The organism is Olsenella sp. An285, assembly GCF_002159625.1.
Lineage (GTDB): Bacteria > Actinomycetota > Coriobacteriia > Coriobacteriales > Atopobiaceae > Thermophilibacter > Thermophilibacter avicola.
The window spans coordinates 1-55,163 of the sequence record NZ_NFIZ01000014.1 but is presented as its reverse complement, the minus strand read 5'-3'; the positions used below and the strand labels follow the sequence as shown (position 1 = coordinate 55,163).

The 55,163-nt window shown below is 67.9% G+C and carries 54 protein-coding genes and 1 pseudogene (1 of these 55 running past the window's edge); 18 read left to right on the top strand and 37 right to left on the bottom strand.

What is annotated here, in order from left to right; translation table 11 throughout:
- Window positions 1–50, top strand: the 3' end of a protein-coding gene (gene pta, locus B5F79_RS09215; RefSeq protein ID WP_087220627.1) for a phosphate acetyltransferase. 943 nt of this gene lie to the left of the window's left edge; only the last 50 of its 993 coding nucleotides appear in the window; its start codon lies off the left edge, out of view; its stop codon occupies window positions 48–50.
- A 251-nt stretch (window positions 51–301) separates the two neighbouring features.
- On the opposite strand, the gene B5F79_RS09210 is transcribed toward pta, so the two are convergent.
- The 4 genes from B5F79_RS09210 to pckA all read right to left on the bottom strand — a co-directional run bounded on the left by B5F79_RS09210 (window position 302) and on the right by pckA (window position 3,348).
- Window positions 302–709: a hypothetical protein gene (locus B5F79_RS09210; RefSeq protein ID WP_087220624.1), complete on the bottom strand. Its 408-nt coding sequence runs from the start codon at window positions 707–709 to the stop codon at window positions 302–304.
- 58 nt (window positions 710–767) lie between these two features.
- Complete coding sequence (locus B5F79_RS09205) at window positions 768–1,274, bottom strand: type II toxin-antitoxin system VapC family toxin (RefSeq protein ID WP_158094874.1); 507 nt, start codon at window positions 1,272–1,274, stop codon at window positions 768–770.
- Window positions 1,255–1,587: a FitA-like ribbon-helix-helix domain-containing protein gene (locus B5F79_RS09200; RefSeq protein WP_087220618.1), complete on the bottom strand. Its 333-nt coding sequence runs from the start codon at window positions 1,585–1,587 to the stop codon at window positions 1,255–1,257. Before B5F79_RS09200 ends, B5F79_RS09205 begins: the two co-directional genes overlap by 20 nt.
- A gap of 159 nt (window positions 1,588–1,746) precedes the next feature.
- Window positions 1,747–3,348: a phosphoenolpyruvate carboxykinase (ATP) gene (pckA, locus tag B5F79_RS09195; protein WP_087220615.1), complete on the bottom strand. Its 1,602-nt coding sequence runs from the start codon at window positions 3,346–3,348 to the stop codon at window positions 1,747–1,749.
- 271 nt (window positions 3,349–3,619) lie between these two features.
- Here pckA and B5F79_RS09190 point away from each other — a divergent pair, with 271 nt between their 5' ends.
- Both B5F79_RS09190 and B5F79_RS09185 read left to right on the top strand, forming a co-directional pair.
- A complete protein-coding gene (locus B5F79_RS09190; RefSeq protein ID WP_087220612.1) occupies window positions 3,620–4,504 on the top strand; it encodes an aldose 1-epimerase family protein in 885 nt (294 codons plus the stop codon).
- Window positions 4,504–5,013, top strand: coding sequence for a GNAT family N-acetyltransferase (locus B5F79_RS09185; protein ID WP_087220609.1), 510 nt, complete (start codon window positions 4,504–4,506; stop codon window positions 5,011–5,013). The genes B5F79_RS09190 and B5F79_RS09185 overlap by 1 nt, the downstream gene beginning before the upstream one ends.
- Before the next feature lie 106 nt (window positions 5,014–5,119).
- On the opposite strand, the gene B5F79_RS09180 is transcribed toward B5F79_RS09185, so the two are convergent.
- From B5F79_RS09180 to rnd, 11 genes are all read right to left on the bottom strand, one after another.
- Complete coding sequence (locus tag B5F79_RS09180) at window positions 5,120–5,899, bottom strand: gamma-glutamyl-gamma-aminobutyrate hydrolase family protein (protein ID WP_087220606.1); 780 nt, start codon at window positions 5,897–5,899, stop codon at window positions 5,120–5,122.
- Window positions 5,900–5,901: 2 nt separating this feature from the next.
- Window positions 5,902–6,675 carry an amino acid ABC transporter ATP-binding protein gene (locus tag B5F79_RS09175; protein ID WP_087220603.1) on the bottom strand — a complete coding sequence of 258 codons (774 nt, stop codon included), beginning with the start codon at window positions 6,673–6,675 and terminating at the stop codon, window positions 5,902–5,904.
- A 13-nt stretch (window positions 6,676–6,688) separates the two neighbouring features.
- A complete protein-coding gene (locus B5F79_RS09170; RefSeq protein ID WP_087220600.1) occupies window positions 6,689–7,519 on the bottom strand; it encodes an amino acid ABC transporter permease in 831 nt (276 codons plus the stop codon).
- A complete protein-coding gene (locus B5F79_RS09165) occupies window positions 7,516–8,175 on the bottom strand; it encodes an amino acid ABC transporter permease (protein ID WP_087220597.1) in 660 nt (219 codons plus the stop codon). Before B5F79_RS09165 ends, B5F79_RS09170 begins: the two co-directional genes overlap by 4 nt.
- Before the next feature lie 41 nt (window positions 8,176–8,216).
- Window positions 8,217–9,182, bottom strand: coding sequence for a glutamate ABC transporter substrate-binding protein (locus B5F79_RS09160; protein WP_087220594.1), 966 nt, complete (start codon window positions 9,180–9,182; stop codon window positions 8,217–8,219).
- A gap of 308 nt (window positions 9,183–9,490) precedes the next feature.
- On the bottom strand, window positions 9,491–10,660 hold the full coding sequence (locus B5F79_RS09155) for an acetate/propionate family kinase (RefSeq protein ID WP_087220591.1): 1,170 nt from the start codon (window positions 10,658–10,660) through the stop codon (window positions 9,491–9,493).
- Window positions 10,661–10,775: 115 nt separating this feature from the next.
- Window positions 10,776–11,120, bottom strand: a complete 345-nt coding sequence (locus tag B5F79_RS09150; protein WP_087220588.1) for a histidine triad nucleotide-binding protein — start codon at window positions 11,118–11,120, stop codon at window positions 10,776–10,778.
- A 53-nt stretch (window positions 11,121–11,173) separates the two neighbouring features.
- On the bottom strand, window positions 11,174–11,446 hold the full coding sequence (gene xseB, locus B5F79_RS09145) for an exodeoxyribonuclease VII small subunit (protein WP_087220585.1): 273 nt from the start codon (window positions 11,444–11,446) through the stop codon (window positions 11,174–11,176).
- A gap of 29 nt (window positions 11,447–11,475) precedes the next feature.
- A complete protein-coding gene (gene xseA, locus B5F79_RS09140; RefSeq protein ID WP_087220581.1) occupies window positions 11,476–12,822 on the bottom strand; it encodes an exodeoxyribonuclease VII large subunit in 1,347 nt (448 codons plus the stop codon).
- On the bottom strand, window positions 12,822–13,526 hold the full coding sequence (locus B5F79_RS09135; RefSeq protein WP_087220579.1) for a zinc metallopeptidase: 705 nt from the start codon (window positions 13,524–13,526) through the stop codon (window positions 12,822–12,824). The genes xseA and B5F79_RS09135 overlap by 1 nt, the downstream gene beginning before the upstream one ends.
- An 86-nt stretch (window positions 13,527–13,612) precedes the next feature.
- On the bottom strand, window positions 13,613–14,743 hold the full coding sequence (rnd, locus tag B5F79_RS09130; RefSeq protein ID WP_087220576.1) for a ribonuclease D: 1,131 nt from the start codon (window positions 14,741–14,743) through the stop codon (window positions 13,613–13,615).
- Between the two features lie 116 nt (window positions 14,744–14,859).
- Between rnd and B5F79_RS09125 the strand changes: the two genes are divergently transcribed.
- Window positions 14,860–15,831 carry a diacylglycerol/lipid kinase family protein gene (locus B5F79_RS09125; protein ID WP_087220570.1) on the top strand — a complete coding sequence of 324 codons (972 nt, stop codon included), beginning with the start codon at window positions 14,860–14,862 and terminating at the stop codon, window positions 15,829–15,831.
- Window positions 15,832–15,898: 67 nt separating this feature from the next.
- Here the strand turns inward: B5F79_RS09125 and B5F79_RS09120 are convergent, their stop codons facing one another.
- On the bottom strand, window positions 15,899–16,960 hold the full coding sequence (locus tag B5F79_RS09120) for a Gfo/Idh/MocA family protein (RefSeq protein WP_087220567.1): 1,062 nt from the start codon (window positions 16,958–16,960) through the stop codon (window positions 15,899–15,901).
- A 102-nt stretch (window positions 16,961–17,062) separates the two neighbouring features.
- Between B5F79_RS09120 and B5F79_RS09115 the strand changes: the two genes are divergently transcribed.
- The 4 genes from B5F79_RS09115 to thyA are packed head-to-tail and all read left to right on the top strand — an operon-like array spanning window position 17,063 to window position 19,481.
- Complete coding sequence (locus B5F79_RS09115) at window positions 17,063–17,782, top strand: acyl-[acyl-carrier-protein] thioesterase (RefSeq protein ID WP_087220564.1); 720 nt, start codon at window positions 17,063–17,065, stop codon at window positions 17,780–17,782.
- Window positions 17,783–17,790: 8 nt separating this feature from the next.
- Entirely contained in the window at window positions 17,791–18,210 is a 420-nt protein-coding gene (locus B5F79_RS09110; protein ID WP_087220561.1) for a (deoxy)nucleoside triphosphate pyrophosphohydrolase, read from the top strand.
- A gap of 49 nt (window positions 18,211–18,259) precedes the next feature.
- On the top strand, window positions 18,260–18,622 hold the full coding sequence (locus B5F79_RS09105) for a hypothetical protein (RefSeq protein WP_087220558.1): 363 nt from the start codon (window positions 18,260–18,262) through the stop codon (window positions 18,620–18,622).
- Window positions 18,623–18,632: 10 nt separating this feature from the next.
- The gene (gene thyA, locus B5F79_RS09100) at window positions 18,633–19,481 is read left to right on the top strand and encodes a thymidylate synthase (RefSeq protein ID WP_087220555.1); all 849 of its coding nucleotides are present in this window, start codon (window positions 18,633–18,635) and stop codon (window positions 19,479–19,481) included.
- A 5-nt stretch (window positions 19,482–19,486) separates the two neighbouring features.
- Here the strand turns inward: thyA and B5F79_RS09095 are convergent, their stop codons facing one another.
- The 5 genes from B5F79_RS09095 to B5F79_RS09075 form a co-directional block, all read right to left on the bottom strand.
- Entirely contained in the window at window positions 19,487–20,005 is a 519-nt protein-coding gene (locus tag B5F79_RS09095; protein ID WP_087220552.1) for a dihydrofolate reductase, read from the bottom strand.
- Window positions 20,006–20,035: 30 nt separating this feature from the next.
- Window positions 20,036–20,689, bottom strand: coding sequence for a hypothetical protein (locus B5F79_RS09090; RefSeq protein WP_087220550.1), 654 nt, complete (start codon window positions 20,687–20,689; stop codon window positions 20,036–20,038).
- A 127-nt stretch (window positions 20,690–20,816) separates the two neighbouring features.
- Window positions 20,817–21,590 carry an aminoglycoside phosphotransferase family protein gene (locus B5F79_RS09085; protein WP_087220547.1) on the bottom strand — a complete coding sequence of 258 codons (774 nt, stop codon included), beginning with the start codon at window positions 21,588–21,590 and terminating at the stop codon, window positions 20,817–20,819.
- Between the two features lie 39 nt (window positions 21,591–21,629).
- Window positions 21,630–24,251: a bifunctional acetaldehyde-CoA/alcohol dehydrogenase gene (gene adhE, locus B5F79_RS09080; RefSeq protein WP_087220544.1), complete on the bottom strand. Its 2,622-nt coding sequence runs from the start codon at window positions 24,249–24,251 to the stop codon at window positions 21,630–21,632.
- A gap of 165 nt (window positions 24,252–24,416) precedes the next feature.
- Window positions 24,417–26,300 (bottom strand): PTS mannitol transporter subunit IICBA, encoded by a 1,884-nt coding sequence (locus B5F79_RS09075; protein ID WP_087220541.1) that lies wholly within the window; start codon window positions 26,298–26,300, stop codon window positions 24,417–24,419.
- A gap of 284 nt (window positions 26,301–26,584) precedes the next feature.
- Between B5F79_RS09075 and pfkB the strand changes: the two genes are divergently transcribed.
- The 4 genes from pfkB to B5F79_RS09055 all read left to right on the top strand — a co-directional run bounded on the left by pfkB (window position 26,585) and on the right by B5F79_RS09055 (window position 31,812).
- Entirely contained in the window at window positions 26,585–27,514 is a 930-nt protein-coding gene (gene pfkB / locus B5F79_RS09070) for a 1-phosphofructokinase (RefSeq protein ID WP_087220538.1), read from the top strand.
- 81 nt (window positions 27,515–27,595) lie between these two features.
- Complete coding sequence (locus B5F79_RS09065; RefSeq protein WP_087220535.1) at window positions 27,596–28,861, top strand: zinc-binding dehydrogenase; 1,266 nt, start codon at window positions 27,596–27,598, stop codon at window positions 28,859–28,861.
- A gap of 130 nt (window positions 28,862–28,991) precedes the next feature.
- Window positions 28,992–29,756, top strand: a complete 765-nt coding sequence (locus B5F79_RS09060; protein ID WP_206391105.1) for a DeoR/GlpR family DNA-binding transcription regulator — start codon at window positions 28,992–28,994, stop codon at window positions 29,754–29,756.
- Between the two features lie 136 nt (window positions 29,757–29,892).
- Window positions 29,893–31,812, top strand: a complete 1,920-nt coding sequence (locus B5F79_RS09055; protein WP_087220532.1) for a fructose-1,6-bisphosphatase — start codon at window positions 29,893–29,895, stop codon at window positions 31,810–31,812.
- 149 nt (window positions 31,813–31,961) lie between these two features.
- On the opposite strand, the gene B5F79_RS09050 is transcribed toward B5F79_RS09055, so the two are convergent.
- From B5F79_RS09050 to B5F79_RS09010, 9 genes are all read right to left on the bottom strand, one after another.
- Window positions 31,962–32,270 (bottom strand): PLP-dependent transferase, encoded by a 309-nt coding sequence (locus tag B5F79_RS09050; protein WP_087220529.1) that lies wholly within the window; start codon window positions 32,268–32,270, stop codon window positions 31,962–31,964.
- 15 nt (window positions 32,271–32,285) lie between these two features.
- Entirely contained in the window at window positions 32,286–34,049 is a 1,764-nt protein-coding gene (thrS, locus tag B5F79_RS09045) for a threonine--tRNA ligase (protein WP_087220526.1), read from the bottom strand.
- Window positions 34,050–34,505: 456 nt separating this feature from the next.
- A complete protein-coding gene (locus B5F79_RS09040; protein WP_075280274.1) occupies window positions 34,506–34,937 on the bottom strand; it encodes a zinc ribbon domain-containing protein in 432 nt (143 codons plus the stop codon).
- A gap of 69 nt (window positions 34,938–35,006) precedes the next feature.
- Window positions 35,007–36,413, bottom strand: a complete 1,407-nt coding sequence (locus B5F79_RS09035) for a bifunctional folylpolyglutamate synthase/dihydrofolate synthase (protein WP_087220523.1) — start codon at window positions 36,411–36,413, stop codon at window positions 35,007–35,009.
- Between the two features lie 246 nt (window positions 36,414–36,659).
- Complete coding sequence (gene folE / locus B5F79_RS09030) at window positions 36,660–37,253, bottom strand: GTP cyclohydrolase I FolE (RefSeq protein WP_087220521.1); 594 nt, start codon at window positions 37,251–37,253, stop codon at window positions 36,660–36,662.
- 18 nt (window positions 37,254–37,271) lie between these two features.
- Entirely contained in the window at window positions 37,272–38,102 is an 831-nt protein-coding gene (locus B5F79_RS09025) for a formate/nitrite transporter family protein (RefSeq protein WP_087220518.1), read from the bottom strand.
- Window positions 38,099–38,953, bottom strand: coding sequence for a bifunctional 5,10-methylenetetrahydrofolate dehydrogenase/5,10-methenyltetrahydrofolate cyclohydrolase (locus tag B5F79_RS09020; RefSeq protein WP_087220515.1), 855 nt, complete (start codon window positions 38,951–38,953; stop codon window positions 38,099–38,101). Before B5F79_RS09020 ends, B5F79_RS09025 begins: the two co-directional genes overlap by 4 nt.
- Window positions 38,946–39,587 carry a cyclodeaminase/cyclohydrolase family protein gene (locus tag B5F79_RS09015; RefSeq protein ID WP_087220512.1) on the bottom strand — a complete coding sequence of 214 codons (642 nt, stop codon included), beginning with the start codon at window positions 39,585–39,587 and terminating at the stop codon, window positions 38,946–38,948. Before B5F79_RS09015 ends, B5F79_RS09020 begins: the two co-directional genes overlap by 8 nt.
- A 22-nt stretch (window positions 39,588–39,609) precedes the next feature.
- Window positions 39,610–41,283 (bottom strand): formate--tetrahydrofolate ligase, encoded by a 1,674-nt coding sequence (locus B5F79_RS09010; protein WP_087220509.1) that lies wholly within the window; start codon window positions 41,281–41,283, stop codon window positions 39,610–39,612.
- Between the two features lie 174 nt (window positions 41,284–41,457).
- Here B5F79_RS09010 and B5F79_RS09005 point away from each other — a divergent pair, with 174 nt between their 5' ends.
- Window positions 41,458–42,534 (top strand): aldose epimerase family protein, encoded by a 1,077-nt coding sequence (locus B5F79_RS09005; RefSeq protein WP_087220506.1) that lies wholly within the window; start codon window positions 41,458–41,460, stop codon window positions 42,532–42,534.
- A 186-nt stretch (window positions 42,535–42,720) separates the two neighbouring features.
- Here B5F79_RS09005 and B5F79_RS09000 read toward each other — a convergent pair whose 3' ends face one another.
- The 3 genes from B5F79_RS09000 to iorA are packed head-to-tail and all read right to left on the bottom strand — an operon-like array spanning window position 42,721 to window position 46,532.
- Entirely contained in the window at window positions 42,721–43,956 is a 1,236-nt protein-coding gene (locus B5F79_RS09000; RefSeq protein WP_087220503.1) for a phenylacetate--CoA ligase family protein, read from the bottom strand.
- Between the two features lie 48 nt (window positions 43,957–44,004).
- Window positions 44,005–44,616 carry an indolepyruvate oxidoreductase subunit beta gene (locus B5F79_RS08995; RefSeq protein WP_206391103.1) on the bottom strand — a complete coding sequence of 204 codons (612 nt, stop codon included), beginning with the start codon at window positions 44,614–44,616 and terminating at the stop codon, window positions 44,005–44,007.
- Entirely contained in the window at window positions 44,613–46,532 is a 1,920-nt protein-coding gene (iorA, locus tag B5F79_RS08990; protein WP_087220500.1) for an indolepyruvate ferredoxin oxidoreductase subunit alpha, read from the bottom strand. The genes B5F79_RS08995 and iorA overlap by 4 nt, the downstream gene beginning before the upstream one ends.
- 160 nt (window positions 46,533–46,692) lie before the next feature.
- Here iorA and B5F79_RS08985 point away from each other — a divergent pair, with 160 nt between their 5' ends.
- Together B5F79_RS08985 and B5F79_RS08980 are read left to right on the top strand one after the other, a co-directional pair.
- Window positions 46,693–47,418 (top strand): tRNA threonylcarbamoyladenosine dehydratase, encoded by a 726-nt coding sequence (locus B5F79_RS08985; RefSeq protein WP_087220497.1) that lies wholly within the window; start codon window positions 46,693–46,695, stop codon window positions 47,416–47,418.
- Window positions 47,419–47,568: 150 nt separating this feature from the next.
- Window positions 47,569–48,072, top strand: coding sequence for a DUF2798 domain-containing protein (locus tag B5F79_RS08980; RefSeq protein WP_087220494.1), 504 nt, complete (start codon window positions 47,569–47,571; stop codon window positions 48,070–48,072).
- An 81-nt stretch (window positions 48,073–48,153) separates the two neighbouring features.
- On the opposite strand, the gene B5F79_RS08975 is transcribed toward B5F79_RS08980, so the two are convergent.
- The gene (locus B5F79_RS08975; RefSeq protein ID WP_087220491.1) at window positions 48,154–49,107 is read right to left on the bottom strand and encodes a DMT family transporter; all 954 of its coding nucleotides are present in this window, start codon (window positions 49,105–49,107) and stop codon (window positions 48,154–48,156) included.
- Between the two features lie 386 nt (window positions 49,108–49,493).
- Between B5F79_RS08975 and B5F79_RS08970 the strand changes: the two genes are divergently transcribed.
- Window positions 49,494–50,015: a nitroreductase family protein gene (locus tag B5F79_RS08970; protein ID WP_087220488.1), complete on the top strand. Its 522-nt coding sequence runs from the start codon at window positions 49,494–49,496 to the stop codon at window positions 50,013–50,015.
- An 86-nt stretch (window positions 50,016–50,101) separates the two neighbouring features.
- On the opposite strand, the gene B5F79_RS08965 is transcribed toward B5F79_RS08970, so the two are convergent.
- The gene (locus tag B5F79_RS08965) at window positions 50,102–50,971 is read right to left on the bottom strand and encodes an aldo/keto reductase (RefSeq protein WP_087220485.1); all 870 of its coding nucleotides are present in this window, start codon (window positions 50,969–50,971) and stop codon (window positions 50,102–50,104) included.
- A 145-nt stretch (window positions 50,972–51,116) separates the two neighbouring features.
- Between B5F79_RS08965 and B5F79_RS08960 the strand changes: the two genes are divergently transcribed.
- Both B5F79_RS08960 and B5F79_RS08955 read left to right on the top strand, forming a co-directional pair.
- Entirely contained in the window at window positions 51,117–51,977 is an 861-nt protein-coding gene (locus tag B5F79_RS08960; protein WP_087220482.1) for a LysR family transcriptional regulator, read from the top strand.
- A 238-nt stretch (window positions 51,978–52,215) separates the two neighbouring features.
- On the top strand, window positions 52,216–54,099 hold the full coding sequence (locus tag B5F79_RS08955; protein ID WP_158094873.1) for an FtsX-like permease family protein: 1,884 nt from the start codon (window positions 52,216–52,218) through the stop codon (window positions 54,097–54,099).
- Window positions 54,100–54,241: 142 nt separating this feature from the next.
- Here the strand turns inward: B5F79_RS08955 and B5F79_RS08950 are convergent, their stop codons facing one another.
- Together B5F79_RS08950 and B5F79_RS11155 are read right to left on the bottom strand one after the other, a co-directional pair.
- Entirely contained in the window at window positions 54,242–54,931 is a 690-nt protein-coding gene (locus B5F79_RS08950; protein ID WP_241147299.1) for a response regulator transcription factor, read from the bottom strand.
- A pseudogene (locus B5F79_RS11155) lies at window positions 54,928–55,163 on the bottom strand (hypothetical protein); the annotation flags it as partial. The pseudogene B5F79_RS11155 and the gene B5F79_RS08950, both read right to left, overlap by 4 nt.

Here is a 55,163-nt window from a genome sequence, read left to right as displayed (position 1 = left end):
GCGTCGTCGCCATCACGGCGGTCCAGGCGCAGATGGCCGAGATGCACTAGCACTCGGCGCCGACCTCGCGTCGTGACCGGGCCCCGGTGCCGCAGTGCGGTGCCGGGGCCCTTTGCGTGCGACCCCTGCGCCCCGGGATGTCGTCTTCAGCCCCTGAAGGTATGCGCACCCCGTCTGAGGGTATGTACACACCACCATTAGTTGCGGACGACATCTTCACAGGTCAGAGCCCTAACGAGAAGAACGGGCAAGACGGGACCTGTACATACCCTCAAGAGGGGTGCGCACACCCTCGAAGATGTCAGCGCTGCGGTGGGAGAGGCGGGTCGTAGCTGGGGGCGTCGCGGCGCGGACGCACAAGATCGCTGGGCAGGCAGATCTCGACCGTCAGCATCCAGCTCGATAGGTCATATGCGCCCACGCGCGCATCGGTGACAATGGCGACCAGCGTGAGGACGCTCCAGGCGATGAAGAGAATGTCGTAGGCAGCTCGCGCGGCTCCCGTGAGGCGCAGCCCGTCGGGGTCCGAAGGCATGGCGCGCCACGATCGAACGAGATCGTAGATGAGAGCCACCAGGAGGGCGACGTTGAGCGCGAGCAGTACGGGATACGCGACCCCCTCACGGTCGAGCAGCACACAGCACCAGAAGGCGCACGTGAACACCGCCACTCCCGCGAACCTCAGCTTCTGGGCGAGAGACAGCCTCATCTAGACCACCGCCTTTGCCTCTCAAGAAACTCGTTTCTATCGACCTTTATTCCCCATCTCACTCGGTAGCGACGGCACCCTCAAGCTCACTTCGTGACACGCTGCCCCTCCCCGCCGAGCTCGACTCGGACTCTGCGCGGACTGTCCAAGGCTCGCCCTCGACATCGAGCCCGCAGACGCAGCTGACGCCGTTCTTGAGGCAGAGCCCCTGCAGTCGGCGGTCGAGCGTGCAGAGCGTGGCGGCGTTGCGCCTCGCGAGCACGAGGTAGAACAAGTCGTAGGACGAGTGCCCGAGCCGCAGGGACTCGGTGAACGCCTCCTGAACGAGCTCAGACATGGGAATGACGTCATCTACCAGATGAAGCGCCTTTTCCAGGAGGATGACGCCGCTGGCAGCATCGATGTACCGCCCGCGAACATACTTCTCGATAACGTGCGTCACCTCGGCGAGATAGAACTCGGGGGCAATGACCTTCTCGTCCCGGAACATTAAGCCGCGGATCTTCTCCCCAAAAGGGCGCTCGAAGATCATTGCGACCGCAGCCCTAGAGTCCAAGACGAGCATCGCGCTCTCGCCTCCCCACGTGGATGATCTCAACGGGGTCGGGGAAGCCGTCAGGGTTCTCCACCCTGCCCAAGACGTCATGAATCTCCGCAAAGATCCTCTCTCGTCTGGCGATGCGCGCCTGGCGCTCCTCTTCCCCGGTGAGGGCGCGGCGGTCGTGGCCCATCATCTGCGGCTCCCCGGAAACAAGCTGCAGGTGACGCTCGATGGCCACCGTCGCCTCCTGCGCCATGCTGCGGTGCTCGCGCTCCGCCCGCCACTTGAGAGCGTCGTAGGTCCCCTGCGACAGGTCCCTGATCTGCAGCGCCGGCATAATCGCTCCTCACCTCACGGGTTGCAATCTGCATGCATTATACATCTTATGTTGGAAGCCCAGCCGCCCTTCGACTCGAAGAGCAATGAAGAAGCGGGCGGGCCCGGACTGACAGCGATCCGGGCCCGCCCGTAAGAGCGGAAGATCTGCCGAGAAGGACTAGCGGCCGATGGGCCTGGGGCCGGCGGCGCGGATCTCGGGCGCCATCGTGGTGAGGCGCTTCTCGGCGTTGTCGACGAACATCTGGGCGAGCTTCTCGGCCGTCTCGTCGTAGGCGGCGCGGTCCTCCCAGGTGTTGCGGGCGTTGAGGAGCTCGGCGGGTACGCCCGGGCAGGACGTGGGGACGTCGAGGTTGAAGCGCTCGTCGTGGACGAACTCGCAGTCGTCGATGATGCCGGACTGGGCGGCCTCGACCATCTTGCGGGTGTAGGCGAGCTTGATGCGGGTGCCGGTGCCGTAGGAGCCGCCGGTCCAGCCGGTGTTGATGAGGTAGACGCGCACGCCGCCGTGCTCGATCTTCTCGCCGAGCATCTTGGCGTAGACGTTGGGGTCGAGCGGCATGAAGGGCTCGCCAAAGAGCGAGGAGAACGTGGGCTGCGGCTCCTTGATGCCGCGCTCGGTGCCGGCGACCTTGGAGGTGAAGCCGGTCATGAAGTGGTACATGGCGGCGTTCTTGTCCAGCTTGGAGATTGGGGGGAGCACGCCGAAGGCGTCGGCCGTGAGGAAGATCACGACGTCGGGGGTACGCTTGGCGCGGCCCTTGCTGACGGCGCCCGGGACGAACTCGACCGGGTAGGCCACGCGACCGTTCTCGGTGAGCGAGGTGTCGAAGTAGTCCGCCACGCGGGTCTCAGGGTCGATGACCACGTTCTCGCACATGGAGCCAAAGTGGATGGCGTTCCAGATCTGGGGCTCGGTCTCCGGGGTGATGTCGATGGTCTTGGCGTAGCAGCCGCCCTCGATGTTGAAGACGCGGTCCTCGGCCCAGCCGTGCTCGTCGTCGCCGATGAGCAGGCGGTCCTCGGCGGCCGAGAGCGTGGTCTTGCCGGTGCCGGAGAGGCCAAAGAAGACCGTGGTGCCGTGGGAGCGCGGGTTCATGTTGCAGGAGCAGTGCATGGTGAGCACGTTGTCCTCAACGGGGAGCAGGTAGTTCATGACCGAGAAGATCGACTTCTTGATCTCGCCCGAGTACTGGGTGCCCACCACGAGGATCATGCGCTCCTGGAAGTTGATGAGGACGGCCGCCTCGGAGTGGGTGCCGTAGACCTCGGGGTCGAGCTTGAGCGTGGGGGCGGCCATGACCACGAAGTCAGCCTCGCCGAAGTTGCGGAGCTCCTGGGAGGTGGGGCGCACGAGCATCTGGTGCACGAAGAGCGCCTGGCTGGCGAGCTCGCAGATGGCGCAGATCTTGCGGGAGTAGCGGCGCTCGGCGCCGGCGAGGCCGTGCACGACGAAGAGGCGCCGCTCGGAGAGGTGACCGATGACCTCGGCCTTGACCTTCTGGTAGTTCTCCTCGGAGAAGGGCACATTGACGCTGCCCCAGGCGATCTTGTCGTGAACGTCGGGCGTGTCCACGATGAAGCGGTCCTTGGGCGAGCGGCCGGTGTACTGGCCGGTGATGACGGAGAGGGAGCCGGTGCTGGTGAGCTCGCCCTCCCCGCGCTCGACGGCGGTCTCGATGAGGACGGCGGGGGACGCGTCGATGACGGTCTTCTCCTCGGTGTGCGCGATGCCGTAGCGCAGGAGCTCCTCGATGATCATGCAACTACCTCCTTCTGGCGGTCCAGGACCGCACGAATGCTGCAAGCTATGTGAGAGCGAGCGGAAAGACCGCAGCTCGATTCTTCCCGTTTGCGGCGGCGTGTGCGGCAACGGAATCAGAGGCGAAACCGGCTGGAAACACGGGGCCGTCCGTTGACACATTCTAGCCGTTCGCCACCGCGACGCATACGGAGAACCAACGCGAGAATATCATTCTGAAATGTATGGGCCTTTTTTAGGGACCGTTCCGACTGGCTTGATTGGAGACACCATGTCAGAGCTCACCACCATCTCGTGCGGCAGCGTCAAGGCAACCATCGACTCCATGGGCGCCCAGCTCATGAGCCTCTCGAGGGACGGCGGCGAGTACCTCTGGCAGGGCGAGGAGAGCATCTGGCCGCGCCGCGCACCCGTGCTCTTCCCCATCGTGGGCGTGCTGCGCGACAACCGCGCCACGAGCGCCCAGGGAGAGGTGACGCTCCAGCGCCACGGCATCGCCAGGCTCTATGACCACGCGATCGTTTGTCGCACGGAGTCGAGCGTGACCTACGAGCTCTCCTCCACGGAGGAGACGCGCTCCGCCTATCCGTACGACTTCCGCCTCAACATGTCCTACGCCGTCGCAGGCGGGGCGCTCACGCAGACCTTCCGCGTGACCAACACCGGTGACGTCACGCTCCCCTTCACCGTGGGCGGCCACCCCGCCTTCAACGTCCCCGCGCCCGGCTGCGAGGGCGAGTCCTTCGGCGACTACGCGCTCGAGTTCGACGAGCCCTGGACGGCCCGCGTCCCTCGCATCGACGAGGCCGGCCTCCACGACTTCTCCAACATGACCGAGCTCTTCTCGGACTCCGACCGCTACCAGCTCTCGCACGACGTCTTCGAGAAGATGCTCACGCTCGTCTTCCCGGACGTCCCCGGCCGCCGCGTGCGACTCGTGGGGCCCTCCGGCCACGGCGTCGAGGTCGCGTTCGACGGCTTCGACTACCTCGGCGTCTGGACGGCCAGCGCCGACGCGCCCTTCGTGGCCGTCGAGCCCTGGGTGGGCTGCGCCACGGCCTACGACGAGTCCGACGTCTTCGAGGAGAAGCGCGGGATGGTCTTCCTGGAGCCGGGCGAGACCTACGAGGCGTCCTTCTCCATGAGGCCACTCTAATGCCCAAGGAGGACGTTGCCCCGCGCGACATCAGGCGAGCGACCGAGAAGGACCTCGACGCCGTGGCGGCCATCTACGACGCGGCGCGCGCGTTCATGCACGCCCACGGCAACCCCACGCAGTGGCCCGGCGACTACCCCGACCTGAGAGACGCCGAGAAAGACCTCGAGGCAGACGCCCTCTGGGTGCTCGACGAGGGCGCGGGGCCCGTCGCCGTCATGAGCGTCCTGCCCGGCCCCGACCCCACCTATGCGCGAATCGAGGGCGAGCCCTGGCTGAACGACGAGCCCTACTGGGTGATGCATCGGCTCGCCGTGGCCGAGCCCGGTCACGGGCGCGGCGCGCGCATGCTCGCGTGGCTCTGCGGTCGCCACGACAACGTGCGGGCGGACACGCACGCGGACAACGTCCCGATGCAGCGCGCCCTGGAGCGCGCGGGGTTCGTGCGCCGCGGGACCATCACCTGCGACGACGGCACCCCGCGCATCGCCTACCACTTCGTCCGCTAGGCTGCGCGTTTGCACATTTGGGGACGTGCCTGAAACGTGCAAAGTTTTGCACGTTTCAGGCACGTCCCCAAATGTGCCAAATGTGCAAACGCGCGTTTCCGTCAGGTCAGCGGCAGGCGTCGACGAAGGAGCGCCAGAGGCTGAAGTCCGACTCTATGGTGCGCCAGGTGTACTCGGGGTGCCACTGCACACCGAGGCAGAACCGCCTGTCGGGTACCTCGATGGCCTCGGGCACGCCGTCCGTCGCGCGCGCGGAGAGCCGCGCGCCCTCGCCGAGGACGCCCACGCAGCAGTGGTGCGCGGAGTTCACCTGGGCCGTGGTCACGCCGCCCATCGCGCGGCTGAGGAGCGATCCGGCCTCGATCTCCACGGGGTGCGCCGGGCCGTTGAGGATGCCCACGTGGCGCCACTGGACCATCCCCTCCGTCGCCCCCAGGCTCGGCACGTCCATGCAGAGGGTGCCGCCCAGTGCGACGTTCAGGAGCTGGGTCCCGCGGCACGTGGTGAAGATGGGGAGGTCGGCCTCCAGGGCGCGCCTCACGAGCGGGAACTCGAAGTCATCGCGCACCTGGCAGAGGAGCTCCGGGTCGTAGGGCACGTCGCTCCCCCACCGGCGCGGGTCCACGTCCGGCCCGCCGGGGATCGCCAAGCCGTCTGCGAGCTCGATGTAGGCGTCGATCACGTCCTCGTCCGTCGTGAGGGCCATCTGGAGCGGCAGGCCACCCGCCACGAGGATGGCGTCCACGAAGCAGTCCGCGATGGCCTCGAGGGGCGCTATGCGCTCCGTCCCGCGCATGGTCTCCGGCACCCAGCGGGGCGCCACCAGGATGACGGGACGCGCGCCGTCGCGGCCGAGTGCTGCAGCCCCCGAGATCTTCTCGGCCATGGCTAGTGCCCCCTTATGGAGTCGAGGAAGTCGCGCGCCCGCTGGCTCCTTGGGTGCTCGAAGAACTCGTCGGGCGATCCCTCCTCCACGATCTGCCCGTCCGCCATGAAGACAACGCGGTCTGCTACGCGGCGCGCGAAGCCCATCTCGTGCGTGACCACGATCATGGTCATGCCGCCGCGTGCGAGCTCCACCATCACGTCGAGGACCTCGTTGATCATCTCGGGGTCGAGGGCGCTCGTGGGCTCGTCAAAGAGCATGGCCTTTGGCCTCATGGCAAGGGAGCGTGCGATGGCGGCGCGCTGCTGCTGCCCGCCGGAGAGCTGCGCGGGGACCTTGCCCGCCTGCTCGGCCACGCCCACGCGAGTGAGGAGCTCCATCGCGCGCGACTCCGCCTCCTCCTTGGAGAGGCCCAGCACCTCGCGCGGCCCCAGGGTCACGTTGTCCAGGACCGTCATGTGCGCGAAGAGGTTGAACTGCTGAAAGACCATGCCAAGCTCGGCGCGCATGCGCGTGAGGTCGCGGCCCTCCTGGGGCAGGGGCTCGCCCTCGATGAGGATCTCACCTGAGTCTATGGTCTCCAGACGGTTGATGGTGCGGCACATGGTTGACTTGCCCGAACCCGAGGGGCCGATGACCACCACGACCTCGCCGCGTCGCACGGAGAGGCTCACGTCGCGCAGGACGTGGAGGTCGCCGTAGTGCTTGTCGACGTGGCGAAGCTCGATGACGGGTACGTCCCGCACGCTCTTCTCGCCAGCAGGCTGCTCTGTCATGGCTCTCCGTTCCCTAGCGAATGATCTTGACGCCCGTGCGGTTTGCCACGTAGACGGACGCCCTGTTGATGGCGTAGTTGATGAGGATGTAGATGACCGCAATCACGAGGTACATCGAGACGAGGGCGTCGTAGCTCGTGATGAGCACGCGGGCGTTCTGCATGAGGTCCGGGTAACTCACCACGTAGGCCACGGTGGTGTCCTTGACCACCACAACGAGCTGCGCGATGAGCGAGGGAATGACGTAGCGCACCGCCTGGGGAAGCACGATCCTCCGCATAACCTTCGCGGACGAGAGCCCTATGGAGAGGCCGGCCTCCACCTGCCCGCGCGGCACGGCGTTCACGCCCGCGCGGAAGACCTCCGCCAGCACGCCCGAGGCGGCGAGCGCCACCGGCAGCGTGAGCATCCAGAAGCTCGGGAGCTTCATGCCCAGCTGCGCGGGGACAAAGAAGAAGAAGTAGATGAGGAGCAGGCTCGGGACCCCGCGGAAGAAGTCAGTGATCACGCGGCAGACGGCGGCCAGCGGCCTCACGCCGCTCGTGCGCCCCAGCATAAGGGCGAGCCCCAGCACGAGCGCGATGGCACCGGCGGTGAGGGCGACGGCGACGGTGCCCAGAAGCCCCTGGCCAAGGAAGCGCCACGTGGTCCACTGAAGGAAGAGGGACCAGTAGCGCGGTGCCAGCTGGCCCGTCACCCAGAACTGCCGCACGATGGCCGCCACGGCGAGAAGGACGAGCGCGCCCGCGACGGCGGTGCCGATGCGGATCTTGCGGCGCATGCGGGGGCCGGGTGCCTCGTAGAGGGCGTCGCGCATGGAGGGAGCGGTTCTCGATGTGCTCATCGTAGTATCCTCACCCTCCTGTCGATGCGGTTGCCAACGAGGGATATGACGAAGGCGGTCCCCGCGTAGCAGAGCGCGGAGATCAGAAACGCGAGGATGCCGCCCGTCGCGCGCGTGTTGACGTAGGAGACCACACCCGTGAGCTCCTGCGGGTTAAGGGGCACCTGGGAGCCCAGGGCGGTGGTGAGCATCACGGCGATGAGCAGGTTGGTCATGGGCAGCACCGTGGTGCGCAGCGCCTGCGGAATTACGATCCTGCGGATGATCTGCGTGAACGAGAGCCCCAGCGAGCGCGCGGCCTCGATCTGGCCCACGCCGATGGTGTTGATGCCGCTCATGAAGTTCTCCGACCCGAAGGCCGATCCCAGAAGGACCGTGGTGACGATGACGCAGGTGCGCCAGTCAAGGACGATGCGCAGGTCCGGCAGGGCGTAGGCGATGATGATGAGCAGCGCCACGCCGGGGATGTTGCGAAAGACCTGCACGTAGAGGTCGCCCGCCACGCGCAGCGGCCGCAGCGGGGAGACGCGCGCCACCGTCACCAGCACCGCGAGCGCCATCACGAAGACGAAGCTCACCGCGGTCATCGACCACGTGGCGAGAAGCCCCTGGAGGTACTTCTCGCCGTACGTGGACAGAAGCTCGCTAAGCCCCATGGCCCCTCCCCACTTGACAGGGGGACAGTCCCTTTGTCATGTTACGCGCCGATCGCGGGAGGCTCGGGGACCTCGTCGATGCCGGCACGGTCGCCGATGCAGAGCTTCCAGAGGGCGTCCCAGGTGCCGTCGGCCTCGATCTCCTCCAGCCAGGCGTTCACGAAGGCGACGCCGTCGGAGTCGAGCGGCAGGCCGATGCCGTACGGGTCCTCGGGGCCAAAGGGGTCCCCGGCCAGGCGGTAGCGACCGGGGTTGCGCGCCATGGAGCCCATCTGCATCGCGGTGTCGATGACGTAGGCGTCGACGCGGCCCTGCTCGAGGGCGCTCCTTGCCTCCTCGTCCGTAGCGAACTCCTGGACGCTGGCGTCAGGCGCGTACTCCTCGAGGATGGAGGGGCCGGTGGAGCCGGACTGCGCGGCCACGTTTCTTCCGGCGAGGTCATCGAGGCCGTCGATGTCCTCGTTCTCCGCCATCACGAGGATGGACTGCTGGGTGCTGTAGTACGGGCCGGCGAAGGAGATGAGCTCCTTGCGCGCGTCCGTGATCGAGTAGGTGGCAAAGACGACGTCAACCTGGTCGTTCTGCAGGACGGACTCGCGCGTGTTGGAGGTCACCTGCGTGATCTCCTGCGCGGCCTCGTCGCCGAGGACGTAGCGCGTGAGCAGCTGCGAGAGACCGGCGTCGAACCCGCGGGTGACGCCGTCCTTCTCGTTAAGGAGCGAGAAGAGCATGGAGGTCTGGACGCCGCCGACGCGCAGGGTGCCGGCGTCGCGGACCTTGCTCGCCCACTCCGAGGCGGCGACCACGTCGTCGGAAGCGACCGCGCCCTCGGCGATGAGGGCGTCGTACGCCTCGGCGTCGAGCTGCGCCTCCTCAGCGGGCTGGGCGGTGGGGTCGTCTGCGGCGGGGGCCGCGTCGTCGCACGCTGCGAGGCCGAGGGCTGCGAGGGTGGCGCCGGCGAAGCCGATGGCCTGGCGGCGGCTGAGCATGAGGTCGGTGAGGGACATGTGGGGTCCTTTCGTCAGAGTCGACTCACGTTCCCAAATTGTACCCATCGCACTAGGAATTTATCCGTAACAGATTGTTACGGCACGTGACAAAAGAGACAGGGCTGCCTGTCACGGGGCGCAGGCGGAGGAGCGCCGTGTGCGCGGAGGGCTCGAATAAGAGCTTTTGCCACGAATTGGCGTAAATTGCGGGCAAACTGTGGCAAAAGCTCTTATTCGACGAGACGCCAACGAGAGACCCGACCAACGCAAGCGGGCCCGAGCCTCAAAACCGAGGCCCGGGCCCGCAGGACAAGCTCGGAGGGAGGCTAGCCCAGCAGCTCCTCGACGTCGAGGGCGATCATGTACTCCTCGTTGGTGGGAACCACGAGGACGGTCACCGCGGAGTCGTCGGCGGAGATGACGCGCGGCTCGCTCACGCGGCCGGCGTTCTTCTCGGCGTCGATCTTGACGCCCATCCAGCCGAGGCGCTCGGCAACGCCGGCGCGCATGACGTCGGAGTTCTCGCCGATGCCGGCGGTGAAGACCATCGTGTCGAAGCCCTCCATCGAGGCGGCCATCTCGGCGATGAGCTGGGAGGTGCGGTAGTAGAACATGTCGAGGGCCATCTGGCAGTTCTGATCGCCCTTCTCGGCGCCGTCCTCGATGTCACGGGAGTCGGAGGAGACGCCGGAGACGGCCAGGAGGCCGGACTTCTTGTTCATCATCGTGTCGATGTCGTCGATGGAGTAGCCGCCCACGCGGTTGAGGTAGAAGACCGTGGCCGGGTCGAGCGTGCCGCAGCGGGTGCCCATGATGAGGCCGTCGAGCGGGGTGAGGCCCATCGTGGTGTCCATGCACTTGCCGTCCTCGATGGCGCAGAGGGAGGCGCCGGAGCCCAGGTGGCAGCTCACGAGCTTGTGGCACTTGTCGCCGAGGATCTCCTTGGTGGAGCGCCAGATGAAGCGGTGGCTGGTGCCGTGGGCGCCGTACTTGCGCACGTGGTACTTGTCGACGACGTCGCGCGGGAGGGCGTAGCGCCAGGCGCGCTCGGGCATGTTGTAGTGGAAGGCGGTGTCGGGGACGATGACGTTGCCGATCTCCGGGAACATCTCGCGGCAGATCTCGATGACGTCGGCCTCGGCGTAGTTGTGCAGCGGGGCGAGCGGGGCGACCTCGCGGACCCAGGCGAGGGTCTCGTCGGTCACGACGGCGGACTCGGGGAAGTACCAGCCGCCCTGGACCACGCGGTGGCCGATGCCGCCGATGGGCTTGTCGATCTCCTTGAGGATGTCAAAGACGTACTTGATGGCGGTCTTGTGGTCAGGGAGCGCGACCTCGAGCTTCTGCTTCTCGCCGCCCATCTCCTCGTGGCCGACGAACGAGCCGTCGATGCCGATGCGCTCGCAGTTGCCCTTCGCATAGACCTCGCGCGTGTCGACGTCAAGGAGCTGATACTTGAGCGACGAGCTGCCGGCGTTGATGACAAGTACGTTCATGACTCTCCTCTCGCGGGGATACCCCACCTGCTAGCCTGATGTGTCTCCATGATACGCCCGCGGAAGGGGCGAAAAACTGTGCCTTGGAACATTTTTTAAGGCTCGCTGGACCACGTTATGCGGGAATGAGCCCCTCGCCGAGGTCCTTCCCGCCCAGCACGTGCATGTGGAGGTGCATCACCGTCTGGCCTGCCGCCGCGCCGGTGTTCATGATGCAGCGGAAGCCGGACTCCGCGACGCCGCACTTCTCGGCCACGGCCTTGACCGCCCTCTCCATGGAGAGGAGAGTCTCCGCGGGAACGCCGTCCACGAAGTTGTCGTGGTGCGCCTTGGGAACCACGAGCACGTGAACGGGCGCCTGGGGGTTGAGGTCACGGAAGGCGACGACGTTGTCGTCCTCGTAGAGGAAGTCGCTCGGAATCTCACCGTTGGCGATCTTGCAGAAGATGCAGTCGGACATGGGGGCTCCAATCTCGCGCTGTGGCCTGCTGGCCCTATTGTAGTCCGCGGGCGCTACTCGTTGATGTAGGCCACGCTGGGCGCCGAGGCGGTGTCCGTGGTGACGGCCGACTCGTCCGTGGCGTCCAGGAGCACGCGCACCTTCTGCTCGGCGTCCGCCAGGCGCGCGCGGAGGCTCTTGAGGAGCTCCACACCACGGCCGTAGCGCTCGAGCGAGTCCTCGAGCTCGAGGTCCCCGGACTCGAGCGAGCGCACGATCTGCTCGAGCTCGATCGAGGCCTCCTTGAACGTCATCGCGTCGATGGGGCGGTAGGTCTGCTCTGACATGCGATGGTCTCCCTTCGGTAGAAGCCGGGCTATTCGCTGATGGAGGTGACGCTGGCGCCCACGGAGCCAGTGCCGAGAAGAACGGTGAGCTCGTCGCCAACGGCAAGCTCGCGCGCGTCCTTGACGACGTGGCCGTCGCCGCCGCGGGCGATGGCGTAGCCGCGGGCGAGGACGGAGAGCGGCGAGAGAGCGTCGAGCGACGCAGCGAGCCGCGCGAGCGTGGCCTCGCCGGGCGCGAGGAGCTTGCCCGCAACCGCGGCGAGCCGCGTTGAGGCGTGCTCGCAGCCCTCCCGCTGCCGCGCGAGCGAGCGCGGGACCGCGTCGTGCAGGCGCTGCTCGGTCTGCATGAGGTCGTCGCGGCGCGCCGTGACGGTGGCGAGCGGGTCCGTGAGGCACCGCCGCGCGCCGAGGGCGTCGAGCGCAACGCGGCGCCTGGAGAGCTCGGCGTCAACCGAGCCGGCCATGAGGCGAGCGAGCGAGGTCACGTGCTGCCCCCGGAACGAGAGCGCGGCGGACATCGCGCGGCCGAGGCGCACCTGGCGCTGAAGCATCTGGCGCTCGACCTCGTCGAAGGCGGGGGCCACGGACTCCGCGGCCGCGGTTGGCGTGGAGGCGCGCCGGTCCGCCACCATGTCGGCGATGGTGGTGTCGGGCTCGTGGCCTATGCCGGTGACCACCGGGACGGGGCACGCGGCGATGGCGCGCGCGACGGACTCGTCGTTGAAGCACATGAGGTCCTCGAAGGAGCCGCCGCCGCGCACGAGCAGGATGGCGTCCGGCCGGGCTGCGGCCGCAGTGGCAAGCGCGCGCACGATGGTGGCGGGAGCGTCCGCCCCCTGGACGGAGCACCCCACGACGTCAATCTCGACGAGCCGATTGCGGCGCGCGAGCGTGCGCTTGACGTCCTCGATGACGCTGCCAGAGAGAGACGTCACCACGCAGACGCGGGAGCAGAACGCGGGGACGTGGCGCTTGCGCGCTGGGTCCATGAGGCCCTCGCGCTCGAGCCTTCTGGCGAGCTCTGCGACCTGCTGGCGCAGGAGCCCCTCCCCCGCGGCCTCCACCTTGCTCGCCACGAAGGAGAGCTTGCCGGAGGCCTTGTAGACGTCGAACTTGCCCGTGAGCTGCACGGCGAGGCCGTCGCGAAGCTGGAAGCCCATCTTCTGGGCGGTGCCCCGCCACACGATGACGCTCATGGAGGCGCCGTCGTCCTTGACCTCGAAGTAGCAGTGCCCAGATCGGGCGTTGGGCCCGCGGAAGCCAGAGACCTCGCCGCCCACAACGAGCGTGGGCCACTGCGAGACCGCGCCCTTGGCAAGGGCGACTGCGTCGGTCACGGAGATGGGCGCCGGAGCGCCGTCCCTGCTCTCCCCCATCACTCGTCACCTCGCCCGCCGTAGCGGCTGAGCAGGTACAGGAGCTGGATGATGGAGGTGAGGGCGGCCGCAACGTAGGTGAGCGCGGCGGCGGTGAGGACCGAGCGCGCGCCCCTCTCGTCCATGCCGGAGCCGTTCTGGGAGAGGTACGCCACGGCGCGGCGCGAGGCGTCGATCTCCACCGGCAGCGTCACCAGCTGGAACACCACCGCGACGGCAAAGAGGGCGATGGCCAGCTGCACGAGGCCCGCAACGTTGAGGAGGATGCCCGCCAGGAGCACGAGCGCCCACCCCTGCTGGGCGAAGTTCACCGCAGGGACGAGCGCGGTGCGCAGGCGATACATCGAGAACCCGCGCGCCGCCTGGATGGCGTGGCCGGCCTCGTGACAGGCCACGGCGACCGAGGCCACCGAGGCGCCACGGTAGTTGTCGTCCGAGAGGTGAAGGCGGTTGTCGCGCGGGTCGTAGTGGTCCGTGAGGCTGCCCGCCACGCGCGTGATGCCCACGCCCGTGGCGCCGCCCTCGGCGAGCATGCGCCGGGCGACGTCCGCCCCCGTGCCGGGCACGTTCGCGGGCACGCGAGACCACTTTCGGTACGTGCTGTTGATGTAGGCCTGGGCGGCGGCGCCGATCACCAGGGCGACGAGCGCCACCAGGAGGTAGCCCATGTCCATTCCGTAGCCGAAGCCGTAGTAGAGAGGCATCCCAACTCCAATCCAAGAGGTTGGGATTCATTCTACCCGGAGGACCGGACAACAATTCGCGCGGGGCGCGGGAGCAGACCCGAGCCCTAGAGCAGCTCGATCCTGCCCTCCTTGACGGTGAGGCCCACCTCGCCGGAGAGCAGGCGGTCGAGCGTGTGGCCGGCAAGCTCCCAGCGCCAGGACGTGGCCAGGCGCGCGCTCTCTCGGTCCGTAAGGAAGTCCATGAGGTCATCCCTGGTGGCGATGAGCTGCGTCGCCACGCCGCTCTTCTCGGAGACGAGGCGGAGCACGGCGTACATGAGGTCGATGACGCCCTCGGTCTCGGCGGAGGGTCGGGCGTGACGCACGACGCGCGGGCACTCGGCGGCGGGGCACGCGACGCCGCGCGCGACCGCGCGGACGAGCTCGCGGGCGTCGCCCTCGGGAATCTGGTCGGTCCCGCGGACGCGCCTCAGGCGCTCGACGGAGGACGGCGTGCGCTTGCAGATCTCGACGACCACCTCGTCGGAGGCGACCCACTTCCGGGGTATGTCACGCCGGGCGGCGCACTCCTCGCGCCACGCGCAGACCTCGCGAGCGACGGCGAGCTGCCTTCTCGTGAGCGAGCCGGAGCGCTTGAGCCTGAGGTACGCCTCGCGCGGCTCCCGGCGCACGCGGGCGGGGTCGCAGAGCGTCTCCATCTCGGGGGCGAGCCAGGAGAGGCGGTCCCTCTCGACCAGCTGAGACATCATGCGGTCGTAGATGCCCGGCAGGTAGCGCACGTCGTCCTCGGCGTACCTGAGCTGCTCGGGGTCGAGCGGGCGGCGTGACCAGTCCGTGAGGCTCTCGGCCTTGGCGAGGTGCACCCCGCAGTACGCCTCCACGAGAGAGCCGTAGCTCACCTGCTGGCGCATGCCCAGGAAGGCCGCAGCGAGCTGCGTGTCGAAGACGGGGGCGCAGACGCACCCCATCCCGTCCAGCAGCACCTCTATGTCCTGCGTGCAGGCGTGGAAGACCTTGGTTATGGAGTCGTCCTCAAAGAGGGCGGCAAGCGGAGAGAGGTCCTCTATGAGGATGGGGTCGACGGCGGCTATCTCCTCCGAGGTGGCAACCTGCACGAGGCAGAGCTTGGGGTAGTAGGTCTTCTCGCGCAGGAACTCGGTGTCCACGGCCAGGACCTTGTGCGAGGCGGCGCGCTCGCAGAAGGCGGCGAGCTCGGATTGGGTCGATAGGTACACGGTGCTCGATTCTGTCGTGCGGCGATTGGGTAACATAGTGTCCTGACGGTGCGCCCTTGGCGCGCCGAGAGTACATGATACATAATCCCCCGCATGAGACCCCAGGGAGGCACTCCATGCGCACCCTCATCATCCACAACCCCCGCTCCGGCTTTGGGTCGGACGCCGTCTTCCAGTTCGAGCGCGCGGTCGCTCAGGCCGGGGACGAGTGCCTCCTCAGGGTCCTGGAGGAGGACTTCGTCGCCTCCGAGGCGTGCGCCGACGCCGAGGACTTTGACGTGGTGGTGCTCTCCGGGGGCGACGGCACGGTATCGACGATCCTCCACGCCCTCGCGGGGCGCGACGTGCCCACCTGCGTCTTCCCGTCAGGCACCGCCAACCTCCTCGCGGCGAACATTGGCAACGCGCCGGAGCCCTCCTCGCTCGCCCGCGCGTGCCGCCGCGGCATGACCGCGAGGCTCGACCTCGGCGAGATATCCTGGACCGACGAGCTTTGGCAGAGAAGGACGCGCGGCTTTGGCCTCATGTCCGGCACCGGCTTCGACGCCCAGCTCATGCAGGCGGCCCTCCCCAACAAGGCCATGATGGGACAGGCCGCCTACTTCGCCGCGGCGCTCGCCAACCCCCGCCCCTCGGTCGTGCGCTTCACCGTGACCGTCGACGGCAGGACGGTGGAGCGCGAGGGCATCACCTGCATGGTGGCCAACAACGCCATGATCCAGGGGGACATACAGATCGTCCCCGACTGCAGGATGGACGACGGCCTTCTGGACGTCATCATCGTGGAGACCTCTGACGCCACCCAGCTCCTGGCGCCCATCGCCTTCGGCCTCGTGGACCGCACGGGAAAGTCCATCGGCAGGCCCCACATCGAGTCCCTCAAGGGGCGCGAGGTGCGCGTCGAGGTGTCCGAGCCCGTCGCCCTTGAGGTGGACGGCGAGGTCATGCCCGGCCTCGTGAGGTCCTACGAGGCGCGCGCCCTGCCCGGTGCCGCGCGGATGGTCGTGGACTCCATGAGCCCCTATGCCGGCTCGGACGAGGGCCCGAGCCGCTTTGGCGGCTCCGACGTCATCGCCTACCCCAAGTAGGCCCCGCGCCCGAGCTCGGGAGGGGCCGAGAAGAACAAGGGGCCAGGAGGGGGTCCCGAGACGGCCGCTACGCCAGGTCCGCCGGAAAGACGACCCCAACCTGGCGCCTGATCTCGTCCATGACGGCGAGCGAGTCCAGCGTGACGCGCTCGCAGCGCTCGCGCAGGGCGAGGCCCTGCGCCTCCCCGCGAACCGCGGAGACGAAGTCGGAGATCTCGCAGGCCATGTCCCGCTCCGGAACGTCCACGGGGACGGGCTCGAGGCTCGCCTCCCCCATGCGGAAGACCTGGCCGCCGCCCTCGGGGCGGTGAAGCCGCAGGTTGACGGGGCAGGAGGTGGCGTCCCAGACGAGCGTGCCGCCCTCGCCCTCCACCTGGGAGGAGAGGACGTCGTCGCACACCTTGCCGTAGGAGACCTGGACCACCTTGTCCCCGTATCCCAGGAGCGCCTCGCCCGCGAGGTCGATGGTGGAGCACGGGTCCCCGGGCTCGCATCCCGGCACGGGAGCGGTCACCCCGAGGGCACGCACCTCCGCGGGCCTGCCAAAGAGCGCGACGGCGGGCTCCACGCAGTAGATGCCGATGTCCATGAGGGCGCCCCCGGCGAGCGCGGGATCGAAGATGTTGATGCGCTCCCCCGCCCTCAGGCGCGCGATGCGCGACGTGACCTTGGCAAAGCGCAGCGTGGCGAGCCTCACCTGGCCGAGATCCGCGGAGACCATCTCCTCGATCCTGCGGAAGCTCGGCACGTGGAGCGTGCGCAGGGCCTCCATGGCAACCACGTCAGCCGCGCGAGCGGCGTCAAAGACGGAGCGGGCCTCGCGCTCGTTGGATGCGAGCGCCTTCTCCACGAGCACGTGCTTGCCGCCGGCGATCATCTGCGTGGCCTGCGCGGCGTGCGCGCCGTTGGGACTGGCAATGTAGACGGCGTCGATCTCCGGCGAGCGTGCGAGCTCGGAGAGGCCGTCGAAGAAGGTCGTGGCGCCGAAGCGCGCGCCGAACTCGCGGGCGCGGCCCAGGTCTCGCGAGTAGGAGGCGACGACCTGCGCGCCCTCGACGTCCGCCACGGCCCGACAGAACTGCTCGCATATGCCGCTCGTGCCAATCGTCGCGATTCTCACAGCACCCATGATGAGCCTCCCGTCTTGTCGTCGACCCCGATTCTACCACCCCGATCTGGTACCCCGCCGGCCGGGAAGCTGGTAAGGTTCTGTAGGAAGGAAAGGGTGACGATGTACTCATTCGACTCACGCGTGCGCTACAGCGAGTGCGACCATACGGGACGCCTCTCGCTCTTTGCCGCGATCAACTACCTCCAGGACTGCTCGACCTTCCAGTCGGGAGAGCTCGGCATGGGCATCGACGGCCTCGCGTCGCGGGGACTCGCATGGGTCCTGGCCAACTGGAGGATCGAGGTGGACCGGCTCCCGGCCTTTGGCGAGGACGTGACCGTGTCGACCTGGTGCTACGAGATGTCGCGCGCCCACGCGCTCAGGAACTTCAGGATCTCCGCCCGCGGCGAGGACCTCGTGCGCGCCGACTCCCAGTGGTTCGTCTACGACACCGGGAGCGGCCACGCCACGCGCGTTCCGGAGGAACAGCGCGCCTACCTCTCGACCGAGCCGCCGCTCGAGATGGCGCCGCTCGACCGCAGGATGCGCCCGGAGGGAGACCCCGCCCCAGCGCCGACCGTCCGCGTCACCAGGCGCCAGCTCGACACCAACCGCCACGTCAACAACGCCCGCTACGTGGCCCTCGCCCTGGACTCGCTGGAGGCCGTGGGGGCGCCCGCACCGGTGCCGCCCATGACGCTCCAGGTGCAGTACCGGAGCATGGCGTTTCTCGGCGATGCCATACGTCCCGTCGTATACACGTCCGAGGGAGGCTGGGACGTCGACCTTGCCGGCGAGTCCGGCGATACCCTTGCCCTCGTGAGAATTCGAAAGCGTTAGGAGCAACCATGACCGTACGCGTCTCGGCAGGAATCATCCGCAGGGAGGGCAGGATCCTCGCGGCGAGAAGGGCCGCGGGCCCGCAGGAGGGGCTCTGGGAGCTCCCCGGCGGCAAGATCGAGGACGGGGAGTCGCCGCTTGAGGCGCTCCAGCGCGAGCTGCGCGAGGAGCTGGGCTGCGAGCTCGGCGTCGCCTGGCCCTATGACACCGTCGAGTACGACTACCCCGAGTTCCACCTCTCGATGGAGTGCCTCGTCTGCAACCTGGCGGAGGGCGCCGACCCCGCGCCGGCCGAGGGCGTCCACTCGGAGCTGAGGTGGCTCTCTCGCGAGGAGCTTCTCGACGTGGAGTGGCTCCCCGCGGACCGCGCCCTCGTAGAGGGCCTCGCCTACTACTGGAACCAGGTGCTCGAGGACCAGATGCTCTAGGGCGCGCGGCACCGGGGCGGACAGAGGAACGCACGACGAAGGGACCAGCATGAGCCAGGACGACCCCAACGGGACCCCGCACGAGGAGACGGGCCTCGACGAGAGGCCGCCCGTCATAGAGAGCGCGAGCGCCACCACCGACCCCGCGAACGCCCAGTCGGGTCCCTTCGCCTATGTGGTGAGCGCGCTCGCGGTGCTGCTGCTCGTGCTTTTGGTCTCAGGCTTCACCGGGTGCGCCGCCTCCGTGGGCAGGCTCGCGCTGGAGGGGGGCACGGGCGCCTACGGCACGGGCCACCCGCAGTACCACGAGTACGAGGACGACTACGCGGACGACCTCGAGGACTTCCTCGACGATGTCTACGACCTGCTCGACCAGCCGGACAGCAGGTTCTCGGTCGTCTACGACAGCTAGGGGGCAGACGTTGAGCAGAGCAGACGACATCTTCATCTCCATGTGCTCGGACATCATCGAGCACGGGACCACCACCGAGGGCCAGCGCGTGCGCCCCCACTGGGAGGACGGCACGCCCGCGTACACGATCAAGCGGTTTGGCGTGTGCAACCGCTACGACCTGCGCGAGGAGTTCCCCGCCCTCACGCTGCGCCGCACCGCGCTCAAGTCCGCCATGGACGAGGTCCTCTGGATCTACCAGAGGAAGTCGAACAACATCCACGACCTCAACTCCCACATCTGGGACGAGTGGGCTGACGAGACGGGCTCGATCGGCAAGGCGTACGGCTACCAGGTGGGCGTCAAGACCCACTACCCCGACGGCGACTTCGACCAGATGGACCGCGTGCTCAAGGACCTGCGCGAGAACCCCTACTCGCGCCGCATCATGACCAACCTCTACACCTTCGCGGACCTCTCCGAGATGAACCTCTACCCCTGCGCCTACAACGCCATCTACAACGTGACGCAGGAGCCCGGTGACGACCGCCCCACCCTCAACATGGTGCTCGTCCAGCGCAGCCAGGACGTGCTCGCGGCAAACAACTGGAACGTCTGCCAGTACGCCATCCTGCTCATGATGGTGGCCCAGGTATCCGGCATGATTGCGGGCGAGCTCGTCCACATGATCGCCGACGCCCACATCTACGACCGCCACGTCGACGTGGTGCGCGAGCTCATCTCGCGCCCCACCTACCCGGCCCCGCGCGTGAGCCTCAACCCCGACGTGACCGACTTCTACGCCTTCACCACGAGCGACCTCATCGTGGAGGGCTACGAGCACGGGCCCCAGGTGAGGGACATCCCCATCGCCATCTAGCGCCGCTAGACGCCACCCGCCAGCAGACCCGCGTTCTCGTACGTCACGAAGTCAAAGGGGACGCCCTCCTCGGTCACGCCCCCCTCGCGAATGCCCGAGACCCTCCAGTCCGGGCTCGCGTCGAGGTCGAGGAAGTAGGCGTCCGCCCTGCGAACGCAGCGGTTCCTGGTGACGACCGCCCTCGAGCACAGGGGCAGGAGCTGCCGGTAGACCTCTCCCCCGCCGATGACCCAGGCCTCGTCCTCCCCCTCCACGGCACGGAGCGCCTCCTCGACCGTGTGCGCGACCTCCACTCCCTCGCGGGAGAACCCGGAATCGCGCGTGAGCACGATGTTGCGACGGTTCTTGAGGGGACGGCCGCCGGGGAAGCTCTCGAGCGTGCGACGCCCCATGATGACGGGATGTCCCGTCGTGCACGAGACAAAGTGCCTCATGTCCTCGCGGTTGCGGACGACCATCCCGCCGTCCAGCCCTATCCCCCAGTCGTCGCAGACGGCGACGATGGCAGAAAGCTCGCAGCTCATGACTCCTCCCATGGGATCGTACGCCGAGCCCTAGGCGGCCGGCGCGAGGCCCGCGACCACGTTTGAACCGCCGTACAGGGCCGAGAAGAACGCCTCGTTGCCGCTCACCTGCGGGGTCCAGGCGCCGTCCTCGCCCTTTGCGCACGCCACGTCGACGGTCATGGTGACCGGGCTCTCGTTGGCATCCAGATGCGCGTAGACGCGCTGGACGAGGTTGTCGAAGAGCGCGGCCTTGCCGCCCTGAGCGTAGACGTCCTCCGCCTCCTGGGTTGAGGAGAAGGTCGAGAACTCGGCGCCGGCGGCCTCGGCGGCCGCGGAGAGGCTCGCGTTGGTCACGCTGACGCTCACGGTTGCCGCATCGCCCTCCACCGTGGCCTCCCCCACCTCGTAGGAGAGGTTCTTGAGGCAGTGGCGGTGCCACTCGTCCGCGTCAACGCCGTAGGTACCGAGCTTCTCCATCGTGGCCGCGTCGCCATAGTCCTCCGCGGGCCAGGCGGCGTCGTCGGGCTCGTTGCCCTCCTCGTCGGGCACGGGCACCACGTAGGACTCCATGAGCGCCGTGACGGCGTCGCGCGCCCGCTCGGCGTCGGAGCGAAACGCGCCGAGGGCGAAGGCCACGCCAAGGGCGACAGCCACCACGGCGGCAGCGGCAATTCCAACGAGCACGAGACGCCTGTTGCGCATGAGACTCCACTTCTCCTCGTTCTTCTCCCCACCAGCTTATCTCATGCCGGGCGAAGAAGCACGCACACGAGAAGGGCCCGCCAGCTGGAGCTGACGGGCCCTTGGGGTCGCTCAGGGGCGAGGGGCGCTAGTCGATGTCGAGCGCGGCGTCGACCTGGCTGCGGAGGAACTCCTCGGCGTCCTTGCGGCCGCGGGAGAGCTCGGCGGCGGCCATGACGGGCACCCAGTAGTGCACCTTCTGCTTGGCGATGTCGGCCTTCTTGGAGAAGACGTCGAGGTACTTCTCGGCGTGGCCGGGGTGATACATCTTGAAGAGGATGTAGGTCATCGCGGCGTCGGCCTCGGGGAGGCCGCGGGTGACGTGGGTCCAGTCGCAGGCGTAGAGCGTGCCGTCCTCGCCAACGATGACGTTGGAGGGGTTGAAGTCGCAGTGGCAGATGGCACGGCCGGGGGCCATGCGATCGGCGCGCATCTGGAGGTCGTAGCGGACGGAGGGGTCGAGCTCCTTGACCTTGCCCACCATGCCGGCGATCTTGGTCTTCTGGTCCTTCATGAGGTCAGAGGCCGGGGTGTTCTGGATCTCCAGCTGGAAGTCCACGAACTGCCCGAGGAGCTTGTCGTACTCGTCCGTGCCCTCGGCGGCGTCCATGAGGGAGCGCATGGTGACGCCCGGGACGTACTCGGTGGCAAGGGCCCAGGAGCCGTCGGCGACCTGGGAGACCTCGAGGACCTTGGGGACGCGGACGCCGGCCTCGATGACGCGGGCGATGTTCAGGGCCTCGTTGAAGATGTCAGAGGCCGGCTTCTGGGCCTTGAACACCTTGACGATGCGGTCGCCATCGACGTAGACGGCCTTGTTGTGGCGCTCGACGATGACCTGCTTGCTGTCAGAAAGTTCCATTGCTGCCTCCTTCTGGGCAACGAGAAGAACCGGCTGGGACTAGTCCTCGTAGGAGCTGGGCTCGCGGCCGTAGAAGGCGTCGAGGTAGAGCTCCTTGATCTCGGAGATGAGCGGGTAGCGCGGGTTGGCGCCGGTGCACTGGTCGTTAAACGCGTTCTCGGACATCTCGTCGAGCGTGGCGAAGAAGTCCTCCTCGGTGACGCCGAAGCCGGCGATGGTCTCGGGCACGCCCACGTGAGCCTTGAGCTCCTCGATGCGCTTCACGAAGTTCTCGAAGACCTCGCGGTCGTCCTTGCCCTGGATGCCGCAGAAGCGGCCGGCCTCGGCGTAGCGGGCGAGGGTCTTGGGGTGGTCGTACTGCGGGAAGGTGCCCATCTTGACGGGACGCTCGGCCGCGTTGTAGCGCATGACGCGGGTGAGGATGACGGCGTTGGCCAGGCCGTGCGCGATGTGGTGGTAGGCACCGAGCTTGTGGGCCATGGAGTGGTTGACGCCGAGGAAGGCGTTGGCGAAGGCCATGCCGGCAAGGCAGGACGCGTTGGCCATGTGGTCGCGGGCCTCGACGTCGGTGCCGTCGTCGTACGCACGCTCGAGGTAGTTGAGGACGAGCTTCATCGCGCGGAGGGCGAGGCCGTCGGTGTAGTCGGACGCCATGATGGAGACGTAGGCCTCGAGGGCGTGCGTGAGCACGTCGACGCCGGAGGCGGCGGTCAGGCCCTTGGGCTGGGTCATCATGTTGTCGGTGTCGACGATGGCCATGTTGGGCAGGAGCTGGTAGTCGGCGATGGGCCACTTGGTGCCGGTGTTGGCATCGGTGATGATGGAGAACGGCGTGACCTCGGAGCCGGTGCCGGAGGAGGTGGGGATGGCCACGAAGAAGGCCTTCTGACCCATCTCGGGGAAGGTGTAGATGCGCTTGCGGATGTCCATGAAGTCCATGGCCATGTCCTCGAACTTGGCCTCGGGGTGCTCGTACATCATCCACATGATCTTGCCGGCGTCCATGGCAGAGCCGCCGCCGATGGCGATGATGCAGTCGGGCTCGAAGGCCTTGACCTGCTCGAGGCCGCGCTCGCAGTCCTGGAGCTTGGGGTCGGGCGAGATGGACCAGAAGCTGGAGTAGACGATGCCCTGCTCGTCAAGGGAGGCCTCGATCTTCTTGGTGAAGCCGCTCTTGTAGAGGAAGGAGTCGGTGACGATGAAGGCGCGCTTCTTGCCGTAGACCTCGGAGAGCTCGCGGAGCGCGACGGGCATGCAGCCCTTCTTGAAGAAGACCTTCTCGGGAACTCGGAACCACAGCATGTTCTCACGCCTCTCTGCGACGGACTTGATGTTGAGCAGGTGCTGGGGGCCGACGTTGCCGGAGACGGAGTTGCCGCCCCAGGAGCCGCAGCCGAGGGTGAGGGACGGGGCCATCTTGAAGTTGTAGATGTCGCCGATGCCGCCCTGGGCAGCCGGGGTGTTGATGAGGATACGGCAGGTCTTCATGCGCTTGGCGTGCTCGGCCATCTTCTCGGTCTCGCGCGTGTCGATGAAGAGCGAGCTCGTGTGACCGTAGCCGCCGTCAGCGATGAGGCGCTCGGCCTTGGAGAGGGCGTCCTCCCAGTCGGAGGCGCGGTACATGCCGAGGATGGTGGTCAGCTTCTCGTGGGCCCAGGGCTCGGAGGGCTCGACGGACTCGACCTCGCCGATGAGGACCTTGGTGCTCTCCGGCACGGTGACGCCGGCGGTCGCGGCGATCTTGGGGGCCGGCTGGCCGACCATCTTGGCGTTGACGCCGCCGTTGACAATGACGGTGTTGCCCACCTTGGCGATCTCGTCGCCCTGGAGGAAGTAGCAGCCGCGCTTCTGGAACTCGGCCTTGACCTTGTCGTAGATGCCGTCAAGGACGATCACGTTCTGCTCGGTGGCGCAGATCATGCCGTTGTCGAAGGTCTTGGAGTGGATGATGGAGTTCACGGAGAGCTCGACGTCGGCGGTGTCGTCGATGATGGCCGGGTTGTTGCCCGGGCCGACGCCCAGGGCCGGCTTGCCGGAGGAGTAGGCGGCGCTGACCATGCCCGGGCCGCCGGTGGCCAGGATGATGTCCGCGGAGCGCATGAGCTCGGCAGTCATGTCGAGGGACGGGACGTCGATCCAGTCGATGATGCCCTCGGGGGCGCCGGCCTTGATGGCGGCGTCGCGCACGATGCGGGCGGCCTCGGCGGTGCACTCCTTGGCGCGCGGGTGCGGGGAGATGAGGATGGCGTTGCGCGTCTTGAGGCAGATGAGGGTCTTGAAGATGGCGGTGGAGGTGGGGTTGGTCGTCGGGATGACGGCGGCAACCAGGCCGATGGGCTCGGCGATCTGCTTGTAGCCGAAGGCCTTGTCGTCGGAGATGACGTCGCAGGTCTTCATGTCCTTGTACTTGTTGTAGATGTACTCGGAGGCATAGTGGTTCTTGATGACCTTGTCCTCCACGATGCCGTAGCCGGTCTCCTCGACGGCCATCTTGGCCAGCGGGATGCGGGCCTTGTTGGCGGCCATGGCCGCCTCGTAGAAGATCTTGTCCACCTGCTCCTGGGTGAACTTAGCGAACTCGGCCTGCGCGGCGCGCATCTCCTTGATGCGTGCTTGCAGCGCCTCGACGCTGTCAATAGTGGTCGTAACGTTGTCTGCCATGCGTTCCTCCTATTTCTCGGACCCTGCCGACGGGGCGCGCCGGCAGGGTCGTACAAAGGACAAGGTGAAGCACTCTTTGGTTCGGCCACACGGAGATATCCGCAGAGATATCTATTGGAGTATAGCACCTGTTTGGCGGAACATTGCCAAACAGAGGGCCATCCCCTACTGGGCCCCGCTCGACCGGCCGGAGAGGACGCTCACGACCCAGTCGACGTCGTCGGTCGTCTTCATCTTCTCGAGGACGGCCTCGTCCTCGAGGATCCTGCAGATGTTGGCGAGCACCTCGAGGTGCTCCTCCCCCTTGCCGGCGATGCCAAAGACCAGCTGCGCGCGCTCGTCTCCCCAGGAGACGCCCTCGGGGTACTGCTGCAGCACCACGCCGGTCTTCTGGACGGCGTCCTTGGCCTCGTTGGTGCCGTGCGGGATGGCGATCCCCATGCCTATGTAGACGCTCGTGAGGCGGTCGCGCTCGACCATGGCGTCCACGTAGGGCTCGGCCACGCAGCCGCGAGCGACGAGAAGGGCGCCGGAGTCGCGGATGCAGCGCTCGCGGTCGACCGGGGAGAGCCCCAGCTGGACGTCTGCCGCGGTGATGGCGAGGCTCGGGCGGTCGTCCTTCTCGGCCTCCTGCGCGGGCGCCGGGGCGGGCACGGTCTCCATGAGCTCGGAGGCGTGCGAGATCTGCGTGAGGGCCTTGTAGAGCGCGTCGAGGCCGGGGTCGTCCAGGAAGTTGTCGATGGTCACGATCTGGGCCTGCGGGGCGCTCTTGCGGGCGCGCTCGGAGAGCACGCGCTGGCACACGACGATGCTCGCGTCCGCCGGGACGGTGTCCACGCTGGAGTGCTCCACGGTGAGGTCCGGGCGCTCGGCCTTGACGCGGTTGCGGAAGCGGGTGGCGCCCATCGCGGAGGAGCCCATGCCGGCGTCGCAGGCAAAGACGATCTTGCCGCCCTGGGTGTCGGAGATGACGGCCGCCTCCGCCGTGCCCTTCATCTCGCGCATCTGCTGGCTCGCCTGGTCGATGTCGGCCACGGCCATGGTGCGCACGAGCGGCACCGCAATGGCGAAGGAGACGCCGGCGGCGATGGCCACGCCGATGATGTTGGTGACCATGAGGTCGGAGGGCGTCATGGAGAGGAAGGCGATGATCGAGCCCGGGGACGCGGCGGAGGTGAGGCCCGCGCCCGTGAAGCTGAACCACGCGATGGCACACATGTTGCCCACGATGGGAGCGATGATGACCTTGGGGTTCATGAGCACGTAGGGGAAGTAGATCTCGTGGATGCCGCCCAGGAAGTGGATGATCACGGCGCCGGGCGCGGACTGGCGGGTCTTCTTGTCCCTGCAGAAGAAGCAGTACGCCAGGAGCACGCCAAGACCGGGGCCGGGGTTGGCCTCGAGCATGTACATGATGGAGCGGCCCGTGGCCTCGGCCTGCGCGATGCCGATGGGCGTGAAGATGCCGTGGTTGATGGCGTTGTTGAGGAAGAGCACCTTGGCGGGCTCGATGAAGATGGCCAGAAGCGGCATGAGCCCGTACTGCATGAGAATCTGAACGCCGCCCATGAGCACGGCCAGGATCGTGGTCATGATGGGGCCGACGGCGATGTAGCCGAGCATCGAGAGCAGCATGCCGATGATGCCAACGGAGAAGTTGTCGATCAGCATCTCGAAGCCGGCCGGCGTCCTCCCCTCCATGAGGCGGTCGAACGTCTTGATGACCCAACCGGCGAAGGGGCCCATCACCATGGCGCCCATGAGCATCGTGGTGTCGGGCGCGCCGGCGATGCAGCCGATGACCGCGATGGCGCCCACGATGCGGCCGCGGTCCCCTCCGGTGAGGTAGCCGCCCTGCGCGGCGATGAGCACCGGGATGAGGTAGCTGAGCATAGGGGTCGCGATGCTCGCGAACTGCTCGTTGGGGAGCCACCCCGTCTCTATGAAGAGCGCGGTGAGGAAGCCCCAGGCGATGAACGCTCCGATGTTTGGCATGACCATGCCGCTGAGAAACTTGCCGAACCTAGAGAGACCCTCGCGTACCGACATCGGTCCCTCCTTTCTTGAGGCCCGTCGCAACGGGCCGACGCGTTGAACAGAGCGGGTTTCCCCATGACTTTTGTTTCAACGACATTGATTCTAGACTTTTGTTTCGATAGTCCATACAGAAGACCAAATTTCGTGGTAAACGGTCGATTTTAGTCGCTAAACGGTGTTCTTCCCGCAATTTTGACTTTTGGATTGACAGGTAGATGACTGTCGTTATGATGACAATTGACTTTTGTTTCGACACCTTCACTTGCAAACCAACAACAGAGGGAAAGGAGAGGGCCATGATCTACACCGTCACGCTCAACCCCGCGCTCGACAAGACGGCGCGCGTCGACCGCTTCACGCTTGACGAGGTGAACCGCATCTCTGACGTCCGCGAGGACCCGGGCGGCAAGGGCATCAACGTCTCCAAGGTGATCTCCAAGCTCGGCGGGAAGAGTCGCGCCGTCGCCCTTCTGGGCGGCTCGGTGGGCGAGAAGATCGCGGGCATGCTCGAGGCCCAGGGCATCGACGTCTGGGCGTTCGAGGCGGCCGGCGAGACGCGCACCAACCTCAAGGTCGTCGACCCGGAGCTCGACACGCACACGGACATCAACGAGCCCGGGCCGCTGGCGTCGATCGCTCAGCTCGACGCCATGCGCGAAGAGCTGGCCGAGAAGCTCGTCGAGGGTGACATCGTCGTCCTCTCCGGGAGCCTCCCCAAGGGCGCTCCCGTGGCCACCTACGCGGCATGGGCGAGGTCCTGCTCCGCCGCGGGCGCGAAGGTCTTCCTCGACGCGGACGGCGACGCCCTCACCCGCGGCCTTGACGCGAGCCCGTACCTGGTGAAGCCCAACGACGCGGAGCTCTCGCGCCTCTGCGGCAGGGGGCTCGCGGGCGAGGCGGACGTCGTGGCCGAGGCACGCGCCCTCGTCTCGCGGGGGGTGGGGCGCGTGGTCGTCTCCATGGGCGGTGCGGGCGCCGTCGTGGTGGACGGGGACCAGGCGCTCCGCGCCCGCTCCCCCAAGGTGGAGGTGGGCTCCACCGTGGGCGCCGGCGACTCCGTGGTGGCGGCGCTCGCGTTTGCCGAGGAGCGGGGCATGTCCCTCGGGGACGCCACGCGCCTGGCCATGGCCACGGGCGCGGCCAACGTCATGCAGTCCGGCACGCAGGCGGCCGAGCGCTCGCTCGTGGACTCCCTGATGGACAAGGTGACCATCGAGGCCCTCTAGCGGCACCGACCCGCAATCCGAGCAACCCGTCAACTTGACAGTTTGACCTGAGCAAACTGTCAACCGAGGAAAGGAAAGAACATGAAGGCTAAGGCAGTGCGTCTCCACGCGGCAAACGACCTGCGTCTGGACGAGTTCGAGCTCCCGCAGATCAAGGACGACGAGGTCCTGGTCAAGGTGGTCTCCGACAGCATCTGCATGTCCACCTACAAGTGCGCCACCCTGGGCGTCGAGCACAAGCGCGTGCACGAGGACGTGGCCGAGCACCCGGCGATCATGGGGCACGAGTTCGCCGGCGACATCGTGGAGGTGGGCGCCAAGTGGGCGGACCGCTTCAAGCCCGGCATGAAGTTCACGATTCAGCCCGCCCTCAACTACAAGGGAACCATGTGGAGCCCGGGCTACTCCTACGAGTTCTGCGGCGGCGACGCCACCTACTGCATCCTGCCCGCCGAGGTCATGGAGTGCGACTGCCTGCTCGAGTACACGGGCGAGGCGTACTACCAGGCCTCGCTCGCCGAGCCCATGAGCTGCTCGATCGGCGCCTTCCACGCCGCGTACCACACGCAGATGGGCGTCTACACCCACGAGATGGGCATCCGCGAGGGCGGCAAGCTCGCCATCGTTGCCGGCGCCGGCCCCATGGGCCTGGGGGCGCTCACCTACGCCCTGCACTGCGACCGTCGCCCGAGCCTCGTCATGGTGGCGGACATCAACCAGGACCGCCTGGACCGCGCGGCCGAGCTCTTCCCGCCCGAGGAGGTCAAGGCCGAGACGGGCATCGACCTCGTGTTCGTCAACAACGGTGACTTCGACGACCCCGTGGCCGCCCTGCGCGAGGTCTCCGGCGGCACCGGCTTTGACGACGTGCTCTGCTATGCCCCCGTGGCCCCCGTGGTGACGCTCTCCGACGCCATCCTCGGACGCGACGGCTGCCTCAACTTCTTCGCCGGACCCACCGACAAGAACTTCAAGGCCGAGATGAACTTCTACGAGGTCCACTACGGCTCCCACCACGTGATGGGCACCACGGGCGGCAACACGGACGACGAGATCGAGTCCCTCGAGCTCACCGCCGCCGGGCGCATCGACCCCGCCGTCATGGTGACGCACGTGGGCGGCCTGGACGCCGCGGCAGAGACCACGCTCGCCCTGCCCAAGATCCCGGGCGGCAAGAAGCTCATCTACACGCACGTGAGCATGCCGCTCACCGCTCTCGAGGACCTGCGCTCCCGCGCTGCCGAGGACGAGCGCTACGCCGGCCTTGCTGACATCGTCGAGGCCAACAAGGGCCTCTGGTGCCCCGAGGCCGAGCGCTACCTGCTCGAGAACTGGGTCGAGGAGTAGGCCCCTCCCCGCTTCCTCCTGCGCCGCTCCCCGCGTCATCCGGGCGGGGAGCGGCGCTCCCGCGGGTCTCGGCGCGGCGTGGCGCCCGCGGGATTGAGTATGATGTGAGGAGGCCGTAGGGAGGAGCCAGATGGGCAGCAGCATGCGGGAGCGCCGCGAGCGCCTGGTACAGTTCGTCAACGCACAGGGGTCGGTCACCTTCGCCCAGCTCAAGAAGGAGTTCCCCGACGTCTCCGAGATGACGCTGAGGACCGACCTCAAGTCGCTCGACGAGTCCCGGCGCATCGTGCGGACGCACGGCGGCGCCCGCTCGGTGGAGTTCGTGGTGGGGACGGACGACCTCCTGCTCAACCGCACCACCAGGAACGTCGAGGCCAAGGCCGCCATCGCGCAGAAGGCCCTGGGGCTCGTGCGCCCGGACAGCACGATCTTCCTGGACTCCGGCTCCACCACCACCGCGCTCGCCCACGCGCTGCCGGACGACCGCCTCATCGTCTTCACCAACAGCCTCACCTGCGCGGCCGAGCTCGCGCGGCTCGAGAGGGCGCGCTGCATCATGGTGGGCGGCAACCTCAACCGCTACAGCATGAGCCTCAACGGCTCCAAGACCGTGGAGGACGTGAGCGCGCTCAACGTGGACCTGCTGTTCCTGGGCGTGACCGCCTTCCAGAGCTCCACGGGCTTCGCCTGCGGCTCGGACGACGAGGCGGCGCTCAAGCGCGCGCTCATCGCCCACGCCGAGCGCACTGCCGTCCTCATGGACTCCACCAAGCTGGGCCGCCGCAGCACCTTCAAGATCTGCGACCTGGCCGACGTGGACTACGTGGTCTCGGACGGCAACCTCACCGAGCACTTCAAGAAGTACTGCGAGGAGGCCGAGGTCGAGGTGCTCTAGGGCCCGCCGGCGCAGCCACGCGCGGCTCTGGCAGGACCCGCGTTACAAACGTGTTCTTCTCGCCGTGCCCACGTGCGCGATATCGATTCCATTGCCTCACACGGGGGGCAGACGACCGCAGAGAAGGGACAGCGCCATGCCCGAGAAGCCCGGGTCCTCCCAGTATCCCACGCCCGACCGCAAGTACCTGGAGCTCCTCTCGGAGAAGTTCCCCACCGCGCGCTCGGCGTTCTCGGAGGTCATCAACCTGGAGGCCATCCTCAACCTGCCCAAGGGGACGGAGCACTTCGTCTCCGACGTCCACGGCGAGTACGATGCCTTCAAGCACATCCTCAACAACTGCTCGGGCGTCATCCGCGAGCGCGTGGCGGCCACCTTCCGCTTTGAGCTCACCCACGACGAGCAGGCGGACCTCTGCACCCTCATCTACTACCCGCACAGGAAGCTCCGTCGCCTCAAGTCATCCGGAACGGTCACGGAGGAGTGGTACGCCATCACCCTCATGCGCCTCGTGCGCCTGGCGCGCTACCTCTCGGACTCCTACACCCGCTCCAAGGTGCGCAAGGCCATGCCGCAGGAGTACGCCTACATCATCGACGAGCTCCTGCACGCCTCCCCCGGGGAGGGCGAGCAGCGCCGGCGCTACCACCAGCGCATCATAGACACCATCGTGGACACGGGCTCTGCCGACGACTTCATCGTCTCCCTCGCCTCGCTCATCAAGCGCCTCGCGGTGGACCACCTGCACCTCGTGGGCGACGTCTTCGACCGCGGCTCGCACGCGGACAAGATCCTCGACCGCCTGATGGAGTACCACTCCGTCGACCTGCAGTGGGGCAACCACGACATCGTGTGGATGGGCGCCGCGGCGGGCTCGGCCACGTGCCTGGCAGCCGTGATCCGCAACAACATCCGCTACGACTCGCTCAAGATCCTCGAGGGCGCCTACGGCATCTCGCTTCGGGAGCTCGCGCTCTTTGCCGAGGCAACCTACCGCGAGGACGACGCGATGACGCCGCTCGAGAAGGCGATATCGGTCATCCTCTTCAAGCTGGAGGGGCAGACCATAGCACGGCACCCCAACTGGCACATGGAGGACCGCCTGCTGCTGGGGACCGTGGACCCCTCCCGCGGCGTCGCGCGCGTGGGAGAGAAGGACTACCAGCTCGTCACCGCCGACTTCCCCACCCTGGACCCGGCCGACCCCTACGCGCTCACGGACGACGAGCTGCGCGTGATGGACAACCTCCTTGCCGCGGTGCGCGGCTCCTACAAGCTGGAGGCGCACGTCGGCTTCCTCTACGAGCACGGCAGCGCCTACCTCGTGCACAACGACGACGTGCTCTTCCACGCGTGCGTGCCCATGAACGAGGACGGAACCTTCCACCCGGTGAATCACCAGGGGCAGCTCCTCGCCGGCAAGGAGTACTACGACTACGCGGACCGCCTTGCCCGCCGGGCCTGGCACGAGAGCGACGAGGTCTCGCTCGACTGGATGTGGTACCTCTGGTGCGGGCGCTACTCCCCGCTCTCCGGACGCGTGATCAAGACCTTCGAGCGCACGTACTTCACCGACCGCTCCACCTGGGCCGAGCCGCGCGACCCCTACTACGCCCTCACGGACAACCCGGAAGTCTGCCGCCGCATCCTGGAGGAGTTTGGGGCGGACCCGCGACACGGGCACATCATCAACGGCCACACGCCGGTCCACGCCTCCGAGGGAGAGAGCCCCGTGCGCGCCGGAGGACGGCTCGTGGTCATAGACGGCGGGTTCTGCCAGGCCTACCACAAGACCACCGGCATCGCCGGCTACACGCTCATCTCCGACCCGCGCGGCATGCGCATCAAGGCACATCGGCCCTTCGGCTCGATCGCGGACGTGCTCGACCTCAACGCGGACATCATGAGCGACGACGACCGCTTCGAGCTGGAGCCGCGCCCGCTCACGATAGACGACACGGATACCGGCGCGGACATCAGAGAGCAGATCGCCGACCTGCGCGCCCTGCTCGACGCCTACCGCTCCGGCGAGCTCCCCGAGCGCACCGCCCGCTGACGCGCCCCGCCCGCTCCGTCAGGCAAGAAGGACCTGAATTGCACAAATGGGGACGTGCCTGAAACGTGCAACATTTTGCACGTTTCAGGCACGTCCCCATTTGTGCAACATTTTGCACGTTTCAGGCACGTCCCCATTTGTGCACTCCGTCAGGCGAGAAGGGCCTCGAGATCCATGACCTGGTCGCGGGCGTCACGATCGTCTGCCTCCCAGAGGCGCCACTCCCCCGCCGCGCGATAGGCCACGCGCGGACCAAAACCTCCGACGAGCTCGTTCGCTGCCCGCGGGAAGTCGGGATCGGACTTGAGGCCCGGATAGCGCACGGCCTCCGCGCGCGGGTGGCACACGAGGTAGTTGGCCACCACCTGCGCCGCATCTGACACAACGCGCCAGCGCTCCCGTCCCATCTGGGACGAGAGCGCCGAGAGAGCGTCTATGTCGAGGTTCTTCTCGCCCACCGCGGCGCTTCTCGCCTAGCGACGCTCGGCGATCTCCGCGCGAACGTCGGCGATGAACTCGTCGAGGTCGCGAGCGTGCGTCTCGTTGGAGCGGTCGCGCACGGAGACGTTGCCGGCCTCGACCTCCTGCTCGCCCAGGATGAGCATGTAGGGCGGGCGGTCGACGGAGCGGGCCTCGCGGATCTTGTAGCCGATCTTCTCGTCGCGCTCGTCGAGAACGGCGCGGATGCCGGCGGCCTCGAGCTTCTCCGTGACGCCGCGCGCGTAGTCGCGGCTCTTCTCGGAGACGGGCAGGACCTTCACCTGGCAGGGCGCGAGCCACGTGGGGAACTTGCCGGCAAAGTGCTCGATCAGGATGCCGATGAAGCGCTCGATGGAGCCGAAGCACACGCGGTGCAGCATGATCGGGCGCTTCTTGGAGCCGTCGGCGTCCGTGTACTCCAGGTCGAAGTTGATGGGCATCTGGAAGTCGAGCTGCACCGTGCCGCACTGCCAGGTGCGGCCGAGCGAGTCCTCCAGGTGGAAGTCGATCTTGGGGCCGTAGAAGGCGCCGTCGCCCTCGTTGACCACGTAGTCCTTGCCCAGCTTCTCAAGTGCCACGCGCAGCGCGGACTCGGCGCGCTCCCAGTCCTCGTCCGAGCCCATGGAGTCCTCGGGGCGGGTGGAGAGCTCGAGGTGGTAGGTGAAGCCGAACTTCTCGTACACGGAGTCGATGAGGTTCACCACGCCCACGATCTCGTCGGTGAGCTGGTCAGGACGCACGAAGAGGTGGGCGTCGTCCTGGTTGAAGCAGCGCACGCGGAAGAGGCCGTGCAGGGCGCCGCGCATCTCGTGACGGTGTACGAGGCCGATCTCGCCGGCGCGGATGGGCAGCTCGCGGTAGCTGTGCGGCTTGGCGGCATAGACGAGCACGCCACCAGGGCAGTTCATCGGCTTGATGCAGTACTCCTCGTCGTCGATGATAGTGGAGTACATGTTGTCCTTGTAGTGGTCCCAGTGACCGGAGGTCTTCCAGAGCTCCTTGTTCATGATCATGGGCGTGGAAATCTCCACGTAGCCCGCGGCGCGGTGGATCTCGCGCCAGTAGCTCAGCAGCTCGTTCTTGAGGATCATGCCGTTGGGCAGGAAGAACGGGAAGCCGGGGGCCTCGTCGCGCATCATGAAGATGTCCATCTCGCGGCCGATCCTGCGGTGGTCGCGCTTCTTGGCCTCCTCGAGCAGGCGCAGGTGCTCGTCGAGCTCGTCCTTGGTGGCGAAGGCGGTGCCGTTCACGCGGACGAGCATCTTGTTGTCCTTGTCGCCCTTCCAGTAGGCGCCGGAGACGCCCGTGAGCTTGAAGGCCTTGAGGGCCTTGGTGTAGGTGAGGTGCGGGCCCACGCACATGTCGATGTACTCGCCCTGCTGATAGAAGGTGATGCGGGCGTCCTCGGCAAGGTCGCCGATGTGCTCGACCTTGTACTTCTCGCCGCGCTCCTGCATGAGGGCGATGGCCTCCTCGCGGGGAAGCTCGAAGGTCGTGAACTTGAGGTTCTCCTTCACGATCTTCTTCATCTCGGCCTCGATGGCCGGGAAGTCCTCCTCGGAGATCTTCTGGCCCTCGGGGAGGTCGATGTCGTAGTAGAAGCCGTTCTCGGTGGCGGGACCGTACGCGAAGTCGGCCTCGGGGTAGAGGCGCTTGATGGCCTGGGCCATGATGTGCGCGGCGCTGTGACGGACAACGTGGGTGACCTCGTCCGCCGGGCACTCGTCGATGTGGCCGTCGTTGTACAGGACCTTCATGGGAATACCTCTCTGTCGGGTGTCGTGCTCGCCGAAACATGAAAAACGCCCGCACGCCGCCCGTGGGCAGCGTCGAGCGATATGCGGCGCCTGTCCGGGGCCTGCCGGCCCGGGGAAGGGACAGACGCCTAGATAGTCTGCGTTCGAGCGATATGTGCGAAGATGCGCCGCATCTCTGCCTTTCGTCTTGGTTGCACGACAAAGGTTTACCACAAAAGCGCGCGCGCCATGCACGGGGAAACAGATTCGCAGCATCTGCGCGGAAGGGCACGACCAGACGGGACGCGGAGTTTGGGGTTTGGGTCTTGGGTCCTGCTGGACGATTTAGCGGCGAGATTCGTCCGTGCGCACCCAAGACGCTCTCGCACCGCGGCGCAACCAGACTCGAACCATCACTAAAATGGCCCCGCCGAAGCGGGGCCCTGCGTGCCGAGAAGAACCTGAAGTTCGCGGGCGCTACTGGATGCGGGTGCGGCAGTAGGGGCAGACCTTCCAGTCCGCGTTGAGCGGGCGGTGGCAGGTGGGGCAGACGTTGCGCACCTGGGTGTTGCAGATGGGGCAGACCACGAAGTCGCGGTCGATGGGGGCGCCGCACTTGGGGCAGATGCCGTAGTGGGAGAGCTGGTGCTCGCGCAGGGCGATGTCGAGGTCCTGCTCCTCGCGGTCGATGAGGTAGGAGCTCGGACGCAGGATAACGTAGGCGAGCAGGCCAACGATGGGGATGACGGAGATGATGGCCCACATCCACCACGGCTCCGCTCCACGGCGCTGGGCGTCGCGGATCACGTAGACGATGGAGAGGATGTAGAGCATGACGACGCACACGACCATGAGGTAGAGGACCATGCGGACCTCGGGGGTAATGAGCTGGTCGAACAGTTCCTGCATCTCGGGGACTCCTTTGATCTGGTGGGTGCCACGTAACGGCGTCGCATACAGCGAGAATTGTAGCAAAAGCTACAGGAAATGGGCCGCAAGCTCGCCAGCGAGGGTGATGGATCCGCAGGCCACGTACGATTCTCCACATAATGCCGACGTTGCAGCCTCAACCGTTGGATACGTTTCCGTCACCTCAGCGCGCGCTTCACGGAAGATTCGAGCGAGCTCCGCGGCAGGAAGCGCGCGCGGGGACGACGTCTGCGTGACGGCCACACGCGGGAACGCCCCCGCCAGAAGGTCCACGATGCCGCGCACGTCCTTGTCCGCAAGCACCGCGGCGAGAAGGACCGGGCGTTCCTCGCGGCTGGGCACGACTGCGTCCACGGCGGTGAGGAAGGTGGCCACGGACTGCGGGTTGTGGCAGGCGTCTATAAGAACGGGGGGCTCGGGGCGCAGCAGCTGGAACCGACCGGGCGTGGGGCACTGGACGACGGAGGTGAAGAGCGCGTCGGCGTCGAGCACTCGGCCGAGGTGCTCCTCCACAAGCGCCACGGCGCACGCGACGTTGGCGGCCTGGTAGGCGGGCTTGAGGGCGGCGAGCTCAGCGTAGGTGGCGCGGGGGGTGGTCACGGTGAGCTCAAGCGGGGCACCCAGGCGGTGCGGGCGCTTGGTCACGAGGTAGCTCGCACGAGGGAGGTCGACGTGCTCACGCGGGACGTCGGGATGCATCTCCCCCGCCGCGTCCTCGAGACGCTCGGGACGAAGGAGCACCGGGGTCACGCCCTCCGCACGGACGCGGTCGAGGAAGACGTCCTCCACGGAGTCCGGCGTGGCGGTGCCCACGCCCAGCACGCAGCGCCGGCCATGCCGGATGACGGCGGCCTTCTCGCCAGCGATCTCCTCGAGCGTGTTGCCCAGGACATGCATGTGGTCGAGCCCTATGCCCGTGACGGCGACGGTGCGGATGGACTTCACGGCGGAGGTGGCGTCCCAGCGCCCGCCCATGCCGCACTCGAGCACGGCCACGTCGACCCCGGCCTCGGCAAAAACCACCATGGCGGCCACGGTGAGCGTGTCGAACTCGGTGATGTCGTAGGGCCGCTCGCCCGCGGCGGCGCGGCGCGCGTTCACGCGCTCCCCTGCCACGCGCGCGGCGGAGACGCCATGCGCGAAGGCTTCCTCTGACACCGGGCAGCCGCCGACCTCCATGCGCTCGGTGTAGCTCACGAGCTCGGGCGACGTGTAGAGGGCGGTGCGGAGCCCCTCGCCGGAGAGGATCGCCGCGGCGTAGCGCGAGGTTGACGTCTTCCCGTTGGTCCCCACCACCTGGAGGCTCTCGAAGGCAAGGTCCGGGTCCCCAAGCTCCGCGAGCATGTCGACGACGGTCTCCAGCAGGGGGCAGATGCCAAAGCGCAGCGCCCCGTGCACGATACCGAGCGCCTCCTCGTACGAAATCTCCGGCACCTCGAACGGCAGCTGATACATACCCACTCCCTCGTAGCTCCTCGCCGAGGGGACCTTGGGCATGCCCCGGCGCTCAGACAGTCCTCGCCGCAAAGGGCGCGGCTGCGGAACTCGCGGCGGGACATGCCCAAGGTCCCCTCGCAAGGTTGTCGAGGACGTGCGACTCGCGAGGCGTCGGACGGGAGGGGTCCGCCGCGAGTTCTTGCCGCGCCCTTTGCGGCAAGCTGTCTGAGCGCCGGACCCCTCCCGCCCGACGCCCCAGGGGCCCTACAGCCCCAGAAGCCTCAGGGCCTCCTGGCGGGTCTTGAGGTCGCGCAGGCACCCCCGGACAGCGGAGGTGGTGGTGAGGGCGCCGGCCGCGCGCACGCCGCGCATGGTCATGCAGGTGTGCTCGGCCTCCAGCACCACGAGCACGCCCAGGGGGTCGAGCTCGCGCACCATCGCATCGGCGATCTGCCCGGTGAGCCGCTCCTGAACCTGGAGGCGCCGCGCGTAGCCCGAGACGCAGCGCGCGATCTTGGAGAGCCCGGTGATGCGACCGTCGCGCGGGATGTAGCAGACGTGGGCGCGGCCGGTGAAGGGCAGGATGTGGTGCTCGCAGAGCGAGGAGAAGGGGATGTCCTTCACGATCACCATCTCCTGGTTGCCCGGCTCGTGGAACTGCTTGCGAAGGTGCGCGCCAGGGTCCTCCTGGGTCCCTCCTAGGATCTCCTCGCAGGCGCGGGCCACGCGGTCGGGCGTGCCCAGGAGCCCCTCGCGGTCGGGGTCCTCCCCTATCGCGAGCAGGAGCTCGCGGACGGCCGCCTCCACGCGCGGCCTGTCTATGGGCCCAAAGCCCTGTGCGTTCTTCTCCAAACCCATGCCCCTCTCCGCGGCGCGCTACTCGCCGCTCTTGCGCGAGCGGCCGTACACGAACCAGTAGGATACGCCCACGAGCACGACGCCGCCCACGAGGTTGCCGAGCGTGGCCGCGGTGAGGTTGCTCAGGACCCCGCCGGCGTCCACCGTGCCCGCCACGCCCGTCGCCTGGAGCATGAGCGCGTAGGGAAGGAAGAACATGTTGGCCACGCAGTGCTCGAAGCCGCAGGCCATGAAGGCCATGACGGGGAGAAGCGCCGAAAAGAACTTGTCGGTGACGGAGACGGCGGCGTGGCCGACCCACACGGCGAGGCACACGAGCAGGTTGCAGAGGACGGCGCGCGCGAAGGCCGTGACCCAGCCGAGGGCGACCTTGCCCTCCGCGACGGCTATCGCGGCCTCGCCGAGGGCGCCGCCGTTGGCGGTGGCCACGCCCGCGGCGATCATGAGGCATGCGGCGAGGACGGCGCCCACGAGGTTGCCCGCGAGCACGAGCGCCCAGCTCTTGAGGAGTCTCCCCCACGAGAAGCGCCCCGCGAGGGCGCCCATCACCATGAGGCAGTTTCCGGTGAAGAGCTCGGCACCGGCGGCGAGGATGAGGAAGAGCCCCAACGTGAACGAGAAGCCGCCCAGAAGCTGCGTCGCCGCGAAGGGCAGCGAGGCGTCGGACTTGATCACGAGCATGAACGTGGCGCCCAGCGCGATGAAGGCGCCCGCCATGACGGAGAGCGCGAGGGCGCTCACCACGTCCGTGTTGGCCTTGGTCGCCGCGACGCGCTCGTTCTTGAGCTCCATCGAGGCGGGGGTCATCGCCCCGCTGTAGGAAGACGATGGCTTCTCGGTCACCTTCATCGGCAGGTCCTCTCTGCGGCCTCCACTACGTGTCGGGCCAGGATAGCGGTTGTTATGGATCCGATGCCCCCGGGCACCGGCGTTGCGGCAAGGACCACGGGGGCCACGGCGTCGAGATCGACGTCGCCCACGAGGCGGCCCTCGGCCTCGTCCCAGTTTATGCCCACGTCAACGACGACCTGGCCCTCGCGAACGCACTCCGCGCCGAGCATGCGGGCGCTGCCCGCCGCCGCCACGACGACGTCCGCGCGCCGGCAGCACGCGGCGAGGTCCCGCGTGTGGGTGTGACAGGTGGTGACGGTGGCGTTCCTCGCAAGGAGAAGCGCGGAGACCGGGCGCCCGATCACGAGGGAGCGGCCCACGACGGTGACCTCGGCGCCGTCGAGCTCCACGCCGTAGTGGTCGAGAAGGGCGATCACGGCCTCAGCCGTGCAGGGGGCGAAGCCCGCGCCCGCCCCGGCGAGCGTGGACAGGAGCGACGACGGCGTGGCGGCGTCCACGTCCTTCTCGGCGGCTATGGCGGCGCAGGACGCGGCCTCGTCGAGATGTGCGGGAAGCGGGCGGAAGAGCAGGACGCCGTGAACGTCCCCCCGCGAGCAGAGCCCGCGCAAGGTCCCCTCGAGCTCGTCCTGCGAGCAGCCCTCGGGCAGCTCGCGGCGCTCCACGGCAATCCCCGCGGCGAGGCAGCGCTTCTCGGCACCCCGCTCGTAGGCGAGGTCGTCCGGGCGGGAGCCCACGCGCACGAGGGCGAGCCGGGGGGTCACGCCAGCGTCCGCGAGGCACGCCGCACGCGCGGCGACGTCCTCGACTATGGCCTTGGCTACGGGGGCTCCCCTCAGGAGCTCAGCCATGCCTCACGCTCCCGCCGATGCGGTCCGTGACGGAGAGCGCGAGCCGCTCCGCGCGCGGAACGTACTCGTCCAGAAGCTCGCTCACGGAGCCCTCGATGCGCTCCGCCACGTAGCGATCCTTAAGGGCGGAGGTGTTGACGTAGACGTTCACGCTCGCGCACTCGAGGGCCGCGCGCACGAGGAGCGCCCCGCACGCGACGTCCGAGATGAGCTGCCCGGAGCACATGGTACCCATCTGCTCCAGGAGCACGATGGCGCGGCAGCACTCCCCCATCATCGCCAGCGGGGCCATGCAGGCGCCCTCGACGGCGCTCTCGATGGCCTCGGCGCGCGCGGGATCGTCCTTGGGCATGCGCCACGCGGCGAGCACGGGGCCAAAGCCGTCGGCGTCCTCCTCCACGAGCTCGAGCAGGCGGTAGCGGACGTCCTCGGCCTCCTCCATGAGGGCGGCGACGTCGGCCTCGTGCTCGGCGCAGCGCGGGTTGCCCTGCGTGAAGGCGCCCGCCATCGAGCAGAGCGCCGTGCCGAGAGCGCCCACGAGCGCGGCGGCGCCGCCCCCGCCGGGCGTGCTCTCGCGCGCGGCGAGCCTATCGGAGAACTCCTCGCAGCTGAGCTCGGTGAACCTGTCTCCCATGACGGGACCCTTTCGCTCGGGGCTAGAACAGGCCGACGATCTTGCCGTCGGGCGTGACGTCGATCTTCTCCGCCGCGGGGACCTTCGGCAGGCCCGGCATGGTCATGATGTCGCCCGTGAGCGCCACCACGAAGCCGGCGCCGGCGGAGACGCGCAGGTTCCTCACCGTGACGCGGAAGCCCTCAGGGGCGCCCAGCTTGTTCTGGTCGTCGGTGAAGGAGTACTGGGTCTTGGCCATGCAGATGGGCAGGCCGCCGAAGCCCTGCTCCTCGAGCTGGGCCATCTGGCGGCGAGCCGGCGCGGTGAAGTCAACGCCGTCGGCGTGGTAGACGCGCGTGGCGATGGCCTCGATCTTCTGGGCGAGCGTGCCATCGAGCTCGTAGGCGTACGTGAAGTTTGCCGGCTCCTCGCAGAGGCGCACGACCTCGTTGGCGAGCGCGACGCCGCCCTCGCCGCCCTTGGCCCAGACCTCGGAGAGCGCGACGTTGACGCCCAGCTCGCGGACGCGGCGCTCGACGAGGTCGAGCTCCGCCTGGGTGTCCGTGGGGAAGGCGTTGATGGCAACGACCACGGGCAGGCCCCAGACGTTCTGCACGTTGGAGACGTGGCGCAGCAGGTTGGGAAGACCGGCCTCGAGGGCCTCGAGGTTCTCGGTGGTGAGCTCGGCCTTGGGCACGCCGCCGTTGTACTTGAGGGCGCGGACGGTGGCCACGAGCACCACCGCGGAGGGGACGAGGCCCGTGGCGCGGCACTTGATGTCGAGGAACTTCTCCGCGCCGAGGTCCGCGCCAAAGCCGGCCTCGGTGACCACGTAGTCCGCAAGCTTCATGGCCGTGGTGGTGGCCATGACGGAGTTGCAGCCGTGGGCGATGTTGGCGAAGGGGCCGCCGTGGACGAAGGCGGGGTTGCCCTCGAGGGTCTGGACCAGGTTGGGCTTGATGGCGTCCTTGAGAAGCGCCGTCATGGCGCCCTCGGCGTGGATGTCCGCGACGGTGACGGGCTGGCGATCGTAGGTGTAGGCGATCACCATGCGCGCGAGGCGGGCCTTGAGGTCGGCGAGGTCCGTGGCCAGGCAGAAGACCGCCATGACCTCGGACGCAACGGTGATGTCAAAGCCGTCCTGGCGCGGCATGCCGTCCGCGACGCCGCCCAGGCCGTCCACCACGTTGCGCAGCTGGCGGTCGTTCATGTCCACGCAGCGCTTCCAGACGATGCGGCGGGGGTCGATGCCCAGGGCGTTGCCCTGCTTGATGTGGTTGTCCAGCATGGCGGCGCAGAGGTTGTTGGCCGCGCCGATGGCGTGGAAGTCGCCGGTGAAGTGCAGGTTGATGTCCTCCATGGGGACGACCTGCGCGTAGCCGCCTCCCGCGGCGCCGCCCTTGATGCCAAACACGGGGCCGAGCGAGGGCTCGCGCAGGCAGAGCATGGTCTGGTGGCCGAGACGGTTCATCGCGTCGGCGAGGCCCACGGACGTGGTGGTCTTGCCCTCGCCCGCGGGCGTGGGGTTGATGGCGGTCACCAGGACGAGCTTGCCCTTGCTCGGGCGGTCGGCGAGCGAGTGGATGTCCACCTTGGCCTTGGTGCGCCCGTAGGGCTCGAGCATCTCCTCCGTGAGGCCGGCGCGCGCGGCGACCTCGGAGATGGGCAGCATCTTCGCCTCCTGGGCGATCTCGATGTCGGACTTGTAATCGGCCATGGTGGGCCTCCCTCGGACGGCGTTCTCGGTCATGGAGCATCGAACCTCTACTATAGCGCGAGCCGTACGGACCGTGATTCGCGCGGCGGCTAACGGCCCGGCCGCCACGCGGCCCACACGTCTCTGACACGCATGTCCTACACTGTGGGAAAGTCCCCAACGCGGAGGTGCGCCATGATCGAGAGACAGCCCTTTGGAACCACCCCCGACGGAGCGGCCGCGACCCGCTACGTCCTTGTCGCCGGCTCCGCGCGCGTGGCCGTCACGGACTACGGCGCGACGCTGCTCTCCGTCGAGGTTCCGGACCGCGACGGCAGGGCGGGCGACGTCCTGCTGGGCTACGGCTCGCTCGAGGGCTACCTCGGTCCCAACCCCGCCTGCTACGGCGGCACCATCGGCCCCGTGGCAAACCGCACGGACCGCGCGGAGGTGCCCCTTGCGGGCGCGGTCTACCACCTGCCCGGAAACGACGGGCCCAACGCCGCCAACAACCTCCACACGGACCTCGACCACGGCCTTCACCGACGCGTGTGGTCCGCCCAGGCGGACGACGCCGCAAACGCCGTGCGCATGACGTGCCGCATGGCAGACGGCGAGCTCGGCCTGCCGGGCAACCGCACGTTCTCCGCGTCCTTCTCGCTCGCCGAGAAGGACGGCGCGGCCGAGCTCACCATCTCGTATGCGTGCGAGTCCGACGCGACCACCTACGTAAACATGACGAACCACGGCTACTACAACCTGGCAGGGCACGCCTCGGGCTCGGTCCTAGGGGAGCTCGTGACGCTTGACGCGGACGCCTTCCTCCCCGTGCGCGTGGACTCCGTCTCGGAGGGCGAGGTGCGCGACGTGGCGGGCACGCCGTTCGACTTCCGCTCGCCCAAGGCGCTCGGGGCGGGTGCCGATGCCGACGACGAGCAGATCCGTCGGGCGCGCGGCTACGACCACTGCATGTGCGTGCGGGGATACGAGGCCGGCGGCGCCCCGCGCCACGCGCTGCGCACGGAGGACCCCGCGAGCGGCCGCGCCATGGACGTCCTCATAACGGCGCCCGGGGCGCACCTCTACACCGGCAACTGGCTGGACGATTCCGAGACAAAGGACGGCGCCGCCTACGGGCCGCGCGCGGGCTTCGCCTTCGAGCCCGAGTTCTACCCGGACAACATCCACCACCCCGAGTGGGAGCAGTCCGTCTGCGAGCCGGGGAGCCCCTGGACGTCCACCATCGTCCTGCGCTTCTCCGTCACCGATTAAGGTCAGGCGAGAAGGACGGGCGCCTCGCCGACGCCCCCACGGTCGCCGGCCCTTCTCGGCCCCTCGTTCTTCTCGGCATCTCCGCCCATCCGCGAAAAAGAGCTTCTGCCACAATTTGCCTTCAGATCCGGTCAAAGAGTGGCGGAAGCTCTTATTCGATGGGCGCCCGATGGGCTGCCGCGCCCCCTACTCGTAGCGCTCGTCGAAGACGCGGCGCGTCTTCTTCTCGCTGCGCGGCAGGACGCCGAGCTCGACGACCTTCACGAGCGGCGTGAAGCCGATGCGGCGCTTGACCTCGTGCGCGACGTCCTCGGCGAGGTCGAGGAAGTCCTGCGTGCCGTCGGTCTCCACGTAGATGCGCATGGTGTCGCGGCCCTCGAGGTGCGAGATGCGGATCTGGTACTCGCTCGAGAGCTGCGGGTACTCCTGGAGCACCTCCTCGATCTGGCGCGGGAAGACGTTGACGCCCTTGATCTTGACCATGTCGTCCGAGCGGCCCTGCAGAGCGTCGATGCGCGGGTAGGGACTGCCGCAGGGGCACGCGCCCGGGATGATGCGGCTGAGGTCGTGCGTGCGGAAGCGGATGAGCGGCGCGCCCTCCTTCACGAGCGTGGTGATCACGATCTCGCCCCACTCGCCGTCGGGCAGCGGCTCGCCGGTGGCGGGGTCGACGATCTCGATGTAGATGAAGTCGTCCCAGTAGTGCATGCCGTCCTCGGCGTCGCAGGAGATGCCGATGCCGGGGCCATAGACCTCCGTGAGGCCGTAGATGTCGTAGATCTGGATGCCCAGGCCCGCCTTCACGCGGTCGCGCATCTTCCTGCCCCAGCGCTCCGAGCCGATGACGCCCTTGCGAAGGGCAATCTGGTCGCGCATGCCGCGGGCCTCGACCTCCTCCGCCAGGAGCAGCGCGTAGCTCGACGTGGCGCCGATGACCGTGGTCTGCAGGTCGACCATGAACCGCAGCTGCTTCTCCGTGTTGCCGGGACCCATGGGCACGACCATCGCGCCGAGCTTCTCCGCGCCCGCCTGGAAGCCGATGCCCGCCGTCCAGAGGCCGTAGCCGGGCGTAATCTGGATGCGGTCCTCGGCGGTGATGCCGGCGAGCTCGTAGCAGCGCGCGAACTGCGTGGCCCAATCGTCCACGTCGCGCGCGGTGTACGGGATGATCACGGGCGTGCCCGTGGTGCCCGAGCTCGAGTGGATGCGCACGATCTCGCGCTCGTCCACGGCGGAGACCCCGAGCGGGTAGCAGTTGCGCAGGTCCTCCTTCTCGGAGAACGGCAGCGCGAGGAAGTCCCCCTCCGCGCGGACCTCGGTGACGCCGGCCTCCTGGAGGCGGCGGCCAAAGTAGTTGCCCGACGCCACGAGGCGCTGGACCTGCTCGTTCACGAGCTTGAGCTGGGACTCGCTGATCTTCATGCTGGCTCCTCTGTGAATTGGGGACAGTCCCCAATTTGCAGAAACGTTTTATGTGAATTGGGGACTGTCCCCAATTGACAGGGCGCGAAGGTCGAGGTCGAGGAAGCGGGGCGAGACGGTGGCGCGGACGGCGGCCTCGAGGTCGTCCACGGTGACGGGGCCAAGGGCGCCGGCACGAGCCGCGGCGCCCAGGAGGACGACGTTGAGCACGCGCGCGGTGCCGAGCTCCGCCTCCGCGGCCGCGGCGTCAACGATCACGAGGCTCTTCTCGCCCACGCGATCGCGAAGGTAGGACATGATGGCGGGCAGGTCGTAGGCAGGGCCGCCCGTGGCGGCGGAGACCGGGACCACGGGCACGTCGCTCGTGACGACCATGCCGCCCTGCCGCAGGAACGGCAGCTGGCGCACGGCCTCCGCGGGCTCGAAGGCGACGATCGCGTCCGCCCGCCCGCGGCCGACGAGCGGAGAGGCGGCGCCCTCCCCCAGCCTCACGTGGCTGAACACCGAGCCGCCGCGCTGCGCCATGCCGATGGTCTCGGCGGTCTTTACGGGAAGCCCCCGACCCATGGCGGCCCGGGCGAGCAGCTTGGACGCGAGGACGGCCCCCTGACCGCCCACGCCGGCAAGGATGACGTTGGTGCCCCTGGCGATCTCGCTCACAGGCGCTCACCTCCCGAGATGGCATGCGTGGGACAGATCTGCTCGCAGAGCGTGCAGCCCGTGCACTGCGTGGCGTCTATGCGGACCTTGCCGGTTGCCGCGTCCGGAACGAGCGCGGGGCACCCAAGCTCCCGCACGCAGCGCTGGCAGCCGACGCACTTCTCGGCATCCACGACGCTCGTAGCCTGCGGTTTGGCGAGAACCACGCACGGGCTCCGGAAGATGATGGCCTTGACGCCGGGCTGGTCTGCCACGCGGCGCACGGTCTCCACCGCGCGCTCGTGATCGAGCGGGTCCACGGTCTCCACCACCGTGAGCCCGATGGCGAGAAGGACGCGCTCGATCGAGACCCTCTCCACGACCTGGCCCATCATCGTGCGGCCCGTGCCCGGGTGCGGCTGGTGGCCCGTCATTGCCGTGGTGGAGTTGTCGAGCACCACGAGCGTCATGTCTGCCTGGTTGTAGAACGCGTTCACCACGCCGGTAATGCCGGAGGCGAAGAAGGTGGAGTCGCCCACGAACGCGAAGGCCTTAGTGTCGGGCTCCACGTGCGTGACGCCCTGGGCGATGTTGATGCCCGCCCCCATGCAGAGGCACGTGTCCACCATGTCGAGCGGCTTGGCGTTGCCGAGCGTGTAGCAGCCGATGTCGCCGCAGAACAGGGTCTTGCGTCCGCGCATCGCACGCTTGACGGCGTAGAAGCTCGCACGATGCGGACAGCCGGCGCAGAGGACGGGGGGACGGATGGGGAGCTGCGGGGGCGCCGGGAGGTCCTTCTCCGTGCTCAAACAGTCCTCTTCGCACGGACGAGCCACCGGCTCGTCCGGCTCATGCGGAACTGCGCGCGGAGAAGGATCTCCCGGCACGAGCTCGTCAGCCACTTCCCTACCGAGGAAGTTGTCAATCGCGCGACCGACCGACTCGACGGTGTTCTCTCCCGAGGGTTGGATGTCGGCGGTGAGTTTGCCGCGGATCTTGACGGTGAGGCCGCGTCGGCCGCAGGTGGCGATGAGGGCGCGCTCGATCACGGGGTCGAGCTCCTCGACGCAGAGGACCTCGTCGAGGCCGTCGAGGAAGTCGGCCGCGAGGGGCTCCGGGAAGGGGTATGGGGTCGCCACGCGGAGCACCCGCACGTCGTCCTTCTCGCTCAGGTTTTCGGCGACGTAGGTGGCGCTGATGCCGTGGGTTGCGATGCCGAGGCGCGGGCGGGCACCCAGACCGGCCGTCTGGCGGACGGTGTTTCTCGCGTAGCCGGAGAGGCGCTTGGCAAGCTCCGCGTCGCGCCTCTCGATGGCGGCGTGGGCGCGCACGGAGAGCGCGGGGAAGATGACCCAGCGGGACGGGTCGCGGACGAAGCCCTCTGGATCGAGACGAGTCCAGTCACCCTCATCGGCCACCTCCACGTCCTCGTAGCCGTGGTCGACGCGCGTGGTCGGGCGCACGATCACGGGGCAGCCGAGCTCCTCGGAGAGGTCAAAGGCCTCCCCCATCATCGCGTAGGCCTCGGACGGGCTCGACGGGTCCAGGATCGGCAGCTTGGCGTAGGCCGCGAAGGTGCGCGTGTCCTGCTCGGTCTGGGACGAGATGGGACCCGGGTCGTCCGCCACGAGCACGACCATGCCACCCTTGACGCCGATGTAGGAGAGGCTCATGAGCGGGTCGGAGGCGACGTTGAGGCCCACCTGCTTCATCGTGACGAGCGCGCGGGCTCCCGCGTAGGCGGCCCCGGCGGCAACTTCGAGCGCGGCCTTCTCGTTGACGGACCACTCCACGTAGACGCCCTCGCCCCGGCGGCGCGCCGCGGTCTCCAGCACCTCGGTCGACGGCGTGCCCGGGTAGCCAGCCACCACGTTCACGCCCGCGGCGAGCGCGCCCACCGCCATGGCCTCGTTGCCCATCAGGAACTCTCTGTGCATGCGGCCCCCTCTCACGTTAGGCCGCACTCTACCAGAGGGCCCGCGCAGCTTGGCGGAACCGTCGCTAACCGGTAACGTGTGGTCTGTGAATTGGGGACAGTCCCCAACTTGCATATGTGAATTGGGGACTGTCCCCAACTTGCAGACGGCGGGAGGCAACATGGCGGAGACGGCGACGGACAGGCTGAGGCTCGTCATCGGCGACGAGGGGCTCGCGCGGCTCGCCAGGGCGCGCGTGGCCGTAATCGGCCTCGGCGGCGTGGGGTCGTCCTGCGCGGAGGCGCTCGCCCGCGGCGGCGTGGGCCACCTGGTGCTCCTGGACCGCGACGTGGTCGCCCCGAGCAACATCAACCGCCAGGCGCTCGCCTTTACGAGCACCATAGGCCGGCCCAAGGCCGAGGTCATGCGCGCGATGGCGCTCGACATCAACCCCGAAGCCGACGTCACCGCCGTCACCGCGTTTCTGGACAAGGACGCGCTGCCGGCGCAGATGGACGCCCTCGGGCCGCTCGACTATGTGGTGGACGCCATCGATACCGTGGCCCAGAAGCTGCGCCTCGCGCAGTGGTGCCAGGAGCGCGGCGTCCCCGAGCTCTCCGCGATGGGCGGCGCCAACAAGCTCGACCCCTGCCGCCTGCGCTTCGCCGCCATCGAGGACACCGTCAACTGCCCGCTCGCGCGCGTCATGCGAAAGGAGTGCCGCCGCCGAGGCATCCGCGGCCTGCGCGTGCTCTTCTCGGACGAGGAGCCGGTCCGCATGGAGCGCATCTCAGACGAGCAGTGGCTGCGCGAGGGGTCGCTCCTGGGCACGATGAGCTACCTGCCCCCCATCATGGGCCAGATGCTCGCCAGCCGCGTGATTCGCGACCTTCTGGGGTGGGCGTGACGCAAGCCGCGTGCGACAGAACCCTCCGGAGCATCTGTCGCGAAGGGGCGTCCGCCACAAAATCACCGCTTACGCGCGACGTGGAAAGTTGGTAGGGTAGCTCCTCGCATTCGCCCGCCCTGCGGGTCCCGTCGAGAAAGGTCTGCCCCCATGCCCACCAACAAACGCGAGAGCCTCATCTTTACGATCATCATGTGCTTCTGCATGGTGCTCTGGATGTCCGTCTACAACGTCGCTCGCGTGCATGGCTGGAGCTTCGGCTCCGGAACGCTGGCCGACGCATGGCTCGGCTTCCCGCCGGCCTACGTGGTGGCGATGCTGCTGGACGTTCTTCTCGCCAGCCGGTTTGCCAAGTGGTTTGCGTTCCGCTTCCTGGTGACGCCGGGCAAGAGCAGCCGCCTTGCCATCACGCTGGCCATCAGCACGATGATGGTCTTCCCAATGGTGCTCTTCATGTCGCTCTACGGCGCGCTCGAGGCGTTCACGCACGTGGGCGACCCGGCCATGATCCTGCCCACGTGGATCGCGAACATCCCGTGGAACTTCGTCGCCGCGCTGCCGTGGAACCTGCTGGTGGCGGGCCCGCTCTCGCGCTGGGTCTTCCGCCGCGCGTTCCCTGAGGGGACGGTGCTCGCGGAGCCGGTCTGCGCGTAAGCGGGCGCCCGCAGCTCTCCCGGCAGATCGGGCCACCGACGGAACCCCACGGCATCGCGCTCGGGGCCCTCCGGCATGGCCTCACCGCATTGTATGCCGTGAGAGAAGGCTCGGCGCCTGCGCAAGGCACACGCCCGCGAGAATCACCACCACGCCCAGCCACTCGACGACGCCGAGCGGTTCGCCGAGCACGACCATGGCGATGAACAATCCCGCGGGAAGCTCCGCAGCGGCCATGACGGTTGAGAGGCCGGCGGGCAGGTGTGGCGACCCCAGGCCAAAGAGCAGCACGGGGCACATGAGGCCGAAGAAGCCCGCGACCGCGGCAAAGGGCAGGATGCCCTGGAAGACGACGCCCGACACCAGGTAGTCCGGGCACACGGTGAGCGACATGACGCCCGCCCCCAGGCACACGACGAGGCCGCGCTGCTCGTTGGAGCAGAGGGCCTTCACCTTACCGGAGAGCGTCACGAAGAGCGAGCAGGTCACGGCGGCGCCGAGCGCGCAGAGGAGGGCCACCGGGTCGTAGCCCGCAAGCCCCGTCCTGTAGACGCCGCTCGCGAACACGGTGCCGAACACGATGACCGCCGCCGAGGCGACCTCCACGAAGCGCGGAGCTCGGCGCGTCATGATGGTCTGCCAGACGAGCCCCATCCACGTGAACTGGAAGAGCAGCGTGAGCGCCACCGGTGCGGGCAGCACGCTCATGGCGTAGCAGTACAGAATCGAGGTCGTGCAGGTGAGGGCACCGAGCCCCATGAGTTTAAGCACCTGCTTGCCGGAAAGACGCTGCCACCGCACACCGCGCAGACGGCCGAGAAGCACCGCGAGCCCGAAGAACAGGAAGCCGAACCACGCCTGGCTTGCAACCACCTGCGCGGAGGTGAAGCCCGCCGCGTAGGCGAGCTTGTAGGTGGTCGCCATCGCCCCATAGCAGGCGCCGCCCGCGAACACCTGGAGTGCCGCCACCGCCCGGCGGCGTCCCGAGGGCGCCATCCCCGCAGACGGCATCGGCCGATCGATCACGTTTTCCATAGCCGTTCCTCCTCTCGCCCCGCAACGCGAGGCTTCGGCCCTGTGCGTCTCGGGCTCTCGGAGGGAGGCTGGCGCGTCATCACGTGATTGACGGCGCAAAAAGCCGCACAACCGGAGCTCCGTTGTGCGGCAAAAAGGTGGCTTGCGCCCAGAAAAGTCCACACGATTTTAGACGAACTGACTGTACGGGCCTTGCCTGCAGAAGTCAAGCGACGGCGAGAAGTCCTTGTCGACGCTTGACGCGGCACAGAGAGCTCCCATAATAGGTCTCGAAAATCCCAGCGGATTTTTCCGGATGCCGCCATCATCTTTTCGCCGCTCACCCGCCTTAGGGCAGGTGGGCGGCTTTTCTGTATCGACGGGTCCGGCGAGAGAAGGGACATGGCATGGCGAACGAACTCATCGACCTCATCAAGACGCGCAGGAGCGTGCGCAGCTACAGGGCGGACCCCGTCCCCCAAGAGCTGCTCGACACCGTGCTTGAGGCGGGCACCTACGCGCCCACGGGCGGCGGGCACCAATCGCCGGTGATCGTGGCCGTGACGAGCCCCGAGACCCGCGAGCGCCTGCGCGCGCTCAACGCCGCCGTCATGGGCAAGGAAACCGACCCGTACTACGGCGCGCCGGCCATCGTGGTGGTGCTCGCCGACAGCGGACGCGGCACCTTCGTGGAGGACGGCTCCTGCGTGCTCGAGAACCTCATGCTCGCGGCGCACGCCGTGGGCCTCTCCAGCTGCTGGATCCATCGCGAGCGCGAGATCTTCGACAGCGTGGAGGGCAAGGCGCTCCTCAAGGAGTGGGGCCTGCCCGAGGCGCTGCGCGGCGTGGGCGCCATCGCGCTCGGCTACGCCGACGGCCCCGAGCCCGCCGCCGCCCCGCGCAAGGACGGCTACGTGCTGCGCGCGTAGCTCAAACAATTCACACGTTCCGGAAAGGGGCGCTCTGCCGGCAGCATCGATGCTCCCAGCAAAGCGTCCCCTGTCCGCCTGCGTCGCTAAAGACGAGTCCTCACGCTGCTCACGCCGTGGAGCGTCTTCACAAACGCCGGGTCGTCGTGGTTCACGATCTCGCTGTGGTCGAGGGTGAGCCCGGCGATCTTCGCCATATCATCGTCGGTAAGCTCGAAGTCCCACACGTCGATGTTCTGCTCCATGCGGTCGCGGTGCACGGACTTGGGGATAACCACCACGCCGCGCTGGATGTTCCACCGCAGGGCCACCTGCGCCGCGGTCCTGCCGTACTTCTCGCCAATCGCGATGAGGACGGGATGCGTGAAGATGCCGTGGTTGCCCTCGGCGAAGGGACCCCACGCCTCGGGTACCACGCCGTACTCGCGCATCGTGGCGAGCGCCGCCTCCTGCGAGAAGAACGGGTGAAGCTCCACCTGGTTCACGGCGGGCGTCACCTCGACGGTCTCGCAGAAGTCCGCCAGGCGCGCCGGGTAGAAGTTGCACACGCCGATGGCGCGGATGGTGCCGGCGCGATACGCCTCCTCCATGGCGCGCCAGGCCCCCACGTAGTCGCCGACCGGCTGGTGGATGAGATAGAGGTCCAGGTAGTCAAGACCGAGCTTGTCGAGCGAGGTCTCAAGCGCCGCCTTGGCGCCCTCGTAGCTCGCGTCCCGCACCCAGAGCTTGGTGGTGACGAAGAGCTCCTCGCGAGGCACGCCGCTCTCGCGAATGGCGGCGCCCACCGCCTCCTCGTTCATGTAGGCCGCCGCCGTGTCGATGAGGCGATAGCCGCAGTCGATGGCGTGGAGCACCGCCTGCTTGCATACCGCAGGGTTGGGTACCTGGAACACCCCGAAGCCCTCGCACGGCATCTCGATACCGTTGTTGAGCGTCACGGTCTGAACGTTTGCCATGGTAGATTCCCTTCTCGCCTAATCGCACCGTCCTTTGACCCCACCATCATGCTGCGAAAAGCGAATGCCGCGCCCTACGCATTCGAGCAGTTAGCATGCATAACGTGCATACTGAGAAGGACACACCAGAACACGGGAGACACCCATGACCATCGAGCAGCTCGAGCACATAGCCTGCGTCGCACGAACGGGATCCATATCCCGCGCCGCCGCCGAGCTCCACATGTCCCAGCCGGCGCTCAGCCGCTCCATCCGGCGGCTTGAGGACGAGCTTGGCTGCGACCTGTTGCGCCGCACCGCGAACAGGTCGGCGCTCACCGAGGCGGGCCGCATCGCGGCAGACTACGCCGACGACCTGCTCCGCACCTATCGGCGCATGCGAGACGAGCTGTCCTCGCTCGAGACGCGCCGCCGCATGCTGCGCGTTGGCACCTGCGCGCCCGCTCCGCTCTGGCGCGTCACGCAGCTCGTGGTGGAGACCTCGCCTGGCACCATCATCGCCTCTGAGTCGCTTGATTCGCAGCATCTGGAGCGCGCCCTCATGGAGGGCACGCTCGACGCCGCCATCATGCTGCGACCGCTTGCGTTCCCCGGCTTCATCTCGCAGCCCATCATGACCGAGAGCCTTTCGGTGCTCCTACCGAGCATGCACCCACTCGCGGCGGAGCGGACGCTGCGGTTCCGGGACATCGACGGAGAGACGTTCCTCGTCTACGCCAACATCGGCTTCTGGCGCAGCGTCGTCGTGCGCGAGCTGCCGCGCGCTGAGCTCCTCTGGCAAGAGGACCGCTCGATGTTCGAGATGCTCCTCTCCACGAGCGACGCGCTCGCGTTCAGCACGGAAGCGTCTGAGCCGTACACGGCGCACGTGTCGGGCGACCTTGGCGACCGCGTCGCAGTCCCACTCAGTGACGCCAGCGCTCACGCCACGTTCTACCTCGTGTACCGCACGAACGAGAGGGGTCAGGGCCCGGAGCTCATCGAACGCATGCTGCCGCACCTATGAGATTCATAGTTACGCACCGTCTGAGTGCGATGGGCAAGAAGACATCGGCGCCGTACGAGAAACGCTCTTCCTCAACCAGACGCAGCTCATTTAGCCGGTGAAGCCTCGCGTCATTTCTCCCGCAACGAAGTATATTTGCCGGTACCTACGCGTCAGCCGCGCCAGAATCGAGGCGCAGGCGGGCGAGCGTGGCGATAAGGCCGAGCGCGAGCAGCGGGAGCGTTCCGAGAACCGCCGCGTGCGTGCCGCTTCCCGCGATGAGCGCGCCGCCGAGGGCATCTGCGAACGGGGTGGGTACTACTTCTTCCACGACCACCTCCTCAGCGCCCTCGGCCTGAGCGATATCTACGCCCTCGACGCCGCCTTCGGGCTCGCGTGCGCGGGCGTCGCCGCCGTGGCGTGCCTCGTGACCGTCACGCTCGTCTCGGGGACCTTCCGCGTCTCGCTCGCCGAGCGCGTGCGTCAGTTCGGGCTGTTCTCCTCGGCGGGGGCGTCCTGTCGCCAGCTCGTGCGCGCCGTGCTCGTGGAGGCGGCGCTCCTGTGCGCGGTGGGAATCCCGGCGGGGCTCGCGCTCGGCGTCGCGCTGGACGCCGTGGCGCTGCCACTCGTGGCGGACGACACGGCGTGGGTGACGGGCGGCGTGCCGGTCGCGCTCGACGTCCGTCCCGAGGCGCTGCTTGGCGCGGCGGCAGTGTCTGCGGCGACGGTCCTGCTTAGCGCGCTTGCGCCCGCGCTGCGCGCGAGCCGCCTGCCCGCCGTTGAGGCGATGCGCGGGGACGGAAGCACGGGGGCACGCGGAGGCCGCCCGGGTACCGGGGCGCCTCTCCCCCGTCGCACGGCAGGCGGTCGCGACGTGACCGCTCTTCTCGCCAGCCGCTTTCACCGTGCGGGGCGCGGGCGCGACCGGGCGACGGTCGCGGCGCTCGCCGTCTCCTTCGCGCTGCTGGTGGGAGGCGGCGTCCTGGGAGCGTACTTCGGCCGGGCCTCCGTCCTCGAGGGGACGCCCGCGGACGTGAGCGCGGGCGTGAGCGCCGAGGGGACCGCCAACATGCCTGGGGCGGAGGGCGAGCTGCCACACCTGCCGGCACTTCTCGAGCGGCTGCGCGCGCTGCCGGGAATACGGAGCGCCGGGTTCGTCTCCAAGACCCAAACCCTGCTCGACCTCGACGACTCCTCCGTGGCGACTTGGGCGAAGGAGTCACTCTGGCGACCGGAGGGCAATCTCCCTGACGCCGCCGGGGACGACGTCTTTGGCACGGTCTACTACGTTGACGACGTCACGTGGGAACTCCTGCTCGGGGAGGCCGGGGCCGAGAAGGACGCGCAGGGGTGCGTCGTCGTGAACGAGGTGCTCGACTCCGGGCACGAGGGGCAGCAGCCGTTTGGGGACGCGCTTCTCGGCACGCGGCTGTCCCTCTCCGGAACGGAGGTCTTGTGGGAGGTCGTGGGTCTTCTCGACGAGGTCCCGGGGTGGTTCTGGCTCTCTCGCGGCGCGCTGGAGAGCGTGCTGCCCACGGTGCTCGCGCCGGCGTCGTCCGTCGCGGGGGCCGACCGGGAGGACATCGGGTACGGCATGACCACGCTCTACGCGACGGCAGATGACTCGTCTGCGACGGCGGCCGACGTGGATCGGCTTCTCGAGGAGAACCCTGCGCTCGCCACCTGGGACGGCGTCGTCGACGAGCGGGCCGAGGCGCACCAGTCTGAGGCGCTCTACGGCGCCATACGGGCGCTCCTGTCGACCTTTGGCGTGGCTGCCGCCGCCGTCGGCGTGGCGAGCGCGTTCAACTCCTCGGCCGCGAGCGTGCTTTTGCGCGCGCACGACTTCGCCGTGCTGCGCTCCGTCGGGATGGGCGAGCGCGACCTGAGGAGGATGCCCGCGCTCGAGTGCACGCGCACGGCAGCGTGGGGCCTCGCGCTTGGACTCGCCGCCGCGCTCGCGCTCGGCGCCTGGATCGGCACGCAGGGCGGCCTCACCATGCGGAGCCTGGGGCTAGAGGTGCCGTGGGCGCACGTCGTAGGCGCCGTGGCACTGGTGGCGCTCGCCCTTCTCGCCAGCTGCGCCCACGCGCTGCGCCGCCTGCGGGCCGCACCGCTCATCGACGCCCTCCGCACGGAGTAGCTTCCCCCCGCGGGCGCCAGCGCGCGGCCCTGTTCGGATTTGGGTTCGCTGCAGGGGCCTCAAGAGTCTCCGCAGCAGAGCACTTTCAGCGTTTCCGCAGGCAGTACGCGTGCGGGCTCTTATCGCTCGCTCCTAGAGGACCTCACGACGAACCCAAATCCGTTGGGGGCTTGTCGGTTGAATGTAGGGTCTTCGGGAAGACAGGCCAGCGCTCGACGTTGACCACGATGCTTCCGCTTGACACCGCGCGAACTGCCAGCTTGAGCAGGTTGTCATAGCCCGTCTTCGCGAGCATCTCGGAAATGCGCCGCTTTACCGTGCCTTCACTCATGTACAGCGCCGCCGCTATCTCCCTGCGGCTCTTCGCCTGACAGGTGAGATACAAGATCTTGAGCTCGAGCTCGTCCAGCAGCTCGACTTCGGGGGCATCACCCTTCCGAGATGAGGGAAAGGTCGAGTACCCCTCTACGGTGGATCGAATCACCGACAGCAGGTCGTCCGTCCTGACGTTCTTATAGATAAAGCTGTCAACGCCCGCCTCACGCGCCTGGCGGACAAAGGTCACGTCCGACATGCCCGTCATGATGACCGTCTTCACCTGCGGGCGAGCCTCCCTGAGCTTCCTCGCGGCAATGATGCCGCTCGAATTGTTCTCCGTGCACACGTCGAGCAGCGCCACGTCAATCTCACGGCCAGCATCGAGGTCGAGCACGTCCGCCGCATCGGCGAGCGAGGCAACGACCTCCATGTCGAGCTCGCGATTGATGGCGGCAACCAAAGAGTCCCTCAGCATGGTCTGATCTTCCACGACCACAACGCGAATCACCCTCATCGCTCTCCTTCCTCGACGGCCTGGCCCACGGCACCAAAAGCGTGGCGGGGCACGACCGCGCGTACCGTAAACGTGGGGGTCGGCTCCACGTACAGGACCCCGCCCACCTCCTCCACCGCCAGACGCATGCCCGGGATGCCCGACCCACACGCCTCGGCCGCTTTGAGCGGCGTCCCGTTGTCGCAAATCGACAGAGACCAGCATGCCCGACGCCCGTGCTGCCCGTCCCTCC

Coding starts and splice junctions, on each gene's coding strand:
- B5F79_RS09205 (WP_158094874.1), bottom strand. CDS start 1,274: ATGCTCGTCTTGGACTCTAGGGCTGCGGTCGCAATGATCTTCGAGCGC.
- B5F79_RS09020 (WP_087220515.1), bottom strand. CDS start 38,953: ATGGCTGAGCTCCTGAGGGGAGCCCCCGTAGCCAAGGCCATAGTCGAG.
- B5F79_RS09060 (WP_206391105.1), top strand. CDS start 28,992: ATGGGCAGCAGCATGCGGGAGCGCCGCGAGCGCCTGGTACAGTTCGTC.
- B5F79_RS09155 (WP_087220591.1), bottom strand. CDS start 10,660: ATGAACGTACTTGTCATCAACGCCGGCAGCTCGTCGCTCAAGTATCAG.
- xseA (WP_087220581.1), bottom strand. CDS start 12,822: ATGGGGGAGAGCAGGGACGGCGCTCCGGCGCCCATCTCCGTGACCGAC.
- B5F79_RS09165 (WP_087220597.1), bottom strand. CDS start 8,175: ATGGGGCTTAGCGAGCTTCTGTCCACGTACGGCGAGAAGTACCTCCAG.
- B5F79_RS09090 (WP_087220550.1), bottom strand. CDS start 20,689: ATGCGCAACAGGCGTCTCGTGCTCGTTGGAATTGCCGCTGCCGCCGTG.
- B5F79_RS09170 (WP_087220600.1), bottom strand. CDS start 7,519: ATGAGCACATCGAGAACCGCTCCCTCCATGCGCGACGCCCTCTACGAG.
- iorA (WP_087220500.1), bottom strand. CDS start 46,532: ATGCACAGAGAGTTCCTGATGGGCAACGAGGCCATGGCGGTGGGCGCG.
- B5F79_RS08975 (WP_087220491.1), bottom strand. CDS start 49,107: ATGGAAAACGTGATCGATCGGCCGATGCCGTCTGCGGGGATGGCGCCC.
- B5F79_RS09095 (WP_087220552.1), bottom strand. CDS start 20,005: ATGAGCTGCGAGCTTTCTGCCATCGTCGCCGTCTGCGACGACTGGGGG.
- B5F79_RS09210 (WP_087220624.1), bottom strand. CDS start 709: ATGAGGCTGTCTCTCGCCCAGAAGCTGAGGTTCGCGGGAGTGGCGGTG.
- B5F79_RS09125 (WP_087220570.1), top strand. CDS start 14,860: ATGCGCACCCTCATCATCCACAACCCCCGCTCCGGCTTTGGGTCGGAC.
- folE (WP_087220521.1), bottom strand. CDS start 37,253: ATGGGTTTGGAGAAGAACGCACAGGGCTTTGGGCCCATAGACAGGCCG.
- B5F79_RS08985 (WP_087220497.1), top strand. CDS start 46,693: ATGGCGGAGACGGCGACGGACAGGCTGAGGCTCGTCATCGGCGACGAG.
- B5F79_RS09110 (WP_087220561.1), top strand. CDS start 17,791: ATGACCGTACGCGTCTCGGCAGGAATCATCCGCAGGGAGGGCAGGATC.
- B5F79_RS08965 (WP_087220485.1), bottom strand. CDS start 50,971: ATGGCAAACGTTCAGACCGTGACGCTCAACAACGGTATCGAGATGCCG.
- B5F79_RS09065 (WP_087220535.1), top strand. CDS start 27,596: ATGAAGGCTAAGGCAGTGCGTCTCCACGCGGCAAACGACCTGCGTCTG.
- B5F79_RS08970 (WP_087220488.1), top strand. CDS start 49,494: ATGGCGAACGAACTCATCGACCTCATCAAGACGCGCAGGAGCGTGCGC.
- B5F79_RS09115 (WP_087220564.1), top strand. CDS start 17,063: ATGTACTCATTCGACTCACGCGTGCGCTACAGCGAGTGCGACCATACG.
- B5F79_RS09000 (WP_087220503.1), bottom strand. CDS start 43,956: ATGAAGATCAGCGAGTCCCAGCTCAAGCTCGTGAACGAGCAGGTCCAG.
- B5F79_RS09075 (WP_087220541.1), bottom strand. CDS start 26,300: ATGTCGGTACGCGAGGGTCTCTCTAGGTTCGGCAAGTTTCTCAGCGGC.
- B5F79_RS09200 (WP_087220618.1), bottom strand. CDS start 1,587: ATGCCGGCGCTGCAGATCAGGGACCTGTCGCAGGGGACCTACGACGCT.
- adhE (WP_087220544.1), bottom strand. CDS start 24,251: ATGGCAGACAACGTTACGACCACTATTGACAGCGTCGAGGCGCTGCAA.
- pfkB (WP_087220538.1), top strand. CDS start 26,585: ATGATCTACACCGTCACGCTCAACCCCGCGCTCGACAAGACGGCGCGC.
- B5F79_RS09040 (WP_075280274.1), bottom strand. CDS start 34,937: ATGCAGGAACTGTTCGACCAGCTCATTACCCCCGAGGTCCGCATGGTC.
- B5F79_RS09015 (WP_087220512.1), bottom strand. CDS start 39,587: ATGGGAGACAGGTTCACCGAGCTCAGCTGCGAGGAGTTCTCCGATAGG.
- pckA (WP_087220615.1), bottom strand. CDS start 3,348: ATGATCATCGAGGAGCTCCTGCGCTACGGCATCGCGCACACCGAGGAG.
- B5F79_RS08980 (WP_087220494.1), top strand. CDS start 47,569: ATGCCCACCAACAAACGCGAGAGCCTCATCTTTACGATCATCATGTGC.
- B5F79_RS09160 (WP_087220594.1), bottom strand. CDS start 9,182: ATGTCCCTCACCGACCTCATGCTCAGCCGCCGCCAGGCCATCGGCTTC.
- B5F79_RS09135 (WP_087220579.1), bottom strand. CDS start 13,526: ATGCCTCTCTACTACGGCTTCGGCTACGGAATGGACATGGGCTACCTC.
- thrS (WP_087220526.1), bottom strand. CDS start 34,049: ATGAAGGTCCTGTACAACGACGGCCACATCGACGAGTGCCCGGCGGAC.
- B5F79_RS09105 (WP_087220558.1), top strand. CDS start 18,260: ATGAGCCAGGACGACCCCAACGGGACCCCGCACGAGGAGACGGGCCTC.
- B5F79_RS09120 (WP_087220567.1), bottom strand. CDS start 16,960: ATGGGTGCTGTGAGAATCGCGACGATTGGCACGAGCGGCATATGCGAG.
- B5F79_RS09025 (WP_087220518.1), bottom strand. CDS start 38,102: ATGAAGGTGACCGAGAAGCCATCGTCTTCCTACAGCGGGGCGATGACC.
- xseB (WP_087220585.1), bottom strand. CDS start 11,446: ATGTCAGAGCAGACCTACCGCCCCATCGACGCGATGACGTTCAAGGAG.
- B5F79_RS08960 (WP_087220482.1), top strand. CDS start 51,117: ATGACCATCGAGCAGCTCGAGCACATAGCCTGCGTCGCACGAACGGGA.
- B5F79_RS08950 (WP_241147299.1), bottom strand. CDS start 54,931: ATGAGGGTGATTCGCGTTGTGGTCGTGGAAGATCAGACCATGCTGAGG.
- B5F79_RS09180 (WP_087220606.1), bottom strand. CDS start 5,899: ATGGCCGAGAAGATCTCGGGGGCTGCAGCACTCGGCCGCGACGGCGCG.
- B5F79_RS09010 (WP_087220509.1), bottom strand. CDS start 41,283: ATGGCCGATTACAAGTCCGACATCGAGATCGCCCAGGAGGCGAAGATG.
- B5F79_RS09190 (WP_087220612.1), top strand. CDS start 3,620: ATGTCAGAGCTCACCACCATCTCGTGCGGCAGCGTCAAGGCAACCATC.
- B5F79_RS09185 (WP_087220609.1), top strand. CDS start 4,504: ATGCCCAAGGAGGACGTTGCCCCGCGCGACATCAGGCGAGCGACCGAG.
- B5F79_RS09035 (WP_087220523.1), bottom strand. CDS start 36,413: ATGTATCAGCTGCCGTTCGAGGTGCCGGAGATTTCGTACGAGGAGGCG.
- B5F79_RS09055 (WP_087220532.1), top strand. CDS start 29,893: ATGCCCGAGAAGCCCGGGTCCTCCCAGTATCCCACGCCCGACCGCAAG.
- B5F79_RS09175 (WP_087220603.1), bottom strand. CDS start 6,675: ATGACAGAGCAGCCTGCTGGCGAGAAGAGCGTGCGGGACGTACCCGTC.
- B5F79_RS09085 (WP_087220547.1), bottom strand. CDS start 21,590: ATGGAACTTTCTGACAGCAAGCAGGTCATCGTCGAGCGCCACAACAAG.
- B5F79_RS09005 (WP_087220506.1), top strand. CDS start 41,458: ATGATCGAGAGACAGCCCTTTGGAACCACCCCCGACGGAGCGGCCGCG.
- B5F79_RS09150 (WP_087220588.1), bottom strand. CDS start 11,120: ATGTCCGACTGCATCTTCTGCAAGATCGCCAACGGTGAGATTCCGAGC.